The sequence below is a fragment of the Pseudomonas sp. H9 genome (assembly GCF_004353925.1).
GTDB lineage: Bacteria > Pseudomonadota > Gammaproteobacteria > Pseudomonadales > Pseudomonadaceae > Aquipseudomonas.
Genome location: NZ_SMOK01000039.1, coordinates 1 through 54,751, shown reverse-complemented (window position 1 = coordinate 54,751; position 54,751 = coordinate 1). Strand labels below are relative to the sequence as shown.

General features: G+C 58.7%; 57 protein-coding genes and 3 tRNA genes (1 of these 60 cut by a window edge). 38 read left to right on the top strand and 22 right to left on the bottom strand.

Features of this window, described 5'->3' with window-relative positions:
• From E1573_RS23140 to recX, 3 genes are all read left to right on the top strand, one after another.
• A protein-coding gene (locus E1573_RS23140) for a CinA family protein (RefSeq protein ID WP_133216868.1) crosses the window boundary here: on the top strand, positions 1–49 show its end. It extends 434 nt beyond the left edge of the window; 49 of the gene's 483 nt are visible here — the last part of the coding sequence; its start codon lies off the left edge, out of view; its stop codon occupies positions 47–49.
• A gap of 103 nt (positions 50–152) precedes the next feature.
• Positions 153–1,223, top strand: a complete 1,071-nt coding sequence (gene recA, locus E1573_RS23135) for a recombinase RecA (protein WP_133216867.1) — start codon at positions 153–155, stop codon at positions 1,221–1,223.
• 8 nt (positions 1,224–1,231) lie between these two features.
• Positions 1,232–1,699 (top strand): recombination regulator RecX, encoded by a 468-nt coding sequence (recX, locus tag E1573_RS23130; protein WP_133216866.1) that lies wholly within the window; start codon positions 1,232–1,234, stop codon positions 1,697–1,699.
• 13 nt (positions 1,700–1,712) lie between these two features.
• Here recX and E1573_RS23125 read toward each other — a convergent pair whose 3' ends face one another.
• Entirely contained in the window at positions 1,713–2,831 is a 1,119-nt protein-coding gene (locus tag E1573_RS23125) for an LOG family protein (RefSeq protein ID WP_133216865.1), read from the bottom strand.
• A 391-nt stretch (positions 2,832–3,222) separates the two neighbouring features.
• Between E1573_RS23125 and E1573_RS23120 the strand changes: the two genes are divergently transcribed.
• Positions 3,223–3,423, top strand: coding sequence for a hypothetical protein (locus tag E1573_RS23120; protein ID WP_133216864.1), 201 nt, complete (start codon positions 3,223–3,225; stop codon positions 3,421–3,423).
• A 2-nt stretch (positions 3,424–3,425) separates the two neighbouring features.
• Here E1573_RS23120 and E1573_RS23115 read toward each other — a convergent pair whose 3' ends face one another.
• Positions 3,426–3,842, bottom strand: coding sequence for a quorum-sensing-regulated virulence factor family protein (locus E1573_RS23115; protein WP_133216863.1), 417 nt, complete (start codon positions 3,840–3,842; stop codon positions 3,426–3,428).
• On the opposite strand from E1573_RS23115, the gene E1573_RS26795 reads away from it, so the two are divergent.
• The 4 genes from E1573_RS26795 (at position 3,841) to E1573_RS23100 (ending at position 6,149) form a co-directional block, all read left to right on the top strand.
• On the top strand, positions 3,841–4,005 hold the full coding sequence (locus E1573_RS26795) for a hypothetical protein (protein ID WP_165957380.1): 165 nt from the start codon (positions 3,841–3,843) through the stop codon (positions 4,003–4,005). The two genes, E1573_RS23115 and E1573_RS26795, sit on opposite strands and share 2 nt — an antisense overlap.
• A gap of 74 nt (positions 4,006–4,079) precedes the next feature.
• Entirely contained in the window at positions 4,080–4,790 is a 711-nt protein-coding gene (locus E1573_RS23110) for a tRNA-uridine aminocarboxypropyltransferase (protein WP_133216862.1), read from the top strand.
• A gap of 265 nt (positions 4,791–5,055) precedes the next feature.
• Positions 5,056–5,706 carry a response regulator transcription factor ErdR gene (gene erdR / locus E1573_RS23105; protein ID WP_133216861.1) on the top strand — a complete coding sequence of 217 codons (651 nt, stop codon included), beginning with the start codon at positions 5,056–5,058 and terminating at the stop codon, positions 5,704–5,706.
• A gap of 77 nt (positions 5,707–5,783) precedes the next feature.
• A complete protein-coding gene (locus tag E1573_RS23100; RefSeq protein WP_133216860.1) occupies positions 5,784–6,149 on the top strand; it encodes a diacylglycerol kinase in 366 nt (121 codons plus the stop codon).
• Here the strand turns inward: E1573_RS23100 and E1573_RS23095 are convergent.
• Entirely contained in the window at positions 6,146–7,072 is a 927-nt protein-coding gene (locus E1573_RS23095; protein ID WP_165957379.1) for a LysR family transcriptional regulator, read from the bottom strand. The genes E1573_RS23100 and E1573_RS23095 overlap by 4 nt on opposite strands.
• Before the next feature lie 119 nt (positions 7,073–7,191).
• Between E1573_RS23095 and fpr the strand changes: the two genes are divergently transcribed.
• Complete coding sequence (gene fpr / locus E1573_RS23090) at positions 7,192–7,971, top strand: ferredoxin-NADP reductase (RefSeq protein WP_133216859.1); 780 nt, start codon at positions 7,192–7,194, stop codon at positions 7,969–7,971.
• Between the two features lie 127 nt (positions 7,972–8,098).
• On the opposite strand, the gene tsaA is transcribed toward fpr, so the two are convergent.
• From tsaA to rimO, 5 genes are all read right to left on the bottom strand, one after another.
• The gene (gene tsaA / locus E1573_RS23085) at positions 8,099–8,794 is read right to left on the bottom strand and encodes a tRNA (N6-threonylcarbamoyladenosine(37)-N6)-methyltransferase TrmO (RefSeq protein WP_133216858.1); all 696 of its coding nucleotides are present in this window, start codon (positions 8,792–8,794) and stop codon (positions 8,099–8,101) included.
• A gap of 7 nt (positions 8,795–8,801) precedes the next feature.
• Positions 8,802–9,263 (bottom strand): DUF1456 family protein, encoded by a 462-nt coding sequence (locus E1573_RS23080; RefSeq protein ID WP_133216857.1) that lies wholly within the window; start codon positions 9,261–9,263, stop codon positions 8,802–8,804.
• 47 nt (positions 9,264–9,310) lie between these two features.
• A complete protein-coding gene (locus tag E1573_RS23075) occupies positions 9,311–10,021 on the bottom strand; it encodes an rRNA pseudouridine synthase (protein WP_133216856.1) in 711 nt (236 codons plus the stop codon).
• A gap of 130 nt (positions 10,022–10,151) precedes the next feature.
• Positions 10,152–10,622 carry a GNAT family N-acetyltransferase gene (locus E1573_RS23070; protein WP_133216855.1) on the bottom strand — a complete coding sequence of 157 codons (471 nt, stop codon included), beginning with the start codon at positions 10,620–10,622 and terminating at the stop codon, positions 10,152–10,154.
• 89 nt (positions 10,623–10,711) lie between these two features.
• Positions 10,712–12,049, bottom strand: a complete 1,338-nt coding sequence (gene rimO, locus E1573_RS23065) for a 30S ribosomal protein S12 methylthiotransferase RimO (protein ID WP_133216854.1) — start codon at positions 12,047–12,049, stop codon at positions 10,712–10,714.
• A 253-nt stretch (positions 12,050–12,302) separates the two neighbouring features.
• On the opposite strand from rimO, the gene E1573_RS23060 reads away from it, so the two are divergent.
• Positions 12,303–14,201 (top strand): potassium transporter Kup, encoded by a 1,899-nt coding sequence (locus tag E1573_RS23060; protein ID WP_133216853.1) that lies wholly within the window; start codon positions 12,303–12,305, stop codon positions 14,199–14,201.
• Positions 14,202–14,270: 69 nt separating this feature from the next.
• On the opposite strand, the gene E1573_RS23055 is transcribed toward E1573_RS23060, so the two are convergent.
• The 4 genes from E1573_RS23055 to E1573_RS23040 form a co-directional block, all read right to left on the bottom strand.
• Positions 14,271–15,566, bottom strand: coding sequence for a virulence factor family protein (locus E1573_RS23055; RefSeq protein WP_133216852.1), 1,296 nt, complete (start codon positions 15,564–15,566; stop codon positions 14,271–14,273).
• Positions 15,566–18,208, bottom strand: coding sequence for a bifunctional lysylphosphatidylglycerol flippase/synthetase MprF (gene mprF / locus E1573_RS23050; RefSeq protein WP_133216851.1), 2,643 nt, complete (start codon positions 18,206–18,208; stop codon positions 15,566–15,568). Before mprF ends, E1573_RS23055 begins: the two co-directional genes overlap by 1 nt.
• Positions 18,209–18,417: 209 nt before the next feature.
• A tRNA-Met gene (locus E1573_RS23045) sits at positions 18,418–18,494 on the bottom strand.
• 132 nt (positions 18,495–18,626) lie between these two features.
• A tRNA-Met gene (locus E1573_RS23040) sits at positions 18,627–18,703 on the bottom strand.
• 221 nt (positions 18,704–18,924) lie between these two features.
• Here E1573_RS23040 and dinB point away from each other — a divergent pair.
• Complete coding sequence (gene dinB, locus E1573_RS23035) at positions 18,925–19,989, top strand: DNA polymerase IV (RefSeq protein ID WP_133216850.1); 1,065 nt, start codon at positions 18,925–18,927, stop codon at positions 19,987–19,989.
• A gap of 40 nt (positions 19,990–20,029) precedes the next feature.
• Here dinB and E1573_RS23030 read toward each other — a convergent pair whose 3' ends face one another.
• The 3 genes from E1573_RS23030 to E1573_RS23020 form a co-directional block, all read right to left on the bottom strand.
• The gene (locus E1573_RS23030; protein WP_133216849.1) at positions 20,030–20,983 is read right to left on the bottom strand and encodes a hypothetical protein; all 954 of its coding nucleotides are present in this window, start codon (positions 20,981–20,983) and stop codon (positions 20,030–20,032) included.
• An 18-nt stretch (positions 20,984–21,001) separates the two neighbouring features.
• Entirely contained in the window at positions 21,002–22,717 is a 1,716-nt protein-coding gene (locus tag E1573_RS23025; RefSeq protein ID WP_133216848.1) for a proline--tRNA ligase, read from the bottom strand.
• Positions 22,718–22,887: 170 nt separating this feature from the next.
• Positions 22,888–24,207, bottom strand: a complete 1,320-nt coding sequence (locus E1573_RS23020; RefSeq protein ID WP_133216847.1) for an OprD family porin — start codon at positions 24,205–24,207, stop codon at positions 22,888–22,890.
• A gap of 803 nt (positions 24,208–25,010) precedes the next feature.
• On the opposite strand from E1573_RS23020, the gene E1573_RS23015 reads away from it, so the two are divergent.
• Entirely contained in the window at positions 25,011–25,442 is a 432-nt protein-coding gene (locus E1573_RS23015; RefSeq protein ID WP_133216846.1) for an HIT domain-containing protein, read from the top strand.
• A gap of 3 nt (positions 25,443–25,445) precedes the next feature.
• Positions 25,446–25,652, top strand: coding sequence for a SlyX family protein (locus E1573_RS23010; protein ID WP_133216845.1), 207 nt, complete (start codon positions 25,446–25,448; stop codon positions 25,650–25,652).
• Between the two features lie 68 nt (positions 25,653–25,720).
• On the opposite strand, the gene E1573_RS27135 is transcribed toward E1573_RS23010, so the two are convergent.
• Complete coding sequence (locus E1573_RS27135) at positions 25,721–26,308, bottom strand: cold-shock protein (RefSeq protein WP_133216844.1); 588 nt, start codon at positions 26,306–26,308, stop codon at positions 25,721–25,723.
• Between the two features lie 321 nt (positions 26,309–26,629).
• Here E1573_RS27135 and E1573_RS23000 point away from each other — a divergent pair, with 321 nt between their 5' ends.
• The 19 genes from E1573_RS23000 to E1573_RS22910 all read left to right on the top strand — a co-directional run bounded on the left by E1573_RS23000 (position 26,630) and on the right by E1573_RS22910 (position 41,184).
• Positions 26,630–27,103 (top strand): Dps family protein, encoded by a 474-nt coding sequence (locus E1573_RS23000; RefSeq protein WP_133216843.1) that lies wholly within the window; start codon positions 26,630–26,632, stop codon positions 27,101–27,103.
• A 242-nt stretch (positions 27,104–27,345) separates the two neighbouring features.
• Positions 27,346–27,675 carry a ribbon-helix-helix domain-containing protein gene (locus tag E1573_RS22995; protein WP_133216842.1) on the top strand — a complete coding sequence of 110 codons (330 nt, stop codon included), beginning with the start codon at positions 27,346–27,348 and terminating at the stop codon, positions 27,673–27,675.
• A gap of 93 nt (positions 27,676–27,768) precedes the next feature.
• On the top strand, positions 27,769–27,990 hold the full coding sequence (locus tag E1573_RS22990; protein WP_133216841.1) for an FmdB family zinc ribbon protein: 222 nt from the start codon (positions 27,769–27,771) through the stop codon (positions 27,988–27,990).
• A 93-nt stretch (positions 27,991–28,083) separates the two neighbouring features.
• Positions 28,084–29,859 (top strand): aspartate--tRNA ligase, encoded by a 1,776-nt coding sequence (aspS, locus tag E1573_RS22985; RefSeq protein ID WP_133217072.1) that lies wholly within the window; start codon positions 28,084–28,086, stop codon positions 29,857–29,859.
• Between the two features lie 121 nt (positions 29,860–29,980).
• Positions 29,981–30,727 (top strand): YebC/PmpR family DNA-binding transcriptional regulator, encoded by a 747-nt coding sequence (locus E1573_RS22980; RefSeq protein ID WP_133216840.1) that lies wholly within the window; start codon positions 29,981–29,983, stop codon positions 30,725–30,727.
• Positions 30,728–30,896: 169 nt separating this feature from the next.
• On the top strand, positions 30,897–31,421 hold the full coding sequence (ruvC, locus tag E1573_RS22975; protein WP_133216839.1) for a crossover junction endodeoxyribonuclease RuvC: 525 nt from the start codon (positions 30,897–30,899) through the stop codon (positions 31,419–31,421).
• Between the two features lie 108 nt (positions 31,422–31,529).
• Positions 31,530–32,138: a Holliday junction branch migration protein RuvA gene (ruvA, locus tag E1573_RS22970; protein ID WP_133216838.1), complete on the top strand. Its 609-nt coding sequence runs from the start codon at positions 31,530–31,532 to the stop codon at positions 32,136–32,138.
• Positions 32,139–33,194: a Holliday junction branch migration DNA helicase RuvB gene (ruvB, locus tag E1573_RS22965; protein ID WP_133216837.1), complete on the top strand. Its 1,056-nt coding sequence runs from the start codon at positions 32,139–32,141 to the stop codon at positions 33,192–33,194.
• Positions 33,195–33,320: 126 nt separating this feature from the next.
• Positions 33,321–33,776 carry a tol-pal system-associated acyl-CoA thioesterase gene (gene ybgC / locus E1573_RS22960; protein ID WP_133216836.1) on the top strand — a complete coding sequence of 152 codons (456 nt, stop codon included), beginning with the start codon at positions 33,321–33,323 and terminating at the stop codon, positions 33,774–33,776.
• A gap of 2 nt (positions 33,777–33,778) precedes the next feature.
• Positions 33,779–34,474 (top strand): protein TolQ, encoded by a 696-nt coding sequence (tolQ, locus tag E1573_RS22955; RefSeq protein WP_133216835.1) that lies wholly within the window; start codon positions 33,779–33,781, stop codon positions 34,472–34,474.
• Positions 34,475–34,488: 14 nt separating this feature from the next.
• Positions 34,489–34,941: a protein TolR gene (tolR, locus tag E1573_RS22950; protein WP_065761580.1), complete on the top strand. Its 453-nt coding sequence runs from the start codon at positions 34,489–34,491 to the stop codon at positions 34,939–34,941.
• Positions 34,941–36,017: a cell envelope integrity protein TolA gene (tolA, locus tag E1573_RS22945; RefSeq protein WP_133216834.1), complete on the top strand. Its 1,077-nt coding sequence runs from the start codon at positions 34,941–34,943 to the stop codon at positions 36,015–36,017. Before tolR ends, tolA begins: the two co-directional genes overlap by 1 nt.
• Complete coding sequence (tolB, locus tag E1573_RS22940; protein ID WP_133216833.1) at positions 36,014–37,315, top strand: Tol-Pal system beta propeller repeat protein TolB; 1,302 nt, start codon at positions 36,014–36,016, stop codon at positions 37,313–37,315. The genes tolA and tolB overlap by 4 nt, the downstream gene beginning before the upstream one ends.
• A gap of 52 nt (positions 37,316–37,367) precedes the next feature.
• Complete coding sequence (gene pal, locus E1573_RS22935) at positions 37,368–37,865, top strand: peptidoglycan-associated lipoprotein Pal (protein ID WP_028943075.1); 498 nt, start codon at positions 37,368–37,370, stop codon at positions 37,863–37,865.
• Between the two features lie 6 nt (positions 37,866–37,871).
• Entirely contained in the window at positions 37,872–38,687 is an 816-nt protein-coding gene (gene ybgF / locus E1573_RS22930) for a tol-pal system protein YbgF (protein ID WP_133216832.1), read from the top strand.
• Between the two features lie 159 nt (positions 38,688–38,846).
• Positions 38,847–39,494 (top strand): 7-carboxy-7-deazaguanine synthase QueE, encoded by a 648-nt coding sequence (gene queE, locus E1573_RS22925; protein ID WP_133216831.1) that lies wholly within the window; start codon positions 38,847–38,849, stop codon positions 39,492–39,494.
• A 14-nt stretch (positions 39,495–39,508) separates the two neighbouring features.
• Positions 39,509–40,183, top strand: coding sequence for a 7-cyano-7-deazaguanine synthase QueC (queC, locus tag E1573_RS22920; protein WP_133216830.1), 675 nt, complete (start codon positions 39,509–39,511; stop codon positions 40,181–40,183).
• A 61-nt stretch (positions 40,184–40,244) separates the two neighbouring features.
• Positions 40,245–40,320 (top strand) — tRNA-Lys (locus tag E1573_RS22915).
• A gap of 177 nt (positions 40,321–40,497) precedes the next feature.
• Positions 40,498–41,184, top strand: coding sequence for a peptidoglycan DD-metalloendopeptidase family protein (locus tag E1573_RS22910; RefSeq protein ID WP_133216829.1), 687 nt, complete (start codon positions 40,498–40,500; stop codon positions 41,182–41,184).
• Between the two features lie 7 nt (positions 41,185–41,191).
• Here the strand turns inward: E1573_RS22910 and E1573_RS22905 are convergent, their stop codons facing one another.
• The 5 genes from E1573_RS22905 to E1573_RS22885 form a co-directional block, all read right to left on the bottom strand.
• On the bottom strand, positions 41,192–42,598 hold the full coding sequence (locus tag E1573_RS22905) for a DUF1254 domain-containing protein (RefSeq protein ID WP_133216828.1): 1,407 nt from the start codon (positions 42,596–42,598) through the stop codon (positions 41,192–41,194).
• On the bottom strand, positions 42,595–43,005 hold the full coding sequence (locus E1573_RS22900) for a hypothetical protein (RefSeq protein ID WP_133216827.1): 411 nt from the start codon (positions 43,003–43,005) through the stop codon (positions 42,595–42,597). The genes E1573_RS22905 and E1573_RS22900 overlap by 4 nt, the downstream gene beginning before the upstream one ends.
• Positions 43,006–43,108: 103 nt before the next feature.
• Positions 43,109–44,404 (bottom strand): FAD-binding oxidoreductase, encoded by a 1,296-nt coding sequence (locus E1573_RS22895; RefSeq protein ID WP_133216826.1) that lies wholly within the window; start codon positions 44,402–44,404, stop codon positions 43,109–43,111.
• Between the two features lie 14 nt (positions 44,405–44,418).
• A complete protein-coding gene (locus E1573_RS22890) occupies positions 44,419–45,507 on the bottom strand; it encodes a polyamine ABC transporter substrate-binding protein (RefSeq protein ID WP_133216825.1) in 1,089 nt (362 codons plus the stop codon).
• Positions 45,508–45,558: 51 nt separating this feature from the next.
• A complete protein-coding gene (locus tag E1573_RS22885; protein WP_133216824.1) occupies positions 45,559–46,917 on the bottom strand; it encodes a glutamine synthetase family protein in 1,359 nt (452 codons plus the stop codon).
• A 173-nt stretch (positions 46,918–47,090) separates the two neighbouring features.
• Between E1573_RS22885 and E1573_RS22880 the strand changes: the two genes are divergently transcribed.
• The 4 genes from E1573_RS22880 to nadA all read left to right on the top strand — a co-directional run bounded on the left by E1573_RS22880 (position 47,091) and on the right by nadA (position 51,813).
• Complete coding sequence (locus tag E1573_RS22880) at positions 47,091–48,002, top strand: helix-turn-helix domain-containing protein (protein WP_133216823.1); 912 nt, start codon at positions 47,091–47,093, stop codon at positions 48,000–48,002.
• 92 nt (positions 48,003–48,094) lie between these two features.
• The gene (locus tag E1573_RS22875; protein ID WP_133216822.1) at positions 48,095–48,964 is read left to right on the top strand and encodes an oxaloacetate decarboxylase; all 870 of its coding nucleotides are present in this window, start codon (positions 48,095–48,097) and stop codon (positions 48,962–48,964) included.
• A gap of 52 nt (positions 48,965–49,016) precedes the next feature.
• Complete coding sequence (locus E1573_RS22870; protein WP_133216821.1) at positions 49,017–50,516, top strand: YdgA family protein; 1,500 nt, start codon at positions 49,017–49,019, stop codon at positions 50,514–50,516.
• Between the two features lie 238 nt (positions 50,517–50,754).
• Entirely contained in the window at positions 50,755–51,813 is a 1,059-nt protein-coding gene (gene nadA / locus E1573_RS22865) for a quinolinate synthase NadA (RefSeq protein ID WP_133216820.1), read from the top strand.
• Between the two features lie 79 nt (positions 51,814–51,892).
• On the opposite strand, the gene E1573_RS22860 is transcribed toward nadA, so the two are convergent.
• Positions 51,893–53,326, bottom strand: coding sequence for a M48 family metalloprotease (locus E1573_RS22860; RefSeq protein ID WP_133216819.1), 1,434 nt, complete (start codon positions 53,324–53,326; stop codon positions 51,893–51,895).
• A 103-nt stretch (positions 53,327–53,429) separates the two neighbouring features.
• On the opposite strand from E1573_RS22860, the gene E1573_RS22855 reads away from it, so the two are divergent.
• Both E1573_RS22855 and E1573_RS22850 read left to right on the top strand, forming a co-directional pair.
• Positions 53,430–53,669, top strand: a complete 240-nt coding sequence (locus E1573_RS22855; RefSeq protein ID WP_133216818.1) for a sulfurtransferase TusA family protein — start codon at positions 53,430–53,432, stop codon at positions 53,667–53,669.
• A gap of 24 nt (positions 53,670–53,693) precedes the next feature.
• On the top strand, positions 53,694–54,751 hold a 1,058-nt coding region (locus tag E1573_RS22850; protein ID WP_133216817.1), incomplete at its 3' end, for an AI-2E family transporter.

Here is a 54,751-nt window from a genome sequence, read left to right as displayed (position 1 = left end):
AACGGTAATCGCCGCGCTAGAGGGCTTGTTACAGCTTGGTGCAGAGTAAATCTCACATCGGGGGTAGGCGGGAAGAAAACCCTGTGGAATAATACTGGCTACTTATACAGGTGTTCTGGCCGTCAGGCCCTATCGATTACGTGAGGACTTCAATGGACGACAACAAGAAGCGCGCCTTGGCTGCGGCCCTGGGGCAAATCGAGCGTCAATTCGGTAAAGGCGCGGTCATGCGCATGGGCGACCACGAGCGTCAGGCGATCCCGGCCATTTCTACCGGCTCCCTGGGCCTGGACATTGCCCTGGGCATTGGCGGTCTGCCAAAAGGCCGTATCGTCGAAATCTACGGCCCTGAGTCGTCTGGTAAAACCACGCTGACCCTGTCGGTCATTGCTCAAGCCCAGAAAATGGGTGCGACCTGCGCCTTCGTCGACGCTGAACACGCCCTCGACCCCGAGTACGCCGGCAAGTTGGGCGTCAATGTCGATGACCTGCTGGTTTCGCAGCCGGACACCGGTGAGCAGGCCCTGGAAATCACCGACATGCTGGTACGTTCCAACGCCGTTGACGTGATCATCGTCGACTCCGTGGCCGCGCTGGTACCCAAGGCTGAAATCGAAGGCGAAATGGGCGACATGCACGTGGGCCTGCAAGCCCGCCTGATGTCCCAGGCGCTGCGTAAAATCACCGGTAACATCAAGAACGCCAACTGCCTGGTGATCTTCATCAACCAGATCCGTATGAAGATCGGCGTGATGTTCGGCAGCCCGGAAACCACCACCGGTGGTAACGCGCTGAAGTTCTACGCTTCGGTTCGTCTGGACATCCGCCGTACCGGCGCGGTGAAAGAAGGCGACGAAGTGGTTGGTAGCGAAACCCGCGTCAAAATCGTCAAGAACAAGGTGGCGCCTCCATTCCGTCAGGCTGAATTCCAGATCCTGTACGGCAAGGGCATCTACCGCAACGGCGAAATCATCGACCTCGGCGTGCTGCACGGCTTCCTGGAAAAATCCGGTGCCTGGTACAGCTACCAGGGCAGCAAAATCGGTCAGGGCAAGGCCAACTCGGCCAAGTTCCTGCAAGAGAACCCGGAAATCGCCGCCACCCTCGAGAAGCAGATTCGCGACAAGCTGCTGAGCGCTGGCGCTGTTGATGCCGCCGGCAAAGCGGCTGCTGCCAACGCTGAGCCTGAAGACGATCTGGCCGACGCTGAAGCTGGCTACTGATTGTCGTCATGTCCGCCGTACTCGATACTCCCGTCGCCGTAAGGCGGACAGCCATGGACCTGCTCGCACGTCGCGAGCACGGTCGAGTCGAGCTGACGCGTAAGTTGCGTCAGCGCGGCGCTCCCCCCGAATTGATCGATCAGGAACTCGACCGTTTGACGGAAGAGGGCCTGCTCAGTGAAGCCCGTTATCTGGAAAGCTTCATTAGCTATCGCTCGCGATCAGGCTACGGCCCGGCGCGCATCCGTGAAGAACTCAGCCAACGTGGTCTGCACCGCAGTGACATTGACCAGGCCCTGCGTGAGTGCGGTGTGGACTGGGCGGGACAGTTGCGGGATGTCTGGCAGCGCAAGTTTTCTGGTCAGTTTCCTGCCGATCCGCGCGCACGCGCACAGCAAACCCGTTTTCTGGTCTACCGTGGTTTCTCCATGGAAATGGTCGGCCGCCTGTTGAGCGGCCGAGGCCTGGACGACTAGCTGAGCCCGACGCTCAGGTTACCTTCAGTGCTTCGCGCGCCCGTTGTGTGGTGTGCATCGGCTCCGGCTTGGCCCAGTTTTCCGACAGGTTGATGAAGTCCACCAGTTCGCGTAGGCGCCCCTGGTCGCGGCCATTGAAGGCAAACGTCAAACGCGTCAGGTGGCTGAACCTGGCTTCGTCATGGTGTTCCCCCGAGTAGGCATGCTGGTGGTACAAACCACTCAGGCGCAGGTCAGCGAAGCCTTCCTGTAAATCGAGCAAGGCGCCTTCGCTAAGCGGATGGTGCATGCGGATCACGAACTGATTTTTCAACCAGCGGCTGGAGTGGTAGTTGCTGTAAAACTGATTAATCTCCTCCACTGCTTCTTCGGCACTTTGCACCAAGCGCAGCAGCTTCAGGTCGCTGGGCAGAATGTAGCGGTTCTCCTCCAGTTGGCGGGTAATGAAGTTCAGCGCGTCTTGCCAGAAGTTGCCGCCTGGGGAGTCCAGCAGCACCACGGGTACCAGCGGGCTCTTGCCGGTTTGGATCAGGGTGAGCACTTCCAGTGCTTCGTCGAGGGTGCCGAAACCGCCCGGGCAGAGCACCAGGGCGTCGGCTTCCTTGACGAAGAACAGCTTGCGAATAAAGAAGAAGTGGAACGGTAGCAGCCGATCAGTGCCATCCACCGTGGGGTTGGCATGTTGTTCGAACGGCAGGGTAATGTTGAAACCCAGGCTGTGATCGACGCCTGCGCCCTCGTGAGCAGCGGCCATGATGCCGCCGCCAGCACCGGTGATCACCATCAGGTTCGAGCGGGCGAGAGTCGCACCCAGTTCTCTGGCCAAGGCGTACATGGGGTGTTCGATGGGGGTACGTGCCGAGCCGAACACAGTGACTTTGCGTCGGCCTTTGTACTGCTCAAGGGTGCGGAAGGCGTGATCCAGCTCGCGCAGGGCCTGCAGGGTGATTTTGGCGTTCCAGCGATTACTGTCGTCCTGGGCCATGCGCAGGACCGTCAGCATCATGTCGCGGTACAGCGGCAGGTTGGGGCTGTCAGGGGCAACCTGCTTCAGTTGTTCTTCCAGCTTGCTCAGATCGATTCCTGTGTTCTTGAAGTGACTCGCCAGCAGTTCATTCGGTTGGTAAGGCATTCAACGTCTCCTTCTGCAGCAAAACCTCTGACCGGAATGTTACCGTTTCCGGCCGCGACACTGCGTGTGTCGCTGGCTGCTGTGGCTTGAGCGTACCGCTCAAGCATTGCAGTAGACCTGCAAGGTCTTAGTGCAGTGGTAATGGGCTCATTGTTGTTTTGCTCGGCAATGCGAAGGCAAAGCGTCGGCAGGCATCCCCCTGTGCGAGCCCTGAAACGGGCGGGCGCTTGCTATCAATCTAGACGCTGGCCGGAGGTTGTGCCGCAAGGATCTGCGAGGTGACAGGCAGAAGAGGCCGAAGTAGACCGCTCGTCAGTCAGGATCCAGGCCAGGCGCGGGTCTGGTTAACTGGAGGCGAGAGAGACTTGTAGTCGTGCAGGGAGGCTTAATTATGCAACGGCTTAATCTGGAGCTCGATGCGCAGCTGTTTGAGCTGCTCGAGCGCTCGGCCCAGGCCAACAACCTGAGCCTTGAAGAAGAGTGCCTGCGGCGCTTGGGGGGCGGTAAGCGGCAATCACGTTATGTCCAGGCGCTGGTGGCCGAACTGCGCGCCGATGAAGAGCAGCGGCGCGACAGTGAAGAGCTGGCCTAGGCTTATTTGCTCAGTTTGACACCGCAACTGGCGGCGTCGAAGGCTTGCTCGCCAACCCGGCGGTTGGTCTTGTACTCGGAAAAACGGTAGGTCAGTACCGCGCCTTTGGCCAGCAGCTGACGGTAACCGGTGTTTTTGCACACACTAGCGCCCAATTGGTCGCGGACTTTTTCCGGGTTGGCCTGCATTTGCTGTGCATGGCTGGCGCGCACACTCAGGTGGTTGATCAATTGCCTGCCTTCAACGGTGTAACCTTGATCGAGAATGTCTTCGTTGATCGCTCGCGGCGTGCCCACGCTGCTTTCCGTAGCTACTTTTTGCAGCATTTTGCTCAGTTCGTATTCCTGCTTGGAAGCGGCGGTGGCGGCCAGGGGCAGGGCGAGCAAAAGGCTCAAGGTCGGGGCGATGAAGCGCAGCATGAATTTCTCCTGGTTCAGTAACTGGCAGTTTGACCGGCAACTGCGCACGGTGTTCCCTCACGTGCAGAGCGGGGCGCCAGTGGGTAACGACAGGGGAACGATTATAGGGGAGTCGGCAGGCTGCCTGCACGGCAAATACCGTCTGCCGGTCAGCGGGCTCTGATAAACTGGCGCGGTTTCCCTGTCTTGCCGAGTCCGCGCAGTGCTATCCCTTAATTGTTTATACAGTCTGCAATCATGAGTCATGCCGTATCGCGCTTGCGCGCCGAGCGCCTGGCGCGCAGTGTCAAACCTTTCGTTGCTCGCGGATCACGCGCTCCTCGTTGCCCGCACTGCCGCGTGGTTCCCAGCCATTGCTTGTGTGCCTGGCGTCCGCAGGTGCCATCCGATTCAGCCATGTGCCTGCTGATGCACGACACCGAGCCGCTGAAGCCAAGCAATACCGGATGGTTGATCGCGGACCTGATAACCGACACCTCGGCGTTCAGTTGGCAGCGAACGGCTGTCGATGAGCAGTTGCTGGCCTTGCTCGACCAGCCTCACTGGCAACCCTACATCGTGTTTCCAGGGGAGTTCGTCGAGCCGCAAAGGGTGGTCAGCGAGGTAGTGCGTGAGCCAGGCAAGCGGCCGCTGTTCATTCTGCTGGATGCGACCTGGACCGAGGCGCGCAAAATGTTTCGCAAAAGCCCGTACCTTGACCGTTTTCCGGTGCTCAGCCTGCAGCCCGAACAATTGTCGCGCTACCGGTTGCGCCGTTCCAAACGTGACGATCATTTCTGCACTGCCGAAGTCGCGGCCATGTGCCTGGAGCTGGCGGGCGATCAAACTGCCGCGCAAGCCCTGGATGCGTATCTGGATGTGTTCAGTACCCATTACCTGAGCGCCAAGCATCAATGGCCAGTGGATGAGCAAGATGCGGTGCACCAGCGTTTGCATACCTTCCTATAGTACAAGGGGCAGGTGTGGCACATTGCGTCATAATGGGCAGGCTGGCGCTCACTGCGTGCTTGGCCTGACTGGGTAATCAACTTGACCACCCGGTGCTGGCTCGGCATCCTTGGCGCCGATTCGGGCATGTACAAGGCTTGAAACACCGCTGTTCCTGGCCTTGAAGTGCCTTTTGGGTGTGCGGCAATGCCGCCAACACCTTGAGTTGCCCGCCAGGCGCCTATTCTTCCTCCCTGCGCCTGCACAGAACAGGATCATTAGATTAATGGCCACGTACGAAATCCTGATTGCCGATGACCACCCGCTGTTTCGCAGTGCCCTGCGTCAGGCTGTAACCCTGGGGCTGGGGCCCGATGTTCGCCTGGTAGAAGTGGCGAGCATTGCCGAGCTGGAAACCCGTCTTGCCGAAAAGTCCGACTGGGACCTGGTCTTGTTGGATCTCAACATGCCCGGCGCTTACGGCTTCTCTGGCCTGGTGCTGCTGCGCGGTCAATACCCGCAAATCCCGGTGGTGATGGTGTCGGCTCAGGAAGAAGCCGCCGTTGTGGTGAAGTCGCGCGAATTCGGTGCTAGCGGCTTTATTCCCAAGTCCAGCTCCCTGGAAGTGATTCAGGACGCAGTGAAAAAGGTCCTCGATGGGGACATCTGGTGGCCGCCGCAGGCCTTCGAGAAGGTCGATGTCTCGGCAGAGGCCAAGGCTGCCAGTGAGGGCTTGGCCAGCCTTACGCCTCAGCAGTTCCGGGTACTGACCATGGTCTGCGAAGGGTTGCTCAACAAGCAGATCGCCTACGAGCTGAACGTCTCGGAAGCAACCATCAAGGCTCACGTGACGGCGATTTTCCGTAAGCTTGGCGTGCGCACGCGCACTCAGGCCGCGTTGCTGCTGCAACAACTGGAATCGGTCTCATCGAGCTGAGGCCACATTCTTCACGCTTTTTTGACCCGCCCTGCACTAGGCTGCAGCGCATTTTTCAGTGGATGAAGTGACCTTCTATGTCATCGCCTTTCAAGGGCCAGACCGGCCTCAAACGTATATTCAATGCTGCCGGCTATTCGTTTGACGGTCTGCGCGCAGCGTTCACCGGTGAAGCAGCGTTCCGTCAACTGGTGTTGCTCAATGCCGTGCTGATCCCTGTGGCGTTCTGGCTGGATGTCAGCCGTGCTGAGCGGGCAATTCTGATCGCTGTATGTTTGCTGGGCCTGATCGTCGAACTGCTCAATTCAGCCATCGAGGCCGCGATCGACCGGATTTCCCTGGACCGTCACCCGCTGTCAAAAAATGCCAAAGACATGGGCAGCGCCGCCCAACTGGTAGCGCTGACCCTGGTGGGGCTGGTTTGGGCGGTGATTCTGCTCTAGGCGATATTGGGCAGGACGATCTGGTCGCTGCGCTGTACACCTGCGGTAAAGTTGCGGCACAGTTCGAGGAACTCGCGCATGGCAGAAGTCTGGTACTTCTGCTTGTGCCAGATGAAGTAGAACTGCCGGGCAAGGTCCAGCTCCGGTGTTTCCACGGCCACCAGACTACCGCGACGGAAGGCATCGCGCAGAGCCAGGCGTGAAATACAGCCAATGCCCAGTCCTGACTCCACCGCACGCTTGATGGCTTCAGTGTGCTCAAGTTCCAGGCGGATGTTCAGGCTGGAGCGGTGGTGGCGCATCGCTTGGTCAAAGGTCAGGCGGGTGCCGGAGCCCTGTTCGCGCAAAATCCAGGCTTCGTGCGTTAGTTCTTCCATCGTCGCCCGGCCACGGCTGGCCAACGGGTGTTGTGGGGCACAGAACACCACCAGCTCGTCTTCAACCCAAGGTTGCACCTCAAGGTCCGGGTGGTTGCAATCGCCTTCGATTAGACCCAGATCAATTTCATAGTGAGCAACCTGTTGCACGATATGCGCAGTGTTCTGCACATGGAGCTTGACCTGACTTTCCGGATGCACCTGCATGAAGCTGCCAATCAGCAGTGTGGCCAGGTAATTGCCGATGGTCAGGGTGGCGCCGACCGCCAGGGAACCGAAACCTGACTTGCCGTTGAGCAAGTCTTCGATTTCCTTGGCCTGATCCAGCAGGGCCACTGCCTGAGGCAGCAATTGATGGCCCAGCGCGTTTAGACTCAGACGTTTGCCGGCACGGTCAAACAGCTGGCAACTGGACTGACGCTCAAGTTCGGTGATCGAAGTACTGGCAGCCGATTGCGATAACGCCAGTATGCCTGCGGCTCGCGAGACGCTCTGATACTGGGCTACGGCGACGAACACCTGGAGTTGACGAAGCGTAAATCGCATATCTATATAACCGATAAGACATATCTTGATAATTCATTTAACAGATATTGTCGCTCGCACTAAACTATCGCGCAATCGCGCTCTAGGTTAGCGCTGCGTTTTATTTCAGGAGCCCGTACATGAGCAACATGAACCACGAACGTGTCCTCAGTGTTCACCACTGGAACGACACCCTGTTCAGCTTCAAGTGCACCCGTGATCCGGGTCTGCGCTTCGAGAATGGTCAGTTCGTGATGATCGGCCTGCAACAGCCCAACGGCCGACCGCTCATGCGCGCCTATTCCATTGCCAGCCCGAACTGGGAAGAGCATCTGGAGTTCTTCAGCATCAAGGTGCCGGATGGCCCGCTGACCTCGCAGTTGCAGCACTTGAAGGAAGGCGATGAGATCATCATCAGCAAGAAGCCTACCGGTACTCTGGTACTGGACGACCTCAACCCGGGCAAGCACCTGTACCTGCTGAGCACCGGCACTGGCCTGGCGCCGTTCATGAGCGTCATCCAGGATCCGGAAACCTACGAGCGCTTTGAAAAAGTGATCCTGGTTCACGGCGTGCGTTACGTCAACGAAGTCGCCTATCGTGAATTCATCACCGAGCACCTCCCGCAGAACGAGTTCTTCGGTGAGGCGCTGCGTGAAAAACTGATTTACTACCCAACCGTTACCCGCGAGCCTTTCGAGAACCAAGGGCGACTGACCGACCTGATGCGCAGCGGTAAGCTGTTCGAGGATATCGGCCTGCCACCGATCAACCCTCAGGACGACCGTGCCATGATCTGCGGTAGCCCGAGCATGCTTGACGAAACCAGTGAAGTGCTCGACAGCTTCGGCCTGAAGATCTCTGCACGTATGCGCGAGCCAGGCGACTACCTGATCGAGCGTGCTTTCGTCGAGAAGTAAGCAGCGCTGAATCAAAAAAAGCAGGCCTCGGCCTGCTTTTTTTTTTGCTGCTGTGGGAGCGGGCTTGCCCCGCGATGCGATGTATCAGACAACCTGCAATCGCATCGCGGGGCAAGCCCGCTCCTACCTAGAGGTCCAGGACCACTTCCAGCACCCGGATTTGATCCGGCTGCGGATAGTGCCAGCGCACCTGCACGTCCCAGAATTTCACCCCATACACACGCTCTGGCGGCGGAACCTGATACGCCGGGCGCGGATCCTGAGCCAGGCACTGTTCAATCAGCTCCACCAGCGGCTCTGCGAGGCGTTGTGCGTGTTCGCGGGCCTGAGGCAGGGCACTGTCGCTCCAGCTCACCGCAATCGGCGCTGGCGGCGCGCTGGCCATCTGGTTGGTCGCTGTGCTCACTGCGTCGGCGTAGGGCACATAAGGCTTGATATCGAGGACCGGTGTGCCATCGAGCAAGTCGATACCCGACAGCAACAGACGCCCGGCTTCTACCTTTTCCAGACGCACCACCGACTGGCCAATGCCATTCGGTCGATGGGTCGCACGGGTGGCAAACACCCCCATGGAAGTATTGCCGCCTAGGCGCGGTGGGCGCACCTTGAGCCGTGGCTTGTCTTCCAGGGCCTGGTGGAACAGGAACAGTAACCACACATGGCTGACGTGTTCGAGCCCGGCCACCGCGTCTCCGTTGTCAAAGGGTGGCAGCAGTTCCAGTACGCCACGCGCAGCAGGCGCCAGTTGCGGCTGGCGCGGGATCGCGAACTTTTCCTTGAAGCAGGAACGGACGTAGCCGATAGGCGCAACGCTGTAGTTCATCGGCGGCTCAGCCACGGACCCGCAGGGTCAGGCCCTTGAGGAAATTGCGCAGCAGTTGGTCACCGCAGGGGCGGTAGTTGTTGTGCCCGACTTTACGGAAAAGGGCACTTAGCTCCGGCTTGGAAACCGGAAAATCGGCCGCCTTGAGGATCGCATGCAGATCGTCTTCCTTCAGCTCGAAGGCAACCCGCAGCTTCTTCATGATGATGTTGTTGGTCACCGGCAGTTCGACGGGCAGCGCAGGGCGGCTATCGTCTTTGCCACGCTTGAACATCACCAGGCCATCGAGAAAGTGCGCGATGACTTCGTCCGGGCAGCGTACAAAGCCTTCTTCGTCTTCTTTCTTCAGGTAGGCGACAACGTCGCTGGTACTGACGTTGAAACCGGTCAGCTTGATGATGTCGGCCAGTTTGGCGTCATTGACATCCAGCAGGTAGCGCAGGCTGCGCAGTACATCGTTGTGAATCATTGTGACAATCCTGTTCGGGGCGCTACCCGGGTGGCAGCGCCTTGTTGCTAGAATCTTTCGTTGCTCGCCAGGTAGCGCCATTGGCCCAGCGCCAATTTGCTCATGGAGACGCCACCCAAGCGAATCCGGCGCATGCTCAGCGGGGTAACGCCAACGCTGCTGCACAGCAAGGCAATCAGACCCGGCTGCGGGTTTTTCAGGACCATGCGCAGGCGCGTTTCGTTTTGCCAGCTGGCTTTGATCTTCGGCAGTTCGTTGCCCTTCCAGTTGAAGCCGCGGTTCAGCCGCTCAAGGCCGTGGGCGATCATTTCACCGCTGACCTCCACCACATACTCCTGTTCAAGTTTGGACAGGTCGGCGTTGAGCTTGCGGGTTACCCGCCAGTCCTGAGTGAATACCTGCAGACCGCTGGCGCCTTCTTGCAAGGGGGCCACGCAGCTCAAACGGGCAAAATGGCCCTTGAGTGGGCGGCGGCCCTGGCTGTGCTCTGCCGACAGGGTGCTGGCCGTGATGCTGCGACATGCGCTGTCAACGTCCAGCCCGGCTGGTTGGTGGAGCAACAGCGTGACCGGTTCCAGCGGTTCGGCGCGTGCGCCGGCCTGCAACTCGACGGTGTGCTCGGCTACCTTGAATTGCGGTTCATCGACCACCACGCCGTCGACCGTGACCCAGCCACCCTCGATGTACAGTTCTGCTTCCCGGCGGGAGCAACCGACCAGTTCGATAAGGCGTTTGGATAGGCGAATGGGTTCAGACATGACGACAGCCGTAGGCATTGGGAAAGATGCCTATTGTAACCGTCCGGGCGCGCTCAGGCCCGGCAACATTCACCCATCCGGCCATTAATCTGTGATTTCACGGTATTTAGGAAATGGACTACGTCGTCTGTCAGCTCGTTTGGACGGATTTTGTCTGAATAAGCCTCAGATGGAGTAGGGGGTAGGGTTGGCCCATGCCGTCCGTTTCCGAACGTCCTACAACTTCGAAGCCTTGGCGCAGGTAGAAGCCCAAGGCCTGGGGGTTTTGTTCGTTAACATCCAGCTGGTCGGCATTGAGTTCGTCGATAGCGTAACGCAACAGGCGTTTACCCAGGCCTTGGCCGCGCAAGGCCGGGTCGATGAACAGCATTTCTACCCGGCCAGCGGCCACCCCGGCAAAACCGGTGATGCGCTGTCGGGCATCCTTACAGCAAATCAGCATTACCGCATCGAGGTACTGGCTGAGCAGTAGTTCACGCAACAGGCAGATATAGCTCTCGGGCAGAAAATCATGGGTTGCACGAACCGACGCTTCCCAGACACGCGCCAGCTCCGGATAGTCGCTGAAGCTGGGGGTCTGCACGCTGTTTTGCCTATACATCGCTCGGTTCTCCTTGGCCAATTGAGAGAACGATAGTTGCAAAAAAAAGCCCCGCCAGAGTTGGCAGGGCTATTTTTCAACGGCGGTAATTAGATGGGTTCAGCCCACATGTCGTACTCGTCGGTGTCGGTTACCCGGCAGCGTACGGTGTCGCCCGGCTTGAAGCCGTGGTTGCCATCGATGAACACGTTACCGTCGATTTCCGGGGCATCGAAGTAGCTGCGGCCCACCGAGCCTTCTTCTTCGACTTCGTCGATCAGCACGTCGATTTCGCGGCCGATGCGCAGTTGCAGACGGGCTGTGCTGATTGCCTGCTGATGGGCCATGAAACGATCCCAGCGCTCTTGCTTGACGTCGTCCGGAACCACATCCAGCCCCAGGTCATTGGCCGGAGCACCTTCGACAGGCGAATACTGGAAGCAGCCAACGCGGTCGAGCTGGGCTTCGGTCAGCCAGTCGAGCAGGTACTGGAAGTCTTCTTCGGTTTCGCCCGGGAAGCCGACGATGAAAGTGGAGCGGATGATCAGCTCCGGGCATTGTTCGCGCCACTTCTTGATTCGCGCCAGAGTGCGGTCTTCGAACGCCGGACGCTTCATCGACTTGAGCACTTTCGGGCTGGCGTGCTGGAACGGGATGTCCAGGTACGGCAGGATTTTGCCAGCGGCCATCAGTGGGATGATGTCGTCAACGTTCGGGTATGGGTAAACGTAGTGCAGGCGCACCCAGGCGCCGAGGCTGCTCAGTGCTTCGCACAGTTCGAGCATGCGCGTCTTGACCGGGCGGCCGTTCCAGAAGTCGGTCTTGTACTTGACGTCGACACCGTAGGCGCTGGTGTCCTGGGAAATCACCAGAATTTCTTTGACCCCAGCCTTGACCAGGCGCTCGGCCTCGCTGAGTACGTCGCCGACCGGGCGGCTGACCAGCTTGCCACGCATCGACGGAATGATGCAGAAGCTGCAGCTGTGGTTGCAGCCTTCGGAGATCTTCAGGTAGGCGTAGTGGCGCGGGGTGAGCTTGACCCCTTGCGGCGGTACCAGATCGATCAGCGGGTTGTGGTCCTGACGTGGTGGTACCACTTCGTGTACGGCGGTGACCACTTGCTCGTACTGCTGCGGGCCGGTCACGGCCAGTACGCTTGGGTGCACATCGCGGATGTTGCCTTCCTCGACACCCATGCAGCCGGTGACGATGACTTTGCCGTTTTCCTTGATGGCTTCACCGATCACCTCAAGGGACTCGGCCTTGGCGCTGTCGATGAAGCCGCAGGTGTTGACCACCACCACATCGGCGTCCTGATAGGTGGGCACGACTTCATAGCCTTCCATGCGCAGTTGGGTCAGGATGCGCTCGGAATCGACCAGGGCCTTGGGGCAACCCAGAGATACGAAGCCGACCTTAGGCGTGGTGGGCGTAGGAGTGGTGGACATGACTAACCTCGGTGTAAGGGGGACAGTCGTGCCACAAGCGCGCTGTCCTGTTGGGCGCTAGCAGCGCCTCTGATCAAAAAGTGCGCAATTCTAGCGGGCGCAAAGTCACTTGACCAGCAGAAAAGCGACGAACGCTAAGCTATGCTTCGCGACGGTACACCTGCGTTTGCATCGGGCTGTGAAAGCGTGCGTATTGGGGTTGCAGGCATTTTAGCGTTAACTGGCCCAAGGGTCTTGGTTGCAGGAGCGGCGGATGGCACAGGCAAGCGATCAGGCAGATTCCGGGCATTCGGCGGCCAAGCCGCTGAGCTTGCTGGTGGCGGCAGTCGGGGTGGTTTACGGTGATATCGGTACTAGCCCCTTGTATACCCTCAAAGAAGTGTTTTCCGGCAACTATGGCGTGCCGGTCAATCATGACGGCGTGCTGGGCATCCTGGCACTGATCTTCTGGTCGCTGATCTGGGTGGTTTCGTTTAAATACGTGGTGTTCGTCTTGCGCGCCGACAACCAGGGTGAAGGTGGCACCATGGCCCTGACCGCCTTGGCTAGGCGGGCGTCGGCACCGTATCCCAAACTGCGCGCGATGATGGTGGTGTGTGGGCTGGTCGGCGCTGCGCTGTTTTATGGCGACAGCATGATCACCCCGGCCATTTCGGTATTGTCGGCAGTGGAGGGGCTGGGGCTGGCATTCGATGGCATCGACCATTGGGTTGTGCCGATCGCACTGGTCGTGTTGGTCGGGTTGTTTCTGATTCAAAAACATGGCACCGCGCGTATCGGCATATTCTTTGGTCCGATCATGGTCGTCTGGTTTTTGGTTTTGGCGGCGTTGGGGGTGCATGGCATATCCCAGAGCCCTGAGGTGCTTAAAGCGTTCAACCCAGTTTGGGCGGTGCGCTTTTTCATTGTTCATCCCGGCATGGGCGTCGCCATTCTCGGCGCGGTAGTGCTGGCCTTGACCGGCGCCGAGGCGTTGTATGCCGATATGGGCCATTTTGGTCGCAAGCCGATTGCACGGGCCTGGTTTGCCTTGGTGCTGCCTGCGCTGGTACTCAACTACTTCGGGCAGGGCGCGATGCTTCTGCAAAACCCGGAGGCCGCGCGCAACCCCTTCTATTTACTGGCCCCGGGTTGGGCCTTGATTCCGTTGGTCGGGCTGTCAACGCTGGCAACGGTGATTGCTTCCCAGGCGGTGATCTCCGGGGCTTTCTCTCTGACGCGCCAGGCGATACAGCTGGGGTATGTGCCACGGATGCAAATTCAGCACACCTCGCATGACGAGCAAGGGCAAATTTACATTGGTGCCGTGAACTGGGCGTTGATGGTTGGCGTGATCTTGTTGGTGCTCGCCTTCGAGTCTTCTGACGCGCTCGCGTCGGCCTACGGTGTGGCAGTGACCGGGACCATGCTGATGACCACGCTGCTGGTGTCGACGGTCATGCTGTTGCTGTGGAAGTGGCCCCCCGTACTGGCGGTACCGGTACTGGTCAGCTTCCTGTTTGTCGACGGCCTGTTCTTTGCCGCCAACGTGCCGAAGGTGGTGCAAGGCGGGGCCTTTCCGGTGCTGGCGGGGATCGCCTTGTTTGTCTTGATGACCACCTGGAAGCGCGGCAAGCAGATTCTGGTCGAGCGCCTTGATGAGGGCAGCCTGCCTTTACCGCTGTTTATCAGCAGTATTCGCGTGCAACCTCCACACCGGGTCGAAGGCACGGCAGTGTTCCTGACTGCGCGCCAGGATGCCGTTCCCCATGCGTTGCTGCACAACATGCTGCATAACCAGGTCTTGCATAACCAGGTGGTGCTGTTGACCGTGATCAGCGAAGACACACCCAGGGTTCCAGCGCATCAGCAATTCGAGATTGAAGCCTATGGCGAAGGGTTTTACCGGGTGCTACTGCATTTCGGTTTCATGGACGAGCCGGATGTGCCAGGTGCGTTGAAGCTGTGTCACCTTGAGGGGGTGGATTTCAGCCCAATGCGCACCACTTTCTTTCTCAGCAGGGAGACGGTGATTCCGTCGCGGCTGGTGGGGATGGCGCGGTGGCGGGCGATGCTGTTTGCATTCCTGTTGAAGAACGCCAATGGCACTTTGCGCTTCTTCAACCTGCCATTGAACCGGGTAATTGAACTGGGTACGCAAGTCGAAATGTAGGGGCGGGCTTGCCCCGCGATAGCGATATGCCAGGCAGATCGCTATCGCAGGGCAAGCCCGCTTCTACCGTCAGTTTTGTTCTGCGACGCTGGTTTTGCCTTGGCGGCTTTCGATGTCGCTGATCAAACGCTTGGCCAGTGCCGGGTAGTTCTCGTCAAAATGATGCCCGCCCGGAAGTTTCAGGCGTTCGCCCACTGCCGTGTGGTCGGTGCAGCCGCTTTCGTCGGCTTCTTCTTCACCGTAAATGCACACTACTTTTGCCGCCGGTAGCTTGGCCATTTCCGGGCCGGTAGGGGCTTCTTTGCCGGCATTGCCCAGCCAGCCTTCCACTTCGATTTCAAAGCTGCCACTGCGGGCAAAGGCCAGGAGGATGACTGCGTCGATGCGTTTCTGGTCTTCAGCGGGAAGGCGGTTGTAAATCGCTGGTAGAACATCTGCGCCGAATGAGTAGCCGGTCAGCACAAAGCGCTTGGTGCCCCATTTCTGGCGGTAATGCTGCATCAGCTCCGACAGGTCTATGGCGCTTTGTTCGGGCGTTTTGTGTTGCCAGTAGTAGCGCAGGGTATCGATGCCCACCACCGGATAGCCGAGTTTTGCCATTTCGCCGGCGACGTCACGGTCCAGGTCGCGCCAGCCGCCGTCACCGGAGAGGAACAGGGTCACGGTATCGGTGGTTTGCCCTGCAGGCACTTCAACCACCGGGATGCTCATGGCGTTGCCTTCTTCACCCACCAATGCCTGGGTCAACTGCGCCTTGAGCACTTGCGGCAGGTGGATGTCGTAATCACTGATACTGGTTTCGGCATTGGGTTGATCGCGAACAAAGGCGGCGCTGGCGTCGTCCGGGTTATCGTTCCAGGCCACGTTCCAGTGCCCGTGAGCCGCCGACTTGGGCAAGGGGGTGCTGCAGCCGGGGCGTTCGACACTGAAATCTACCGAAATGGCCTGGGCTTTGTCGTCTTTTTGGGCAGCCAGCCACTGCCAGGCTTGCGCGGCGCCTGGGCCGATACCGGCCACCAGGCTTGCCGGGCCTTGCAGTTGTTGCAGCGCCTGATTCAAGGCGGTTTGCTGCAAAGCGCAATCGGCCGGTGGCAGGATCACTTGAACGATCTGCGCTTCACCGCTCTGGCTCAGGTTCAGCAACTGTTTGTCGGAGAGAGCCTGATCCTGAGGCACAGCGATGGCCACATGGGCTTTGGCGCGAGTACCCGGTGTGGCGCGGGTCAGGCTGCTGCCGTCGCGTGTTGAAAGGTGTTCCAGGCGCGCCTCAGGGGCGGGGCGCGCCCATAGCCAGAAGCCCAGGATGGCAGCTAGCAAACCCAGCACCAGAGTTGCCAGCAGGTACGGCCAGTAGCGTCGAATCATCAGCGTTTCACCAATCCGGTCAAGCCACCTGCAATCAGGGCGGCGGTATCGGCCAGTGCCACCAGCGGATCGAGCCCGGCCGGCACAGCCATGTAGCGGGGTTCCCAGTCGGGCTGGAACTTGTCTTTGAAGCGGCGCAGGCCTTGGAAGTTGTACAGCTGCTCACCACGTTGGAACACCATCGAGCCCAAACGTTGGGTCAACGGCGCACCGCGACGAGGCTGGAGGCCGGACAACGGCACCATGCCCAGGCTGAAGCGGGCATAGCCTTGGCTTTTGTAGTGCAGGATCAAGCCGATCATCATGAATTCCATGGTCAGCTTTGGTGCTTCTGGATGGGCGCGCATCAAGTCGAGGCTGGCCAGTTCGCGGCTATGGGTTTCCAGCAGGTTGGCAAAGGCCACCGGGCGGCCCTCGAAGCGGATCAGCGCGATGCGAAAATGTTGCAGGTACTCAGGGCTGAAGCGGCCGAGGGAGAAGCCTTTCTCGCGCACGTTTTTGCCGCTCAGCCAAGCGTCGGAAATTGCTTTGAGCTCATCGAGCGGCGCCTGCCCCGGCTCATGCACCTCCAGGCTCAAGCCATCGCGGCCCCCTCGGTTCCAGGTGTAGCGCAGGTCTTTCATCTCTTTGCCCTTGGCTTCCAGGTCAAAGCGCTGAAGATCGACGCGTGCTTCTTCGCCCAGCTTGATCGCGGTCAGACCGATGTCCATGTAGAACGGCAAGTTCTCTGCGCGCACCTGGTAAAACACCGGGCGGGCATGGTGCACATCACACAGGTCACGGAACTGCCAGATCATCTCGGCGCGTTTCTGCGCCGGGCCGATGGGGTCGTACAGTGCGACCAGGCTGCGGCCGCGGTGGGCGTACATCAGAAAGGCATCATCTTCGGGATCGAACAGCAACGCTTTATCGCCGGTCAGTGCCAGGCCTCCATCAGGTTGGTCCGAGGCCTGCAGGATGTGTTTGGCACGCTGCAGCTCTTCGCTGCCTGGCAAGTGGATGACCGGACGCGCAGTGCGCAGCAGCCAGGTCAAGGCAACCGCCACCAGCAACACCGCGCTGCCCAGCGCGGAACGCAGGCCACGTGGGGCGTCGGCATCCAGGGTGAATTGCCACCACAGCTCATGGCTATACGGTACGTCTTGGTAGGCGAACAGCAGCAGCCAGATCGACGCCCCTAGTACACAGGCACTGGCGACCAGGTAGACCGGTGAAAAGGGCAGTTCGAGCAAGCGGCTGGGGCGGTAGAAAGAGCGCCGGAACAGCGCCAGCAAGCAAGCGATGAGTGTCAGGATACTGGCTTCTTCCCAGTCGAAGCCCTTGAGCAGCGAAAGCAGGGCGCCGACCAGCAGCAAGATGGTGGTCAGCATCCAGGCCGCAGACAGGCGGCGGCGCAAGCCCTGAGCCAGGAGCAGGCACAGCACACCAATCAGGCTGGCGCCGAAATGCGAGGCATCGATCAGGCGATGGGGAATAAGAAAGCCAAGGTGCTCAAGGCGCTCGTCAATTTCCGGCGTAGCCCCCGAGAACAGCAGCACAACGCCCGAGAGAAACACCAGTACCGCCAACACCGGGGCAGCCAGCCCCGACGCTGCGCGCATGGCTTGGCGGGTGAGCAAGAAGCGCCGTGCCTCGTTGATCAGCAACAAGGCACAAGCCAGCAGCAATGGCAGCACCACATAGATCAGGCGATAAAGCAGCAGAGCGGCGGCCAGAGGCGCGGCACCCAAGTGATCGGCGAAGGCTGCCAGCAGGATGGCCTCAAATACCCCGACGCCACCGGGCACATGACTTAGCACCCCGGCGGCGAGGGCCAGCAGGTACACCAGTAGAAAGGCGCCGAAGGGCGGCGCTTCAGGCAGCAGCAGATACAGCACTGTCGCTGCTGCCGCTACGTCCAGAGCGGTGATCAGTAATTGCAGGGCGGTCAGGCGTGCACCAGGCAGGCGCAGGGTGCGTCGCCCGATCCGCACCAGCAGGTTATCGGCCTGCGGCTGTTCCGGCAGGCGTCGACGGTACAGGCCGTGAACCAGAAGAACCGTAACAACTAACACCGCCACGGCGATACTGGCCAGCAGCGCTTGAGGCAGATGCAAGGCTGTAGCTGCTGCCGGCAGGTTGCTCAAGGTGGCCAAGGCCGCCAGTGGTGGCAAAGCACAACCCAGCGAAAGGCTGGCGAACAGGGTCATGCGCGCGACTTCGGCGGCACCAATGCCTTGGCGTGCGTAAAGCCGGTAGCGTACAGAACCGCCGGACAGCAGTGACAGGCCTATAGCGTTGCCAATGGCGAAAGCGCTGAAACCGCCCATGGCCAAGCTTTTGGCAGGCAATTTGATGCCGGCATAGCGACTGGCGGACCACTCGTAGCCGAGCAAGATAACGAAACCAACCGCTGTGGCCAGCAGTGCACCGGCCAGGGCTGATGGTGGCACGCTGAGCAGCGAATCGTGCAGGGCATAAATGTCCAGCTCGCTGAGCAGATGGCGACAAGCGATCAGGGCAATGGTGAACAACAGCAGCGTTATCGCCAGGCCAATCGGCTGCTTGTAGCGGCTTAAGCGTTCAAGCCAGCGCAAACGCTGTGCGGCAACGGGCAAAGCAGAAGTCACGGGTGCTTCAGTGTCGGAAGTCTGGCTGCGCATCAAGCATCTCTTGAAGGGTGCACGCCAGGAGGAACGAATCCAGCCAAGGTACCAATCCCTATGGAAAGTAATGGCCACTATGATCGGGCCGCTGCCTGCCTAGAGGATAGTTAAAGAAAATTTATATTGCCGCATGGGCTGGGGAGAGGGGAGGGTGAAGCGCAGATGCAAAAAAAGCCACTTTTTTCAAAGTGGCCTTTTTCGATGTTTGGTTGCGGGAGCCGGATTTGAACCGACGACCTTCGGGTTATGAGCCCGACGAGCTACCAGGCTGCTCCATCCCGCGTCTGATGGGGCGCATTCTACAGCCTTTGGTTATGCTGTCAACGCTTAAGTGTTGATTTTCAATAAATTAATGGCCTGGACTTTTCTTCAGGCAAAGAAAAAGGCCACTCCGAAGAGTGGCCTTTTCTGAATCTGGTTGCGGGAGCCGGATTTGAACCGACGACCTTCGGGTTATGAGCCCGACGAGCTACCAGGCTGCTCCATCCCGCGCCTGTGAGGTGAATTCTACAGTTATGCGTTGTAGTGTCAAGCACTCATTTCAAGAAATCCTTTTTTGTTCAAATGCTTAGCGTTTCCAAGGAGGGGCGGAAGGCCGGTGGGGCGTGCTGCTTGGTGCCTTGCGTGTATATTTATCCAGTATTTGGGTGGTGCGTGAGCGCAGCGGGGTGAGATACTGCCTACACCATTTTCAGCTATGGCCACGGCAACGGATGTCTCAGCGCAAAATCATTCATATAGATTGCGATTGTTTTTACGCAGCTATCGAAATGCGTGACGACCCGCGTCTGGTGGGGCGCCCGTTGGCGGTCGGCGGTTCGGCTGATCGTCGTGGGGTAATCGCTACCTGTAACTATGAGGCGCGGGCCTTTGGTGTGCGTTCTGCCATGTCGTCTCGGCATGCTTTGAAACTGTGTCCCGATTTGTTGATCGTCAAGCCGCGCATGGATGCCTATAAAGAAGCCTCCCGGGAAATCCACACGATTTTTCGCGACTACACCGACTTGATCGAGCCCTTGTCGCTAGACGAAGCCTATCTGGATGTTTCCGACAGCAGCTGGTTTGCCGGTAGCGCGACACGGATTGCTGCCGATATTCGTCGTCGGGTTGCCCAGCAACTGCATATCACCGTGTCGGCTGGCGTAGCGCCGAACAAGTTTCTGGCCAAAATAGCCAGTGACTGGCGCAAGCCTAATGGTCAGTTCGTCATTACCCCCAATGAAGTCGAAGCGTTTGTTGCTGCGCTGCCAGTGAGCAAGTTGCACGGTGTCGGTAAGGTCACGGCAGACAAGCTCGGGCGTCTGGGCATCAGCACTTGCCTGGAATTACGTGACTGGAGCCGCTTGGCGCTGGCCCGAGAGTTCGGCAGCTTTGGCGAGCGGTTGTGGGGGTTGGCGCGAGGAATCGATGATCGCGTGGTGCACAACGACAGTCGTCGGCAGTCAATCAGTGTGGAGAACACTTACGACACTGACTTACCTGATCTGAACAGTTGCCTTGAGAAGTTGCCAGAGTTGATGGCGTCTTTGGCAGGGCGCGTGGCACGCATTGATGACAGCTACCGGCCAGGCAAGCCTTTCGTCAAAGTGAAGTTTCACGATTTTACGCAGACGACCCTGGAGCAGGCGGGGGCCGGGCGTGATCTTGCCAGTTACCAGCAATTACTTAGCCAGGCATTTGCCCGTGGAGGCAAACCCGTCAGGCTGCTGGGGATCGGTGTACGCTTGCAGGATTTACGCGGTGGGCATGAGCAATTGGAGCTGTTCGATCGCGATTGAGTGTTGAATGTGATCGCGGGGCTGGCCCGCGATCAGCGAATCAATGCACGCCTGGGTCGGCTACCAGTCGGCCAGCGTCCTTGGTGAGCGCGTGAAGAAACTCTTGTTGCAGCTCGGGATCGTTGCGCGTGAGTTCGATCAGGCTCTGTTCCAGCTCGCTGGCTTCTTCTTCAAGGCCCAGTTCAGACAGACGCTTGACCCGATGTACCCATTGGTTGACCTCGTCATCTTCAAGGTCATCGAAGATAAGGTCGTGAGCTTCCACCAGTTTGCTGCGCAGGGAACTGCTGATCAGGAGGCTGGCATCGCCACGTACGTTGTCGTCTTCATCGGCGACCTGCAGGTGCAGGGTGCCGATATGGGTCAGGTTCTGCTCGGAAAACGGGCTGTCGAGCAGATTCAGGAGCAATACGCCATTACGGTCGGTGGTCAAGGTGTGGTTGACCTTGCCCGCCTTGACTTCAACCGGGCGGTCGCTCCACGGCAGGCTGGTGTATTCCTTGCGCTTGTCCTTCTGTACCTCGGTGATCCCAGCAAGGTTTTGCTGGGCACGGCCGTTGGACTGAGCATTCATGAACGGGTTGAGGCCGTCGACACCGTAGCTGAACCAGTCGCGCGTGACGCTATCGGGCAGATTGCCCAGCGCGAAAATGTTGACCACGTTGGCACCGATACCTGCAACCACGGCTACCGCGCCCAGCGGAATCTCGTAGATTTCCCGCCAGGGTTGGTAAGGCGTGTAGCGGTCATAACGACGGGTGACTTCGAACTCGGTAACTTCGAAGTTTTTCTGTTCGTGAATACGCACACGCCGCTGAGGCAGCTCGAGCACCTTCGGGGCCCCGACATCGACTTGCAGGCTGTGTTCGAGCAGCTTGCGCTCGATGCGTTCCTCATGCTCGCTGCGCTGAGACATCTGGTTGGCGCAACCGCTGAGCAACAGGGCGCCGCACAGTGCGGCGCCCCCCAGGGGAAAGGTACTTCGCTTGAACATGATTACTCTTGTGTTGGCTTAGCGACGAATGCGGGCTTGCAGGAACGACAGCACCTCGGCCACTGGCAGTGGTTGCGCGTCCTTCTCAGTACGGTGCTTGTATTCCAGGTTACCTTCGGCCAGGCCGCGGTCGCTGACCACGATCCGGTGCGGAATACCGATCAGTTCCATGTCGGCAAACTTGATGCCCGGGCTGGTTTTCTTGTCGCGGTCATCCAGCAGCACTTCGAAACCGGCAGCGGTCAGCTCGGCATAGAGCTTGTCGGTGGCTTCGCGAACCTGCTCGGTTTCGTAACGCAGTGGTACCAGGGCGATCTGGAACGGTGCCAGGGTATCGCTCCAGATGATGCCGTTTTCGTCGTAGTTCTGCTCGATGGCGGCAGCCACCACGCGCGAGACGCCAATACCGTAGCAACCCATGCTCAGGGTGACCGGCTTACCGTTTTCGCCCAGTACCTGGCACTTCAGAGCTTCGCTGTACTTGGTGCCCAGCTGGAAGATGTGACCGACTTCGATACCGCGCTTGATTACCAGGGTACCCTGGCCGTCCGGGCTTGGGTCGCCTGCAACGACATTGCGCAGGTCAGCCACCTGTGGAACAGGCAGGTCGCGCTCCCAGTTGACGCCGAAGTAGTGCTTGTCATCGATGTTGGCACCGATGCCGAAGTCACTCATCAGTGCAACCGAACGGTCGATGATGCAAGGAATAGGCAGGTTCAGCGGACCGAGCGAACCAGCGCCAGCGCCGATGGCGTCACGCAGTTCCTGGTCGCCGGCCATGACCAGCGGGCTGGCCACTTCTGGCAGGTTGGCTGCCTTGATTTCGTTCAGCTCGTGGTCGCCACGGACGATCAGGGCAATCAGCTTGCCTTCTTCGGCTGCGTGGACGATCAAGGTCTTGACGGTCTTTTCGATTGGCGTGTTGTAGTTCGCCACCAGGTCGGCAATGGTTTTGGCGTCAGGCGTGTCGACCAGGCGTAGCTCTTCGGTTGGCGCAGGGCGCACAGTTTCCCGTGGAATAGCCTCGGCCTTCTCGATGTTGGCGGCGTAGTCGGAGCTGTCGCTGAAGATCACATCGTCTTCACCGGACTCGGCCAGTACGTGGAATTCATGGGAGTAGCTACCACCGATCGAGCCGGTGTCAGCCTGCACTGGGCGGAAGTCCAGGCCCAGGCGGGTGAAGATGTTGCTATAGGCCAGGTGCATGCGGTCGTAGGTTTCCTGCAGGGAAGCCTGGTCGGCATGGAAGGAGTAAGCGTCCTTCATGATGAACTCGCGGCCACGCATCAGGCCAAAGCGCGGACGGATTTCGTCACGGAACTTGGTCTGGATCTGGTACATGTTCAACGGCAGCTGTTTATAGCTGTTGAGCTCGTTGCGGGCGAGGTCGGTGATGACCTCTTCGTGGGTTGGGCCCACGCAAAAATCGCGGCCGTGGCGGTCTTGCAGGCGCAGCAGCTCAGGGCCGTACTGTTCCCAGCGGCCAGACTCTTGCCACAGCTCGGCAGGCTGGATGCTTGGCATCAGCACTTCCAGGGCGCCGGCGGCGTTCATTTCCTCGCGGACCACGGTCTCGACCTTGCGCATTACCCGAAGGCCCATCGGCAGCCAGGTATAAAGGCCGGAAGCGAGCTTGCGGATCATGCCGGCCCGCAGCATGAGCTGGTGGCTGATGACGACCGCGTCGGACGGGGTTTCTTTTTGAGTAGCGAGCAAATATTGACTGGTGCGCATGGTAGGCCGTTGTCGGTTGCTTAAGACTTAAAATGACCCCGCATTGTACGGGGGCGATTCGGTGGCGTACAGGATGCCGGAGCACGACGGCGTTGTCAGCCCGAATCGAGACAAGAAAAAGCCCGGCAGTGCCGGGCTCTTTCGTACTGGGGATACTGAAAGCCCGGGGCTTACAGGATGCTCAGTGGGTACTCGACGATCAGACGCAGTTCGTCGATGGATGGCGATCCGTAGTAAACGCCATCGCCGGAGCGGTAGGTTGCCTGACGAACGCGGAAGCTCAGGTCCTTCGCTGCGCCTTCTTGCAGCACATACTTGATGTCGATGTCGCGTTCCCATTCCTTACCGTCATCGGTGGTGCGGGTCTTGGCATCGGTACCGCGAGCGTAGCGGGTCATGAAGGTCAGGCCTGGAACGCCGAATTCAGCGAAGTTCAGGTCGTAGCGTGCCTGCCAGGATTTCTCGTCTTCGGCGTTGAAGTCGGAACGGGCGATGGAGTTGGCCAGGAAGATGGAGCCGCCGCCGTCGATGCCGTAGGCGTAGTCACCGTCACCGCTCAGTGCCTGGTAGGCCAGGGTGAAGGTGTGTGCGCCAATGTTGTAAGCGCCGGACAGGCTGAATGCGGTGTTGTCGAGCTCACGAGCACTGCCATCAGGGTTTTTGACAAATGCGCCGGTACGATTTTCGCCGGTGGACTTGGTGTCGTAAATGTTGAAGTCGAACACCAAACCTTGGTTGTCGTTGATCGGCAGTGCCCAGTTGATGTTGCCGTACCATTTGCGGAAGTGATCTTCTACATGGGAGTAGTAGACACTGGTGCTCAGGGTGTCGGTGAAGGCGTAAGTACCACCGATAACGTCAGCCTGGGTCAGACCCGGGTTTTTGTTTCGATCATCGTCCAGGCCACCGATGCTGTCGTGGTAGGACTGAGATTGTGCGTTCAGCGCGGTGAAGTGACCGACGTTGAGTTCCAGGCCTTTGATCTCATTGCTGGTAATCAGAGTACCTTCGACGGTTTCTGGCAGCAGGCGGCTATCGTCAGTGGCCAGGACAGGCATGGCGGTGAACTGGGTGCCGTACTTCAGGACGGTGTCGGAGATGCGCATTTTGACTGCGCCGCCACCTTCGGAAAACGAGTCTTCGGAACGACCGTCAGAGCCGGTAGGGAACTGGCCAGTGCCGGCACGGCCTTTGCCGCTGTCAAGTTTCAGACCGAGCATGCCAATGGCGTCAACGCCGAAACCGACAGTGCCTTGGGTGAAGCCGGATTCGTAGGTGCCCAGGAAGCCCAGGCCGGTTTCTTCAGCGCGGCTTTGTTCGTCATTAGGGACGTTACGGAAGTCGCGGCTGAAATACAGCATCCGAGTTTTAACGCTCAGCGAGCTGTCTTCAACAAAGCCTTTGGACTCACTTTGGGACGAGGCGATTGCCATCTGCGAGGTGCCTGCTGCAACAGCCAGGGCGATCATGCTCCACTTCATCACGCGCATCGTGACTTGCTCCTTTGGTTTTTAGGAAGAGTACTGCCGTCACCGTTTGGTTTTTTTATGCGGCGCGGCTCTTTCTTTTTGTGTCGGCGGAAATGTATATCACGCAGACTGTTGTTGGCGATATGGGGAAAAAGAACCTTTCGGTAACTTTACGGTCATGTCGCTAACGGTTATGTCCCTGTCGCAAATCACGTCCCGGTTTTACGGGGCGTTCAACTCCAGCGCTGCTCTGGGCGGTTTAAGGGTAGGTAAAAACAATCTAAACCCCTGACTCCCGAACTCCTTGGTTAACCCATGCAACTGTTGTTATTTGTCGCGCTCCACCGACGCAATGCAGGTGTCGTGCCGACTGTGGCGAATGAGAAAGCAAAAAGTGTGCTCAAAACCTGCAGTCGTTCACAAAATTTTCACGTTGACGCTCCCTGGTGGCCGCAGGGTGCCGCAAAACCGGGGGGCTAAGATCCGTTGGTTCGTTTGTGCGGGCTGATAAGGAATAAGAAAGAAAGCTGTCTCTTGGGTCAGGTCGTTACCGTAAAAGCAGCCTGATGAGTAGTTTGCGGATATTTTGAGTGCTGTGCGCATAAGCCAAGCCTCATTTTGGTGCGAAAAGTAGCGCTTCGTTACCCGCCAGATTGTTACCTGTTCCGTTTGTCGGGAACTCGGTGGGGGAAGGCCTGGCGAGGTGCGATTTTCCCCGGGGTTCACCCTTTGGCGATGCTCCGGGAGGCCGTTAGCGGTATCCTGCAGCACTCGCGCTGCTGCGGTCCGCAGGCAAAGTATTAAACAGCTGTAGGAGATTCCCCGTGTTTGATTTGGATCAACGTCTTCAAGAAGACACCTTTGTGTTGGGCGATTTTCCTCTTTGTCGGCTTCTGCTGAGCAAGGATGCCAACTATCCCTGGTTTATTCTGGTGCCGCGTCGTGCCGATATCAGTGAATTGTTTCAATTGAGTGGCAGTGATCAGGCGCAACTCTGGAAAGAAACCACTTTTTTAGCCGAGACGCTCAAAGACAGTTTTGCCGCTGACAAAATGAATGTCGCCACGTTGGGTAATGTGGTGAGCCAGTTACACATGCATGTCATTGTACGCAAGCGTACTGATGCAGCCTGGCCAGCCCCTGTCTGGGGAAACAAGCCTGCTGTAGCGTATGAGGCCGAACAGGTTGAACAAGTGCGTGAGCGCCTGAAAACAGTATTGAGCAATAATGACGACATCAGATTCGTCGAGGTGTGAGTCATGACAGTTGAAGCGCGGGTCAACGAGCTGGAAAGCCGTCTGGCCTTCCAGGACGATACAATCCAGGCCCTCAATGATGTGCTGGTCGAACAGCAGCGGGCGGTTGAGCGTCTGCAATTGCAGATGACGGCGTTGCTCAAGCGCTACGAGGAAATGGTCGGGCAGTATCAGAGCAGCGAGGAAGAGGCCCCGCCACCGCATTATTAAGCGGTGTTGCGTTCAGGCATAAAAAAACGCGGTCGCCCAGGCGCCGCGTTTTTTTATGGGGTATAGCTTCAGCGTCGCGGAGCGGCAATCACATCTTCGGCCTGCAGGCCTTTGTCACGGTTCATGACCGAAAACTCAACGCGCTGCCCTTCGACCAGAACGCGGTGGCCTTCGCCACGAATCGCGCGAAAGTGCACGAAGATGTCATCGCCCGAGTCGCGGGAGATAAAACCGAAACCCTTGGACGTGTTGAACCACTTGACCGTGCCGGTATCGCGGTTGCTCATATCGTATTGGGTGTGTTGGTTGCGCGCGCTACCTGATTTAAGGAAGCCGGCAACCAGATGAAGCGCGACTGCCAACAAGGTGCAACCCAGTGCTGGCAGGTTACCCAGTTCCGGGCGGGCCAGCAGGGTCAGGGTCTGCAGTACCACGGCCAGCACCAACAGTGCGCTGGTCAGGCGTTGCATCTGCAGCCGTACACCTTTGTAGTGTTGTGGCACTACGGGGGCGAGGAGCAGGTTGAGCAGGCCGAACAGGGCCAGGTAAACGGCTTCCGGTTGCTGCGTTAACGGGACTGCTTCAGTTCTTAAGCTAGGTATGAAGGACAGCAGCAAAGCTGCAGCGCCCGTCAATAGGTGGACGATTTTGAACATGTTGGTTGGCTCACATTGATAAGGCGTATCACAGGAAGAGCTGGCGTCACGGCGCGCATGGTTTTGAGAAGCGCAAAAACGTGAAAAAAAGGCCAGCCTATGCGCCCCTGTTGTGACTATCGTCAGGGGTGGCACGCCGCCTATTTAACAGCAAACCCCAGGGCTTCTCAAATCATCGGCACACCGTGTGTCGCTTGCTCCAGATCAAGAGCGCCGGTGTCTGCAGCCTTTTGGTGCGGGTGCAGGGCTGCAGTCGCTGGCAAGTCTTGATACAGTGGGATGTACCTGCTTGATCATCAAACATCATGAAAGGGGAATCGCATGGCTATTGATATCGGTATCAGCGAAGAAGATCGCAAGTCCATTGTCGATGGATTGTCGCGGCTCTTGTCTGATACTTATGTACTTTATCTGAAGACCCATAACTTTCACTGGAACGTCACAGGGCCGGCTTTTCGAACATTGCACTTGATGTTTGAAGAGCAATACAACGAGTTGGCACTAGCGGTGGATTCCATTGCCGAGCGTATCCGTGCGTTGGGCTTTCCTGCGCCCGGTGCTTATTCGATCTACGCACGGCTGTCTTCCATCAAGGAAGAAGAAGGGGTGCCACCTGCCAATGAAATGATCAAGCAGTTGGTCGAAGGGCAGGAAGCCGTGACCCGCACGGCTCGCAGCATTTTTCCGCTGCTTGACAAGGTCAGTGACGAGCCGACCGCCGACCTGCTGACCCAGCGTATGCAGGTGCATGAAAAAACCGCATGGATGTTGCGCTCGTTGCTGGAAGATAAATAACCAGCTAACAAGTACTCTGCTGTAATAAATGCCCGGATGCGTCTTGCTTCGGGCATTTTTCGTTAAGGGGGAAAGTGTTCTTTCGTTATGCGATCCATTGCAACTTGCCGAGCAGTCCTACAGTGAGAGTAAGTCTGTCTGCTGGAAGTAAATAGCACTGCAGCGCTTTATTAGGGGTGTCTCCGGGTAAACAACATTGCTCGGGGTTATTTCCCTGTTAGTCAAATTGCGTGGTGCTGGATATGTCTTCAAGGATGAGCCGTGGCGGGCGTGTGGCAGGTGGGGCGGACAGGCAAGGGTTCGACCCGTTTGAAGAAAACTTTAATATGGGCCTGGCTCAACCGTTATCACGCTCGGTACGTTTGAACGGGTTTGCCACGTGCCTGCGTCTGGAGGCGGTTTACTGGCGAATTCTCGAGCGAATCGCCGAACTCAATCAGTGCTCGGTCAACGCTGTGCTGTCTTACGTCGACCGCGAGGTACACCTGCGGCATGGAGGTGTGCGAAATTTCAGTGGCCTGATCCGGGTGGTGTGCGTGGTGTTTCTGTTGGGGCCACAGGTGACACGCTAGTCGGTTGCCGGGCTGCACAGCACTCCTTAACCATATATAATCCCGCTCTTTACTGCCTGAACCAGCTTGAGCTGTGGTTAACGAGACACGCCTATGCCCCTGTACGACTATCAATGTGTTGCCTGTGATCACCAGATGGAAGTTCTTCAGAAAATCAGCGCCGAGCCGCTGACGGATTGCCCGGCATGTCAGAAGCCCGAGCTCAAGAAGCTGATTTCTGCCCCGGGGTTCCGCCTGGGGGGTACGGGGTGGTACGAAACCGACTTCAAGACCGGTGCAAAAAAGAACCTGGCAGGCGGCGACAAAGCTGACTGAGTTGAATTGCACCGGCAGGGTCTTGCACTATAGCCCTTTGTGGCGCCAAGGCCTCCACTGAACACACGAATGACGAGAAGCGAAACCACCATCATGATGCGCAGCCATTATTGCGGCCAACTGAACGAGAGCCTGGAAGGTCAGGAAATTACCCTTTGCGGATGGGTCCATCGTCGCCGCGACCACGGCGGGGTGATTTTCCTCGATATCCGTGACCGCGAAGGCATGGCTCAGGTCGTTTTCGACCCCGATCGCGCAGACAGCTTCGCGGCTGCTGACCGCGTGCGCAGCGAGTACGTGGTACAGATCACCGGTAAGGTACGTCCGCGTCCAGCGGGTGCCGTCAACGCCAACATGGCATCCGGTGCCATCGAAGTGCTGGGTTACGAGCTGACCGTGCTCAACGAAGCCGAAACCCCGCCGTTCCCGCTCAACGAATACTCCGACGTCGGCGAAGAAACCCGCCTGCGCTACCGCTTCATCGACCTGCGCCGTCCGGAAATGGCCGAGAAGCTGCGTCTGCGCTCGCGCATCACCTCGAGCATCCGTCGTTACCTCGACGAAAATGGCTTCCTCGATGTTGAAACGCCGATCCTCACCCGCGCCACGCCAGAGGGTGCGCGTGACTACCTGGTGCCGAGCCGCACCCACGCGGGCAGCTTCTTCGCGCTGCCGCAATCGCCGCAGCTGTTCAAGCAATTGCTGATGGTGGCCGGTTTCGACCGCTACTACCAGATCGCCAAGTGCTTCCGTGACGAAGACCTGCGCGCCGACCGTCAGCCTGAATTCACCCAGATCGACATTGAGACCAGCTTCCTCAATGAAACCGAGATCATGGGCCTGACCGAGAACATGATCCGCAAGCTGTTCAAGGAAGTCCTGGACGTAGAGTTCGGCGAATTCCCGCACATGACCTTCGAAGAAGCCATGCGCCGCTACGGTTCCGACAAGCCAGACCTGCGTAACCCGCTGGAACTGGTAGATGTTGCCGATCAGCTCAAGGAAGTCGAATTCAAGGTCTTCAGTGGCCCGGCCAACGATCCGAAGAGCCGTGTTGCCGCCCTGCGCGTACCCGGTGGTGCAAGCATGCCGCGTAGCCGTATCGACGAATACACCAAGTTCGTCGGCATCTACGGTGCCAAGGGCCTGGCGTACATCAAGGTCAACGAGCGCGCCAAAGGCGTCGAGGGCCTGCAGTCGCCAATCGTCAAGAACATCCCTGAGGCCAACCTCAATGTGATCCTCGATCGCGTTGGTGCGGTCGACGGCGACATCGTGTTCTTCGGTGCCGACAAGGCCAAGATCGTCAGCGAGGCGCTGGGCGCCCTGCGGATCAAAGTTGGTAACGACTTCAATCTGCTCACCTGCGAGTGGGCGCCGATGTGGGTTGTCGACTTCCCGATGTTCGAAGAGAACGACGACGGCAGCTTCACCGCACTGCACCACCCGTTCACCGCGCCGAAGTGCAGCCCGCAAGAGCTGGAGGCCAACCCGGCCACCGCACTGTCGCGTGCCTACGACATGGTCCTCAACGGTACCGAGCTGGGCGGTGGTTCGATCCGTATTCACCGCAAAGAAATGCAACAGGCGGTATTCCGTCTGCTGGGTATCGAAGCGGCGGAACAGGAAGAGAAGTTCGGCTTCCTGCTCGACGCCCTGAAGTTCGGCGCACCACCGCACGGTGGTCTGGCCTTTGGTCTGGACCGTCTGGTCATGCTGATGACCGGCGCTCAGTCGATTCGTGAAGTCATCGCCTTCCCGAAAACCCAGAGTGCCGCGTGTGTCATGACCCAGGCCCCTGGCCTGGTCGACGCCAAGGCCCTGCGCGAGTTGCACATCCGTCTGCGCGAACAGCCCAAGGCTGAGTAAGTAGACCCCGGGCGCATCCAAATGGATGCGCCTTTGCGTTAAGCAGTACTGTTTTTATGGTCTCTGCCGGGTTTGTGCCGGGCAGGGGCATGGCATTGTTTCAAAGGATTCGGAGTGCGTTATGGCTGGTCATTCCAAATGGGCAAACATCAAGCACCGCAAAGAGCGCCAGGACGCCAAGCGAGGCAAGATATTCACCAAGTGGATTCGTGAGCTGACCGTCGCCGCCAAACAGGGCGGCGGCGATCCGGCGTCCAACCCGCGACTGCGTTTGGCGCTGGACAAGGCACTGGGCGCCAACATGAGTCGTGACATCATCGACCGGGCGATTGCTCGTGGTGCTGGCGCGACCGAAGCCGATAACGTTGAAGAGCTTAGCTACGAGGGTTATGGCCCGGGTGGTGTGGCGATCATGGTCGAAGCCATGACCGACAACCGCAACCGTACTGCAGCCGCCGTGCGTCACGCCTTCAGCAAATGTGGTGGCAACCTGGGTACTGATGGCTCTGTGGCTTACCTGTTCGAGCGCAAGGGGCAAATCAGCTTCGCTGCGGGTATCGACGAAGATGCGTTGATGGAGGCAGCCATGGAGGCCGATGCTGACGATGTGGTCAGCAACGAAGACGGCTCTTTCGATGTGTTCACCTCCTTCGCCAGTTTCTATGCTGTGCGCAACGCTCTGGAAGAAGCAGGCTTCAAGGCCGCTGACGCCGAGATTGTCATGCAGCCGACCACCAGTGCCGAACTGGACCTGGACGGTGCGCAAAAAGTCCTCAAGTTGATTGATATGCTTGAAGACCTGGACGACGTCCAGAACGTCTATTCCAATGCCGAGATTCCTGACGCTGTCATGGAGCAGTTGGGCTAACCACACCCTGTGGGAGCGGGCTTGCCCGCGATAGCGGTTTGTTAGTCACACCGCATCGCGGGGCAAGCCCGCTCCTACCGGATCGTATTAAAGCCGGACCCGTCTGCAGGCGGGTCCGGCTTCTGTCTTTACAACGACGCCTAGATGCGTCATCGAGTATGCAGGCGTTATGACTCTGATTCTTGGCATCGACCCTGGCTCGCGCATCACTGGCTATGGCGTGGTGCGGCAAGGGGCGCGGGGCTGCGAATACGTGGCTTCCGGGTGTATCCGCACGGGTAGTGGCGAGTTGCCTGAACGTTTGCAGATAGTGTTTCGCGGCGTGCGCGAGATCATCACTCAATATGGGCCAGTGACGATGGGTATCGAGCGCGTGTTCATGGCGCGCAATGCCGACTCGGCGCTCAAATTGGGCCAGGCCCGTGGCGCGGCGATTGTCGCGGCCATAGAAGAAGGGCTGGAGATCGCTGAATACAGCGCGACGCAAGTCAAGCAAGCGGTTGCCGGTACCGGCGGAGCGAATAAGGAGCAAGTGCAGATGATGGTCATGCACCTGCTCAAATTGACCCAGAAACCGCAGATTGACGCCTCGGACGCATTGGCCATCGCCTTGTGTCATGCCCATACACGCTCCAGCCTGATACCTCATGGCCTGGGGACGGCGCGTCGGCGTAGCGGGCGTCTGCGGCTCTGATAGCATCATGCGCTGAAACAAATTTTGACCGAGCAATGCCATAGGCTATTGCATTTGCTGCTAGGGTTGACCGGTTATTTGCCGGCACCCATGAGGAAGGATTGCAACGTGATTGGACGTTTGCGCGGCACACTGGCTGAAAAGCAGCCGCCGCACTTGATTGTTGATGTCAATGGCGTGGGTTATGAGCTTGAAGTGCCCATGACCACCTTGTACCGCTTGCCCAAGCTGGGTGAGGCGGTCACCTTGCATACCCACCTGGTGGTTCGTGAAGACGCCCATTTGCTCTATGGCTTCTATGAAAAGCGCGAGCGCGAGCTGTTTCGTGAGCTGATCCGCCTCAACGGTGTTGGCCCCAAGCTGGCCCTGGCGTTGATGTCGGGCCTGGAGGTCGATGAGCTGGTACGCTGTGTCCAGGCCCAGGATGCTTCGGCGTTGGTCAAAGTGCCGGGCGTGGGTAAAAAGACCGCCGAGCGTCTGTTGGTCGAACTCAAGGATCGTTTCAAGGCCTGGGAAACGTCACCGGCCATGTTCGCTCTGGTGCCCAATGGGCCGTTGCCGGTTGCGGCTGTGTCCAGCGCCGAAAGCGATGCGGTCAGTGCTTTGATTTCCCTGGGCTACAAACCTCAGGAAGCCAGCAAGGCAGTGGCAGCCGTCAATGCCAAGGGGTTGAGCAGCGAAGAACTGATCCGTCGCAGCCTGAAGGGAATGATCTAAGTGATTGAAGCTGATCGACTGATAGCCGCCAGCGGGCGTGACCGTGAAGAGGTCCAGGACCGGGCGATCCGTCCGTTGCGCCTGGCCGAATACATCGGTCAGCCGGTGGTGCGTGAGCAAATGGCGCTGTTTATCCAGGCCGCTCGCGGGCGCAGTGAGTCTTTGGACCATACCTTGATCTTTGGGCCGCCGGGGTTGGGTAAAACCACGCTGGCCAATATCATCGCCCAGGAAATGGGGGTGTCGATCAAGAGCACCTCGGGTCCGATCCTTGAGCGCCCTGGCGATCTGGCGGCTCTGTTGACCAACCTTGAGCCGCACGATGTGTTGTTCATCGATGAAATTCACCGGCTGTCACCGGTTGTCGAAGAAGTGCTTTATCCAGCGATGGAAGACTTCCAGCTCGATATCATGATCGGGGAGGGCCCGGCAGCGCGTTCGATCAAGCTTGATCTGCCGCCGTTCACCCTGGTGGGGGCAACCACCCGAGCCGGTATGCTGACCAACCCGTTGCGTGATCGTTTTGGTATTGTCCAGCGCCTGGAGTTCTACAACACCGAAGACCTGGCGACCATCGTCAGCCGTTCCGGTGGCATTCTTGGCCTGCCGATCGAAGATCAGGGCGCGTTCGAGATCGCCCGTCGTGCCCGTGGCACGCCACGGATCGCCAATCGTCTGCTGCGCCGCGTGCGCGACTACGCCGAGGTGCGCGGTAAAGGGCAGATCACCAAGTCAATTGCCGACATGGCCTTGAACCTGCTGGATGTTGACGAACGTGGTTTCGACCATCAGGACCGTCGCTTGCTGCTAACCATGATCGAAAAGTTTGATGGCGGTCCAGTTGGTGTCGACAGCCTGGCTGCAGCCATCAGTGAAGAGCGTCACACTATTGAAGATGTGCTCGAACCCTACCTGATTCAGCAGGGCTATATCATGCGAACGCCAAGGGGTAGGGTCGTGACGCGTCACGCTTACCTGCATTTTGGCCTGAACATTCCCAATCGCCTCAACGAGTCGGTCAACGGCGAAGGTTTTTCCGCCCAGACCGATGAATGACAGATTTATCTGCGGTTTTCGTGGTCCTATCGGCTGACATGGAAGTGCCACGCTGGCAAAACGACATAAACGATGAAAAAACAGTTGCCAGGGCGGATTGGCAAGCTGAGGAGTTAGCACTAGAGTATGCGCGCGCAAAATGGGCTTGAGTCGTTCGCACACCGTTGTCGGGTCTATTACGAAGACACTGATGCGGGTGGTGTGGTGTATTACGTCAACTACCTGAAATTCATGGAACGTGCCCGCACCGAGCGGTTACGTGCCTTGGGCTTTGCCCAATCGGAATTGGCGCAGGAGAACCTGTTGTTTGTGGTCCACTCCAGCGAGGCGCGCTATCACGTGCCTGCGCGGCTGGACGACGAGCTGCGGGTGACCGCGCAAGTGCTTGAGTTGAACCGCGCCAGCCTGCGTTTTGTACAGCAGGTGTGGCGTGAAAAAGATGCAACGCTGCTCTGCGAAGGGCAGTTCCTGGTGGCCTGTGTGCGCGCCGACACTTTCAAACCCCGGGCTATCCCCCCAGCACTGCGAGCGGCCTTTGCCGAGGCAGGCGAACCGGGTATTCAATCAATTGCAGGAGATTAAGCGTGGAAGCTAACGTCGTCGACCATACCTCCATGTGGAGCCTGGTCAGCAATGCCAGCATCGTGGTACAGCTGGTCATGCTGGCTCTGGTTGCCGCATCGGTAACGTCATGGATCATGATTTTCCAGCGCAGCACCATGCTGCGCGCCGGTCGTCGAGCGCTGGACAGCTTCGAAGAGCGCTTCTGGTCGGGGATCGACCTGTCCAAGCTGTACCGCCAGGCTGGCAGCAACCCGGATCCGGACTCGGGCGTCGAGCAGGTCTTCCGTGCCGGTTTCAAGGAGTTTTCCCGTCTGCGTCAGCAGCCAGGTGTTGATCCTGACGCGGTGATGGAAGGTGTTGGCCGTGCCATGCGCGTTGCCATTTCCCGCGAAGAAGAAAAGCTCGAGCAGAGCTTGCCGTTCCTGGCCACCGTAGGTTCCACCAGCCCGTATATCGGCCTGTTCGGTACCGTATGGGGCATCATGAACTCCTTCCGTGGCCTGGCCACTGCCCAGCAGGCGACCCTGGCCACCGTGGCCCCGGGTATCGCCGAGGCACTGATCGCTACCGCGATCGGCCTGTTCGCCGCTATTCCAGCGGTTATTGCCTACAACCGTTTCGCTGCCCGCAGTGAAGTCTTGATCGGCCGTTACTACACGTTCGCCGACGAGTTCCAGGCCATCCTGCACCGTAAAGTGCACACCAGCGAAGAGTGATCAGGTAAAAGCCCATGGCCCGAGTTCGCCACAAACGCAAGCCGGTCGCCGAGATGAACGTGGTGCCTTACATCGACGTGATGTTGGTACTGCTGGTCATTTTCATGGTGACCGCACCGATGCTCAACCAGGGCGTGAAGGTCGACCTGCCCAAGGTTTCCAGTGAAGCCTTGCCGCAGGACAACAACGTCCAGGTCCTGACCATTTCGATCAAAGCTGACAAGACCTACTACTGGAACCTTGGCAGTGAAGTCGACACCGACAAGCAGATGGACAAGGCCATGACCTTGCCGCAAATGACCGACGCGGTGACCAAGATCATCGCCGCCGGGCGCGATCAGGGTAAACAGACCCAGGTCTTCATCCGTGGCGACAAGTCCGTCGACTACGGCGCGGTTATGGGTGCCATGGGCGGGTTGCAGAAGGCAGGTGTCGGTAACGTTGGCCTGATTACCGAGGCGCCCTGATGCAACAGCGAGAGCCATCCGCCTCGGAAAGCTATTTCTGGCCCAGTGTCTGGGCCATTGCGCTGCACGTTCTGGTGTTCGGCATGCTGTTCGTCAGCTTTGCCTTTACGCCTGAACTGCCGCCGGCCAAGCCTATTGTCCAGGCAACCCTGTACCAGCTGAAATCGAAAAGTCAGGCCACCACCCAGACCAATCAGAAGATTGCGGGTGAAGCGAAGAAAACCGCTTCGCGCCAGACTGAAGAAGAGCAGATGGAGCAGAAGAAGGTCGAGCAGCAAGCGGTGAAAGCTGCGGAACAAAAGAAGGAAGAAGCCGCTCAAAAGGCGGAAGAAGCGCGTGCCGAAGCCGAGGCCAAGAAAGCCGAGGAAGCCAAGAAGGCTGACGAAGCGAAGAAAACCGCCGAAGCCAAAAAAGCCGAAGAGGCGAAAAAGGCCGCCGAGAAGCAACAGGCTGACATCGCCAAGAAGAAGGCTGAAGAGGAAGCCAAGAAAAAGGCTGACGAAGAGGCCAAGAAGCTGGCCGCTGAAGAAGCCAAGAAAAAAGCCGCCGAGGACGCCAAGAAGAAGGCTGCCGAGGATGCCAAGAAAAAAGCAGTAGCTGAAGAAGCGAAGAAAAAAGCTGCTGAAGAGGCCAAGAAGAAAGCTGCAGCTGATGCGGCCAAGAAGAAGGCTCAGGATGCAGCCCGCAAGGCGGCAGAAGACAAGAAAGCCCAGGCCCTGGCCGAGCTTCTGTCGGACACCACCGAGCGCCAGCAGGCATTGGCTGACGAGCAGGGTGACCAGGTAGCCGGTGACTTCGACGACCTGATCCGTGCACGTGCGGCTGAGGGCTGGGCACGTCCACCTTCTGCGCGCAAGAACATGACGGTGGTTCTGCAGATCGGCATGCTGCCTGATGGCACCATCACGTCGGTGAGCGTAGCCCGCTCCAGTGGTGACGGTCCGTTCGACAGCTCGGCAGTTGCCGCGGTCAAGAACATTGGTCGTTTAACCGAAATGCAGGGCTTGAAACCGAGCGAATTCAATCCCTATCGTTCATTCAAGATGACATTCACACCTGAGGATCTAGCCTTGTGATTAAACTTCTTCGAGGACTGCTGGTCGTTCTCTGCTGCGCAGCAGGGATCGCCGTAGCAGAAGAAAAGAACATTCTGGTCACCAGCGGCAGTGATCGCGCCACGCCTATCGCAGTCGTACCGTTCGGTCTGCAGGGCGGCAGCGTGCTGCCTGAAGACATGGCGGACATCATCGGTAATGACCTGCGCAACTCCGGTTATTACTCGCCGATCCCGCGGCAGAACATGATCAGCCAGCCTAGTCAGGCCAGCGAAGTGATTTTCCGTGACTGGAAAGCCTTGGGCGCCCAGTACGTCATGGTGGGCAGCATTGTGCCGGCCGGTGGTCGCCTGCAGGTGCAGTACGCCCTGTTCAACGTTGCAACCGAGCAGCAGGTGCTGACCGGCAGCGTGTCAGGCACGGTTGATCAGTTGCGCGATATGTCGCACTACATTGCCGACCAGTCGTTCGAGAAACTGACCGGCATCAAGGGTGCGTTTTCGACTCGTATGCTGTACGTGACGGCCGAACGTTTCTCTGCCAACAACACCCGCTACACCCTGCAGCGTTCGGACTATGACGGTGCCCGTGCAGTGACCCTGCTGCAATCGCGTGAGCCGATCCTGTCGCCGCGCTTTGCGCCAGATGGCAAGCGTATTGCCTATGTGTCGTTCGAACAGAAGCGCCCGCGCATTTTCGTTCAACACATCGATACGGGGCGTCGTGAGCAGATCACCAACTTTGAAGGCCTCAATGGCGCACCAGCCTGGTCGCCGGATGGCTCGCGCCTGGCGTTTGTACTGTCCAAAGATGGCAACCCGGACATCTACGTGATGAACATGGGTTCGCGTCAGCTGTCGCGTGTTACTGCCGGCCCAGGTATCAACACCGAACCGTTCTGGGGTAAAGATGGCTCGACCATTTATTTCACTTCCGACCGTGGCGGTAAACCACAGATCTATAAAACCAATGTTTCTGGTGGTGGTGCCGAGCGTGTAACTTTTGTTGGTAACTACAACGCCAACCCTAAACTTTCGGCGGATGAAAAGACGTTGGTGATGATTCATCGTCAACAAGGTTTCACCAACTTCAAGGTGGCTGCACAAGATTTGCAGCGCGGTAGTGTAAAGATTCTCTCTGAAACAAGTCTTGATGAGTCTCCTACTGTTGCGCCCAACGGCACCATGCTAATCTACGCCACCCGCCAGCAGGGCCGGGGAGTCTTGATGCTCGTCTCTCTCAACGGACGCGTGAGGCTCCCGCTTCCTACCGCTCAAGGCGAAGTCAGAGAACCGTCCTGGTCCCCTTACCTGAACTGACGCGGCGCTTTACGTTGTACTTAACACATTGGGGTTCATTAGGAGTTTCACGATGGAAATGCTGAAGTTTGGTAAGTTTGCTGCGCTGGCCCTGGCCATGGCCGTGGCTGTAGGTTGCTCTTCGAAAGGCGGTGACGACGCAGGTCAAGGCGCTGTCGACCCTAACGCTGGCTACGGTGCCAACACTGGCGCTGTTGACGGCAGCCTGAGCGAAGAAGCTGCTCTGCGCGCAATCACCACCTTCTACTTCGAATACGACAGCTCGGACCTGAAGCCAGAAGCCATGCGCGCTCTGGACGTTCACGCCAAGGACCTGAAAGGCAACGGCGCTCGCGTCGTGCTGGAAGGCAACACCGACGAGCGTGGTACTCGCGAATACAACATGGCTCTGGGCGAGCGTCGTGCGAAAGCCGTTCAACGCTACCTGGTTCTGCAAGGCGTTTCTCCTGCCCAGCTGGAACTGGTTTCCTACGGCGAAGAGCGTCCAGTTGCTACCGGCAACGACGAGCAGTCCTGGGCTCAGAACCGTCGCGTCGAACTGCGTAAGTAATTCGATATGCGAATGTGCCGTCGTGCTGTAACCGTCCTGGCGCTCAGCTTGCCCCTCGTGGCGTGGGCTGAGGTTCCTGTTGTTGATGACAACGCTGGCTATAGCGGCGCAAGCAGCTATCCGCCCGCGGGTTATGGTACGAACGGCGCCTACGCCGGGGGAGGGGTCACGGCCCCTGCCTCGGCGCAGGGTCAGCTGTTCCTGCAACTGCAGCAGATGCAGGATCAGCTATCGCGTCAACAAGGCATCATCGAAGAGCTGCAAAACGATGTTGCGCGCATGAAACAGGAAAGCCTGGAGCGTTACCAGGACCTGGATCGGCGTATCGGAACCGGTGCTCCAACCGAGGCTCCACAGAATTCTGCCGCAGGTGGCGAAGCCGCCGCCGGCGCTGCTGCAGGTGCCGCTGCTGCGCAGCAACCTGCCGCTTCCAGCGAACCTGGCGATCCGGCCAAAGAGAAGCTCTATTACGACGCTGCCTTTGACCTGATCAAAGCCAAGGATTTCGACAAGGCCAGCCAGGCGTTCAACGCCTTCCTGCGCAAATACCCGAACAGTCAGTATGCGGGCAACGCCCAGTACTGGTTGGGGGAAGTGAACCTGGCCAAAGGCGACCTGCAAGCTGCAGGGCAGGCTTTTGCCAAGGTCAGCCAGTTGTATCCCAAGCACAACAAGGTGCCGGATTCGCTGTACAAGCTGGCCGACGTAGAACGCCGCCTGGGTCACACCGACCGGGTGAAAGGCATTCTGCAACAAGTTATTACCCAGTACCCGGGTACTTCGGCTGCACAGCTGGCTCAGCGCGATTTGCAAAAGCTCTGATTCAGCCGTTTCAAAAGAAACCCGCGCTAGCCGCGGGTTTTTTCGTTAGAATCACTGCCCTTTTATTGAAATACGCTGTTGTAAATTACGCGATGCCGGGTTTACAGCGGTGCCTGACGGAGGCGGACAGCCTGTTTAGCTGTTACGCCCGTGGCGACTATGCAAGAAACATTACGTATTACCGAAGTTTTTTACTCTTTGCAGGGTGAAACGCGTACCGCTGGGCTGCCCACGGTATTTGTCCGTCTCACCGGCTGCCCGCTGCGCTGCCAGTATTGCGACAGCGAATACGCCTTCAGTGGTGGCAGCATCCGCACCCTCGATTCGATCCTCGAACAGGTCGCAGGCTTCAGGCCGCGTTATGTCTGTGTCACCGGCGGTGAGCCGCTGGCTCAGCCCAATGCCATTGCGCTGCTCAAGCAGCTCTGTGATGCCGGTTATGAGGTTTCGCTGGAAACCAGTGGTGCCCTGGACATTTCCAAGGTGGATGCGCGTGTCAGCCGGGTGGTTGACCTGAAAACCCCGGGTTCCGAGGAAGCGCACCGTAACCGTTACGAGAACATCGAACTGCTGACCCCGAATGACCAGGTCAAGTTCGTTATCTGTTCGCGTGAAGACTATGACTGGGCAGTGTCCAAGCTCATTCAGTACGGCCTGGAAAAGCGAGCAGGTGAAGTGCTGTTCTCACCAAGCCATCACCAGGTGAGTGCAACCGACCTTGCCGATTGGATCGTGGCTGACAATTTGCCGGTTCGTTTTCAGATGCAGCTGCACAAGCTGTTGTGGAACGACGAGCCGGGACGCTGACAGGAGTGAATGCAATGACTGAGAAACGCGCAGTAATTCTGCTTTCCGGTGGCCTGGACTCGGCCACCGTGGTTGCCATGGCCAAGGCCGATGGCTACAGCTGTTACACCATGAGTTTTGATTACGGTCAGCGCCATCGCGCCGAGCTCAATGCTGCACAGCGGGTTGCCCGCGATCTGGGTGTGGTCGAACACAAAGTGATTGGCCTGAATCTGGACGGCATTGGTGGCTCGGCCCTGACCGACAGCAGCATCGACGTGCCAGAGGCGCCAAGCGAAGGCATTCCGGTGACCTATGTGCCGGCACGCAATACAGTGTTCCTGTCGTTGGCGCTGGGCTGGGCTGAGGTGCTTGAGGCGCGGGATATTTTCATTGGCGTCAACGCGGTGGATTATTCGGGCTATCCGGATTGCCGCCCGGAGTTTGTCGAGGCGTTTGAGCGCATGGCCAACCTGGCCACCAAGGCGGGTGTAGAAGGCGAAGGCTTTCGTATCCAGGCGCCACTGCAGAACTTGAGCAAGGCGCAGATCGTTCAGGCCGGTATTGCTCGTGGAGTGGATTACAGTCTGACGGTTTCCTGCTATCAGGCCGACGACGAAGGCCGTGCCTGTGGTAAATGCGACAGCTGCCGCCTGCGTGCAGACGGCTTCAAAGCAGCCGGTGTAGAAGACCCAACACGTTATTTTTAAATTATTTTGCGATGGGGTGTTGATTTCCTGTTAGAAATCAGTATTATACGCGCCATCCAACGGGTCGTTAGCTCAGTTGGTAGAGCAGTTGGCTTTTAACCAATTGGTCGTAGGTTCGAATCCTACACGACCCACCATACGCTGTAAGTTAAAGCCCGCGTCCTGCAAAGGTCGCGGGCTTTTTCTATTCCCCATGGGGAATGTCTTCGTTACTGTTGGTTTCACTCATCCCCGCGTCCTGTAGAACCTGTAGAATCGGCAACGGCAAGCGACACGCGGTCGTCGGCTTAATGGTGTGTGCGAAAGGATGTGGTGTGTTGTTCAGAATTATTCTGATCGCCCTGATGTTGGCGATATCTGCTTGTAGCTCTCATGCACCCAGCCAGGGTGTTTCTGCCAATAAAGTGGTGACGGGCAGTTACAAGGTCAAACGCGGCGATACCCTGTATTCGATTGCCTCGCGCCACGGTTGGAATTTCAAAGAGCTGGCACGCTATAACGGCATCAGCCCGCCGTATGCGGTAAACGTTGGCCAGACGATTCGTTTTGGCGGTTCAAAAGCCGCAGCGCGGCCTGCGACCCGTACCGCCAGCAAGCAAAAGCCCGTTGCCCCGGCCACTAAGGTCACCTTGCGCGGTTGGGCGTGGCCGGTGCAGGGCACGGTGATCGGCCGGTACTCGGCGGCCGACAAGCTCAGTAAGGGTATCCGTATCGCAGCCCGTCAGGGGCAGCCCGTATTTGCCAGCCTCGGTGGCAAGGTTGCCTTCGCAACCAATATCCGCGGCTATGGCAACCTGATCATCCTTCAGCACGGCACGTCCCATGCCAGTGTCTACGGCCACAACAGCAAGTTGCTGGTCAAGGAAGGTCAAACCGTCAGCAAGGGGCAGAAGATTGCCGAGGCGGGTGATCTGGATGCCGATCGCGTGCAGCTGTACTTCGAGATTCGTCAGAACGGAAAACCCCTGGACCCGTTGAGTGTGTTGCCCGCATCCAGCTGAGTAACCGCTAAGGTGCACTTATACTCGGGGTTGGCGTCAGCAGCGGTTGTTTCCATTGCCCGCTGGCAACCTGAGGGCCAGGCATATACAGGCGCAAAATGCCGTAGAAAGGGCCGTCGGGGGTGGGCAGCCAGTTGCTCTGCAGGTTGTTTCCAGGCAATTCGTGCTGCAGGTAGAGGGTTAATGATCCATCCGGGTCTCGTTTGAGCTGATCGAGCATCCGTGAGTTGATCAGGTAACGCTTGAGCGGGTTGTCCACCACCTGCCGGGTTTTGCCGTCGTATAGGGTCAGTGACCACAAAGCCCTGGCCGGTGGCAGTTGACCTTTGGCAAAGCGCAAGGTGTAAGTGTGTTTACCGGCATCGAGGGGCTGCCCCAGGGCATCGGTGTCGTAGCTCATTTGGGTGGCTTCTTCGACGGCGTTGCCAAATAGCCTGAGGGTGGCACCGGCATAGCGGTACAAGTAGTTGTGGCTCATCTGTTCAGGGCTGCCGTACAGCTCTGCGTTGTTCACTTTGTGGCTATCGATGAAATCTTTTTTGAACGCGGCAAACGTGGCCTTGCCGTCGTCGATGCCCGCCTGAAGTGCCTGATACTGCTCTGCATCCAGCATGCTTTCTTCGAACGGCTTGTCGATGTCGATACCGATCTTCTTGAAGCGCTGCAGCAGTTCGCTTTCGCTGTCTTGTGCGGGCGCGAAAGCCATCATGAAATTCAGGTAGCGGAACAGTGCCGGGCTGTCGCTGATGTTGGCTTGTGGTCTGATCCAAGCCACTGCTGGCAAGACCGGTGGCGGGGATTGATCGAGGAAGCTGCTCAGCGGCTCGACGCTGTAGCCGTGCTGGATCGCCCTGACGTTGTGAAGGTCGGCCTCGTTGAATAATTGTGTACGGTACAGGGCATAAACAATCTGGTTCTTGCTGTAAACCACCTTGTCGATGCCGTCAGGTACAGGCCCTTGCCAGGACGGCCCGGCGATCATGAAGTGCCCGCCTTTGTTACCGGTGCTGCGAGTACCCAGGTAGGCGAAATTCTGGGTGTAGAGATCGATCAGTTGTGTCGCGTAGTAGCGATTGTCTTCGATCTCCGGCAGGGTCAGTACTACGGGTTCGCTACGCAGGTCCATCCATAGAAACGAGTAGGCCGTATCCAGGTTCGGGGTGTCGGGCGCAGTATCGTTGGGTGTGAACGCCTGGGTGCTGTTGGCGATCTGGTTGAAGGGCGCCTTGTAGCCTGGGCTGCCCATGTCTACGGCTTGGGTGAACAGGGTTTTGTACATTTCTACGACGGGAAAGCCGTAGAGGTAGGCTTCCTTGGCGATCTGCCGGGCTTCGTCGAGGCTGGCGTTGAACTCGGCCTGGGCGTTGGCTATCGATAGTAGCAACGCCACAGGCAGGCTAAGCAGTCGTCTCATTGTCTGTACTTGATGACAATGCCTTTGAGTTTGCGTCCTTCAATGGAGTGAATATCACGGTCCCACAGCGGGCCACTGACGTAGGCCGACACTGGCTGGATCTGGTCATACACCACGACCACGGCATCCCCACCGATGCTGGCGGCCTGCTCGCGCAGCTTTTGCTCGACCTCGGTAATGGGCGGCGGCGGTTCGACACTGGCGTCGACGACGATTTCTCCAAGCCGGTCGTGAGGCCGCAGAGGCTCGGTGCGCAGGACCTCGACCTCGCTGGCGCTGGTGGGGGCAAAATGCGGCGCCCCAACGTACTCCGTGGTGCGCGCATCAATGCTGGTGCAGCCGCCAACGGTTAACGCCAATGCAGCCAACAGCGCGCCTTGTGCCAGGCGCCAGCGAACAGTGTTCATCGTTCGATTCCCTCTGAATCCGATCACGGGTTGATACCAGAACTTAATTGAAAATAGCTGCAATTAAGGGGGTCGCAAGCGGCCTTTGGAGAAATCGATAGCGTTAGCCCAGCACCTCCCGCAGCCGGTACCACATCATCCCCAAGGCCAGCAGCGGCGAGCGCAACGCCTTGCCACCGGGGAAGGTCATGTGCGGAACGGCGCTGAACACATCCATTCCCTGGCTGTGGCCGATATCAATGGCCTCGGCGAGCAAGCGCGCCGTCCAGTGGGTGACGTTCAAGCCGTGCCCTGAGTAGCCCTGGGCGTAATACACATTGGGATGCTGCGCCAAGCGGCCGACCTGAGGGAAGCGGTTGGCAGTGATGCCGATCTTGCCGCCCCATTGAAACTCAATGCGGGTATTGGCCAGTTGCGGAAATACCTTGAGCATCTTCGGGCGCATGTAGGCAGCGATGTCCAGCGGATCGCGCCCGGAATAGTGGCAAGCACCGCCGAACAGCAGACGCTTGTCTGCGGTGAGGCGGTAATAATCCAGGCCAACTTTCTGGTCACAGAGCGCAAGGTTCTGTGGAATCAGTTCATTGGCCAGTGCCGGTGCCAAGGGTTCGGTGGCAATGATGTAGCTACCGGCCGGCAGCACCTTACCGCTGAGGCGCGGCTCCAACTCGTCCAGGTGAGCATTGCAGGCCAGTACCAGGCTGCCAGCGCGCACGCTGCCTTGGGCGCAGCGCACCTGCACGGTGGCGCCGTGATTGATCTCCAGCACCGGGCTGTGTTCGAAAATCCTCACGCCCAGCGAGGTGGCGACACGCGCCTCGCCCAGCACCAGGTTGAGCGGGTGCAGGTGGCCTGAGCCGCGGTCGATCAGGCCGCCCGCGTACAGTGAAGAAGCAACCACTTCCTGCATCTGCTCAGGGCTGACCAGTTGAGTCTCATGGCGGTAGCCCAGGGCCGCCAGGCTGTACTGCTCTTCGCGAAAGGCGGCAAATTGCGCGGGCGTATTGGCCAGTTCGCAAAACCCCCAGCGCAGGTCGCAGTCGATGTTATGCGTACGGATACGTTCGGCTACCACCTCAACCGATTCGATGCCGGCACGCTGCAGGTATTTCACGCCGTCCTGGCCAACATACCGGGCAAAGCCTTCGACTTCATGGCCAATACCGCGGATCAGTTGGCCGCCGTTGCGCCCGCTGGCGCCCCAGCCAATGCGCCGGGCCTCCAGCAGAATCACCGACAGGCCGCGCTGAGCCAGTTCGATAGCGGTGTTGACGCCGGTAAAGCCGCCGCCGATCACACACACATCGGCATTCAGATCAGCGTTCAGTGGTGGGTGTTCAGGCATCGGTCCGACCGATGCCCGGTAGTAGGAGCTGGTGTGTTGCTCAGCAGCATTCATAGAAAAGTCCTGGCTCATTTGTTCGACTTCACTTTGCTCCAGGAGCGAGTCATCAGGCGCATGATCGCCGGCGTCGGGGTGTTGGAAACGTACAGCTTGTCCAGCACCTCTTGCGGCGGATAGATTTCAGGGTTGTTGACCAGCTCGGCGTCCATGTACTGCTTGGCTGGCGGGTTGGCGTTGGCGTAGCCGACCGTGGCGCTGACCTTGGCGATCACTTGTGGGTCGAGCAAGTAGTTGAGGAAGGCATAGGCCTCTTTCGGGTTGCTGGCGTCGGAAGGAATGGCCAGCAGGTCAAACCACAGGTTGCTGCCTTCCTTGGGAATCGAGTAAGCCACCTTTACACCGTTATTCGCTTCCTTGGCGCGGTTGGCCGCCTGGAACACGTCACCCGAGTAACCGAAGGCAACGCAAATGTCGCCGTTGGCCAGGTCTGAAACGTACTTCGAGGAGTGGAAGTAGGTGATGTACGGGCGCAGGGTCAGTAGCTTGGCTTCGGCCTTCTTGTAGTCTTCGGGGTTGCTGCTGCGCGGGTCCATGCCCATGTAGTTGAGCACCGCCGGGAACAGTTCGTCAGCCGAGTCCATGAACGACACGCCGCACTTGCTGAGTTTTTTCAGGTTCTCTGGTTCGAACATCACTGCCCAGGAGTCGATGTGATCGACGCCCAGCACTTGCTTGACCTTGTCGACGTTGTAACCGATACCGTTGGTGCCCCACAGGTAAGGTACCGAGTGCTGGTTGCCGGCATCGTTTTCCTCAAGGGCCTTGAGCAGCACCGGGTCGAGGTTTTTCCAGTTCGGCAGTTGTTCGCGGTCGAGCTTGAGGAACGCGCCAGCGGACACCTGGCGCGCGAGGAAGTGGTTGGAAGGCACGACCACGTCGTAGCCGGTGCGACCGGCCAGCAGCTTGCCTTCCAGGGTTTCGTTGGAGTCGAACACGTCATAGATAACCTTGATACCGGTGCTGCCCTGGAAATCGGCCAGGGTGGTTTCACCGATATAGTCGGTCCAGTTGTACACGCTGACACTGGGCTGGGCCTGGGCCACGGCGCTGACCAGCAGCGCCAGGGTTGCACTTGCAACTGTTTTCAATGAACGCATATCGACACCTATTCGAATTGTTTTATCGATGTTTATGAGGGGGGGTAAGGCTCAGACGCTGAGCAGCAAGAACTCCCGCTCCCAGGAACTGATCACCCGCTTGAAGTTTTCATGCTCGGCGCGTTTCACCGCGACGTAACCGCGGACGAACTTGCTGCCCAGGTGCTGCTCGACGCTCGGGCAGTCTTCCATGTTGGCCAGGGCGTCTTCGATGGTGATCGGCAGGCGCAAGTTGCGGCGCTCATAGGCGCGACCCTGAACCGGGGCGCTGGGGTTGATCTTCTCGACCATGCCCAGGTAGCCACACAGCAGGCTGGCGGCAATCGCCAGGTAAGGGTTGGCGTCGGCACCCGGCAAGCGGTTCTCCACGCGCATGGCCTCAGGGCTGGAGGTCGGGACCCGCAGGCCCACGGTGCGGTTCTCTTCACCCCACTCGACGTTCACCGGTGCCGAGGTGTCTGGCAGGAAACGGCGGAACGAGTTGACGTTGGGGGCGAACATCGGCAGCACCTTGGGGATGTACTTCTGCAGGCCGCCGATGTGGTGCAGAAACAGCTCGCTCATCTGCCCTTCGTCGTTGACAAAGATCGGTTTGCCGGTGGCGATGTCGACCACGCTCTGGTGCAAGTGCATGGCACTGCCCGGTTCATCACCGACTGGTTTGGCCATGAAGGTGGCGGTGACGTTGTGCTTGAGCGCTGCCTCGCGCATGGTGCGTTTGAATACGGTGATCTGGTCGGCCAGGTCCAGGGCGTCGCCGTGACGGAAGTTGATCTCCATCTGCGCCGGGCCGTCTTCGTGGATCAGGGTGTCGAGGTCCAGACCTTGGGCTTCGCACCAGTCGTAGACGTCTTCGAACAGCGGATCGAATTCGTTGGCGGCATCAATGGAGAACGACTGCCGACCACTTTCGGCACGGCCCGAGCGGCCCAGGGGCGCCAGCAGCGGCAAATCCGGGTCTTCGCAGCGTTGGGTCAGGTAAAACTCCATCTCTGGCGCAACGATGGGTTGCCAGCCTTTGTCGGCATACAGCTTGAGCACTTTTTTCAGGACGTTGCGCGGCGACAGCTCAATCGGGTTGCCTTGCTTGTCGAAGGTGTCGTGGATGACGATGGCAGTGGGCTCCAGCGCCCATGGCACTACATAGACCGCAGCCGAGTCCGGACGACAAACCATGTCGATGTCGGCCGGATCCAGCAGGTCGTAGTAGATGTCGTCGTCGACGAAATCCCCGGTTACCGTTTGCAGCAACACACTTTCCGGCAGGCGCATGCCTCGCTCATGCAGGAACTTGTTGGTGGGCGCAATTTTGCCGCGGGCGATACCGGTCAGGTCACTGACCACGCACTCGACTTCGGTAATCTTGTGTTCTTTCAGCCACGCAGACAGCTGATCGAAAGGGGCATTCATAAAGACCTCGTTATTGGTTTTATTACGCGCCAGGACCAGCGTTCAAGGCCGGTATGCCGTCTGGACGACTTCCCCTGCAGCGCGTTGAGGGCTATCTTGGGTGAGCCTTGCACATCCATCTATCCACTTTCTGCAGGAAAAAATGCACCAAAAGAGTGCATAAAGAGCGGCTCATGACAGCGGCAAATTCGTTCCAGGTACAAGCCTTCAGCACCGCCGACGTCGGTGAACAAGTGCGTGCCACACCCAGTTGGACCCAGCATTATCAGCAAATGTCGCCCGGGCACTTCGCCGGGCAGGTGCGTTGCCTGGACCTGCAGGGGGTGGAGATTTACGAAGAGTTCATGAACACCCGGGTCGAGCAAAACTTCAGTGCTCCGCCCGGCGCGTTAGCGTTCTGTTTCGACCGTACCGACAACAGCCTGTACCTGCTCAATGGCGAAAGTCGCAATATCTGGATCACCCCGGAGAATTACCAGGAAGTGGCTGTGGTGTTCGGCCCTGAGTTCGTCCAGCGGCACAGCCTGGATATCGGTCGGCTTGAAGGCCTGTTCATGGCGCCGCTCAATTCGATGCAGAACGCGTTGTTCGGGCGCTGGTTGAGCAGCACGCTGACGCGCCTGGGGCAAGAAATCGATCCGCCCAGCCGCGAAGCGCTGGCTGAGCAGTTGTTCGACGATTGCTTGTTTATCCTCGACAATGCCTGCATCTGTTTGGATCGTGGTGCGTTGTGGCGCCGTTCGGAAGAGCGCACCATCATGCGGAGGGTAGGGGAGTGGGCCGCTGATTGCCCTGAAGAAACCCTCAACTTGCTGGAGCTGGCGCACGTTGCCGGGGTGTCGCTGCGCCAACTGCAACAAGCGTTCAAAGCCTTCACTGGCATGACCCCGGCACATTGGCTGCGCCTGCGTCGGCTGAACAGCGCACGCCGCGATCTGCTCAACAGCCGGGCGGGTTCCAGCACGGTGGCTGAAGTGGCCATGCACTGGTCGTTCTGGCACCTGGGACGGTTCTCCAACAGTTACCAGCAACTGTTCAAAGAGTTGCCCAGTGAGACGCTGAAACGTGCGCAGCAGCGCACTTGAGCCGGTAAATGCCGACTATCTGATGCTGTCGGCCAGAGGGCCAGCAGTGGTATGTTCTCTCCAATAAATGAAGTCGATAAATCGGAAAGACCATGCCAAGAGCCTCCCACCAAGACCTGCGTCGCGCGTTTCGCCAACTCCTTGCTTCACCTACCTGCTACCACACGGCTTCCGTGTTCGACCCGATGTCGGCACGTATTGCCGCCGACCTGGGTTTCGAGGTGGGTATTCTGGGTGGGTCGGTCGCTTCCCTGCAGGTGCTGGCTGCACCTGATTTTGCCCTGATTACCCTCAGCGAGTTCGCCGAGCAGGCCACGCGCATTGGCCGGGTGGCCCAGCTGCCGGTGATTGCCGACGCCGACCACGGTTATGGCAACGCCTTGAACGTCATGCGTACGGTCACTGAGCTGGAGCGTGCCGGGATCGCCGCGCTGACCATCGAAGATACCCTGCTGCCAGCCCAGTTCGGGCGCAAGTCCACCGACCTGATCAGCATTGCCGAGGGCGTCGGTAAAATCCGCGCCGCCCTGGAGGCTCGCGTCGATCCGGAGCTGTCGATCATCGCCCGAACCAATGCCGCGCTGATTCCGGTTGAGGAAGTGATCGCTCGCACCGTGGCTTATCAGAACGCGGGCGCCGATGCCCTGTGCATGGTCGGTATCCGTGATTTCGACCACCTGGAGCAGATCGCCAAGCACCTGAGCGTCCCTTTGATGCTGGTGACCTACGGCAATCCGCAGTTGCACGATGACGCACGTTTGGCACAATTGGGCGTGCGCATTGCCGTGGACGGCCATGGTGCCTATTTCGCGGCGATCAAAGCGACCTATGACTGCCTGCGCGAGCAGCGCCGGATCACCAGTAGCGCTTCGGACCTGAGCGCCACCGAACTGACCCATACCTACACCGTACCGGGCGACTACATCGTCTGGGCCCGTGAGTACATGGACGTCAACGAATAGGCCGACGGCCTTGCTGCAACAACTCTCAACAAATGGACAAGCGGGACAATTCATGAAGAAGACAGTGGGTGTACTTTCAGGGCTCGTCGTTGCCGTGGCCGCAGTGGCTACAGCAGGGGCCTGGTACACCGGCAAGCAATTGCCAGACGTGCTCAAACAGGCCATGGCCCAAGCCAATGTTCAGCTCAAGCAATCGAGCGGGGTAGGCGGCAGCATGACCCTGGAGCTGACGTCGCTGGAAACGCACCTGTTCTCGAGCACTGCGCAGTACCGCTTCAAAGTCAAAGACCTGATGGTCGGCGATCAGTTGGAGAGCTTCGAAATGAGTTTCGTTGATCAGATCGAACACGGCCCTTTGCCGTGGTCGCGGGTCAAGGCATTGAAACTCATGCCGGTCATGGCCAGCAGCAACTATGCCTTGGAAAAGGATGACTTCACCGAAGGGTTGTTTGCGGCCAGTGCTGGTGTTGCGCCGCTGTATGGCCAGAACACCTTGGGCTACGACGGTTCGACCGACGCTACGCTGATCATGCCGCCTATGCAGGTGAGCGAGGCTGGCGAAACACAGGTGAAGTTCTCCGGGCTGCAGATTCAGGGCAGCGGTACCCGCAATGGCGAGCAGGTCACCTTCACGGGTGATTCTGCCAGCCTGTTCATGAACTTGACTGAGGCGAACGGCACCCCGCTCAAGGTTGAGCTCAAAGACTTCAAGCTGGGCGGCGACATGAGTCGCAGTGCCTACGGTTTCTATGTTGGCACCATGAACATGGGCTTGGGTGAGGTCAGCGCGCTGGTCGGCCCAGAGGAAAAAGCGCTGCGCTTCAAGCAACTGGAGCAGAACAACGAGTACCGTGCTGACGGCGACAAGTTCTCCGGCAACATGGCTTACAAAATCGGTGACATCAACTTTGATGGCAATCCGGTGGGTTCCACCCAGATGCTCTGGAGCGTGAAGAACTTTGATATTCCGGCCATTCAAGCGCTGGTTACCTGGTATCAGAGCCGCCTGCCGGAATTTCAGGCCGCAGCACTGCAAGGCGAGACCTTGCCGTCGTTGCCAATGACCGAGCAGGAAAAAGCCGAGTTCACCGCGAACCTGCAACAAGTGCTGGCGGGCAAGCCTCAGATCGCACTCGACGAGTTCTCGTTCAAGACAGCCAACGGTGAAAGCCGCTTCAGCTTGAGTGTCGAGCTGAACAAACCGTCGTCACTGGAGCTACCGCCAGCCGAACTGTACAAACAGATGATCGCTCAGGTGCAGAGCAAGCTGCAGGTGTCCAAACCGATGATTGGTGACCTGGCGACTTTGCAGGCCCGCCTTGAAGGGCAGAGCGATGCGCAGATTCTGGCTCAGCACGCATCGCAAGCCGGTGAAATGGTCAGCATGATCGCGCAGCAGAGCCAAATGGCCACGGTGCAGGGCAACGATATTCTTGCCAACCTGCATTACGCCAACGGCATGGTGGACTTCAACGGGCAGAAAATGACTGTCGAGCAGTTCGCCAACGTCATCATGGCCAACATCGGCGCCATGCAGGGCGCTGAGGGTTGATTGCCGGCCCCGGGGCGACTGTCCGGTCGCCTCGGGGGCTTGTTCGACTAAAAAAACCTTTTGAATTCATCCGATTAACTGTAGCCTTCGGCATCCCATAAAAACCCGAGGCCGCAGAAGGTCTTTGGTTCTGCCTGCATTGCCATTCAGCGCCTTGCCTGCAGAGCCTGTAGCCGATTTGCCAGGGCTCGGTGATACACTCGACTTACGCGCACAAGCGCCTGCAGGTCCAGCGATCATGACCCAGATTTCCGAACGCCTTTTGGTCCAAGCTCACCTCGATGCCAAGCAGCCCAAGCCGCTGACGCCCGAGCAAGAGGCCGAATACCGCGCCGCCATCGCCGCCGAACTCAAGGCACAGAACGCGGTGTTGGTCGCCCATTACTACTGTGATCCGGTGATCCAGGCACTGGCCGAGGAGACCGGCGGCTGCGTGTCCGACTCGCTGGAAATGGCCCGTTTCGGCAACAAGCACGAAGCCAGTACGGTGATCGTTGCGGGTGTGCGTTTCATGGGCGAGACGGCGAAAATTCTCAACCCGGAAAAACGCGTGCTGATGCCAACTCTGGAGGCGACCTGCTCGCTTGACCTGGGTTGCCCGGTAGACGAGTTTTCCGCGTTCTGCGACAAGCACCCTGAGCGCACCGTGGTGGTGTACGCCAACACCTCGGCGGCGGTCAAAGCCCGTGCAGACTGGGTGGTGACCTCCAGCTGTGCGCTGGAAATCGTCGAGAGCCTGATGGACAACGGCGAAACGATCATCTGGGGCCCGGATCAGCACCTGGGTCGTTACATCCAGAAGCAAACCGGTGCCGACATGCTGCTGTGGGACGGTGCCTGCATCGTTCACGAAGAGTTCAAGTCGCGCCAGTTGGCCGATATGAAAGCCCTGTACCCCGAAGCCGCGATCCTGGTGCACCCAGAATCGCCTGAGTCGGTGATCGACCTGGCCGATGCCGTGGGCTCTACCAGCCAGTTGATTGCCGCTGCGCAAACGCTGCCGAACAAAACCTTCATCGTCGCCACCGACCGCGGCATCTTCTACAAGATGCAGCAGCTGTGCCCCGACAAGGTCTTCATCGAGGCGCCTACCGCCGGTAACGGCGCGGCCTGCCGCAGTTGCGCGCATTGCCCGTGGATGGCCATGAACACCCTGGAGCGCACCTTGCAGTGCCTGCGTGAGGGTAGCAACGAGATCTTCGTGGAGCCGGCGCTGATTCCTCAGGCGATCAAACCGCTCAAACGCATGCTCGATTTCACCCAGGCTGCGCGCATGAAGTTGTCTGGTAACGCTTAAGGAATCTTTCGCGGGGCAAGCCCGCTCCTACAGTGATCACCTGTGGGAGCGGGCTTGCCCCGCGATGCTTCTCAAACCCTTAGCGCATCATTTCCTTGATCATCCGCTGCTGCTCCAGCAACTCACGCTGACGGGCATCGATTTTCGACGCCAGTACGTAGTTGTTGCCTGCCCGGCGCTTGGCGTAGTCAAGCTGCTGCAGGGCCTGGTCATAATCGCCCACCAGTGCAAAGTATTCTGCACGGGCCTGGTGCAGGCCGATGGTGTTGCCAGACAACCCGCGTACTTCCGCCACGTCATACCACACGTCCGGGTCGTCAGGACGGTTCTTGAGCAGTGCGTCCAGCGCCTTCTCGGCCTCAGCCGGGCGGTTCTGTTTCAACAACAGATCAATGCGTGCCTGCTGCAACGGATAGTTCGCCGGGTACATCGAACGCATGCGATCAACCCGCTTCTGAGCATCGTCCAGACGGTTGTTAGTGATATCCAGATCTACTTGCGCCAGGTTGTAGGTGATGTCGTTGGGCGCCTTGTCCAGCAACGGCTTGAGGGCTTCACGCGCCTCATTCAGACGCCCACCCTTGATCAGGGCAATCGCCAGGCCGTAGCGGGCTGAATCGAGGTTCGGGTTCTCATCCAGCTGGGCACGGAAGCGTTTGGCGGCGAGGCCTGGCGTGCCCTCATAGATCAACGCGACACGGGCGCGGATCAGCTGATAGCGCGCGCTGTCTTCAGTGCCGCCTTTGGGGGCCTGTTCTGCCCGGTTGCGGGTGTCGGCGATACGCGACTCGGTGACCGGGTGAGTCAGCAGGAATTCAGGCGGCTTGGCGTCGTAGCGGTACTGACGCATCAGGCGTTCGAACATGCTCGGCATGTTGCGCGGGTCGTAGCCGGCCTTTTCCAGGTTGAGGATACCGATACGGTCGGCTTCCTGTTCGTTTTGCCGCGAGAAGCGCCGTTGTTCCTGGATGGCAGCCGCCTGGGTGCCGGCAATCGCCGCGATACCGGCGTCACCGGCACCGGCAGCCGCGGCAACGATACCGGCGAGCAAGGCCGCCATCATCGGCAGTTGCATGCGCTGCTGGGCTTCGACACCACGGGCGAAGTGACGTTGTGACAAGTGCGCCAGTTCGTGCGCCAGTACCGAGGCGTATTCGCCTTCGGTCTGGGCGTTGAGGAACAGGCCGCCGTTCACCCCGACGATCCCGCCAGGGGCGGCGAAGGCGTTGAGTTCACGGCTGTCGATGAGAATGAACTCCAGGCGCCGGTCTTGCAGCTGGCTGGTTTCAGCCAGGCGATAGACGCTGGTTTCGACATAGTCCTTGAGCTGGGGATCGTTCAGTTGATTGACATTGCCCCGCAGCAGGCTGAGCCAGGCGCGGCCGAGCTGATGTTCCTGTTGGGGGGAGACAATGGCAGAACTGGCGTCGCCAAGTGACGGCAGGTCGTCGGCATGGCTGGGAAGCGCCATCAAACAGGCCAGCGTCAGCAGGGTAGGGCGCAATAAATTCATGCACGAAGCTCTGGTCGACAAAGAACCTTACTGTAGCTGGCTCACACGTTGGCGACCAGTGGCGGTATTCTACGAAACCTGATCGAACTTGCCCGGAGCCCCGATGAGCAATACCCCGACGTTTGACGCTGAACTCGATGCATGTGGCCTGAACTGCCCCCTGCCATTGCTCAAGGCAAAAATGGAACTCAACCGCCTGTCCAGTGGTGCCGTGCTCAAAGTGCTGGCCACCGATGCCGGGTCGCAGCGTGACTTTCGCACTTTTGCCAAATTGGCCGGTCATACGCTGTTGCTCGAAACAGCCGAGGAAGGTGTGTACACCTACTGGCTGCGTAAAGCCTGAGTTTTTCTTTCCTAAGGATTGTTAATGTTCAAGGTGCTTCGCGACTGGATGCAGCGCTACTTCTCCGATGAAGAAGCAGTGGTGCTGGCGGTGTTGTTGTTTCTGGCGTTTACCGCAGTCCTGACGCTGGGTGGCATGCTGGCGCCGGTGCTTGCCGGTATGGTGCTGGCGTTTCTCATGCAGGGGCTGGTAAACGCTCTGGAGCGCCTGCGGGTGCCGACCCGCTATGCGGTGGGCATGGTCTTTACCCTGTTCATGGGCGCCTTGGCGGTGTTTCTGCTGGTACTGGTGCCGCTGCTCTGGCATCAGTTGATTACCTTGTTCAACGAACTGCCTGGCATGCTCGGCAAGTGGCAGTCATTGTTGCTGCTGTTGCCAGAGCGTTACCCGCACCTGGTCTCCGACGAGCAGGTGCTCAAGGCCATTGAGGCCATGCGCGGGGAGATCGGCAAGTTCGGCCAGTGGGCCCTGACCTTTTCGTTGTCGAGCCTGCCGCTGCTGGTCAACATCATGATCTATCTGGTGCTGGTGCCGATCCTGGTGTTCTTCTTCCTCAAAGACCGTGAACTGATTGCACGCTGGGTCAGTGGTTACCTGCCGCGCGAGCGGGCGCTGATGACACGGGTGGCGGAAGAAATGAACCGGCAGATTGCCAACTACATCCGTGGCAAGGGCATCGAGATTCTGATTTGCGGTGTCGCCACCTACATCGCCTTTGTTGCGTTGGGCCTCAACTATGCGGCGTTGTTGGCGTTGTTGGTGGGGCTGTCGGTGGTGGTGCCGTATGTCGGGGCGGTGGTGGTCACGGTCCCGGTCACCCTGATCGCGTTGTTCCAGTGGGGCTGGGGTGATCAGTTCATCTACCTGATGGCGGTGTACGCGATCATCCAGGCGCTGGATGGCAACGTGCTGGTGCCGCTGCTGTTCTCCGAAGCAGTGAGCCTGCACCCGGTGGCGATCATCTGTGCGGTGTTGCTGTTTGGCGGACTGTGGGGCTTTTGGGGGATCTTCTTTGCGATCCCGCTGGCGACGCTGTTCAAGGCCGTACTGGATGCCTGGCCGAGGCGTGATCCGGTGGTTGC

Excerpts from the sequence above, each read along its gene's own strand:
- recA (WP_133216867.1), top strand. The coding sequence starts at position 153 with ATGGACGACAACAAGAAGCGCGCCTTGGCTGCGGCCCTGGGGCAAATC.
- recX (WP_133216866.1), top strand. The coding sequence starts at position 1,232 with ATGTCCGCCGTACTCGATACTCCCGTCGCCGTAAGGCGGACAGCCATG.
- E1573_RS23125 (WP_133216865.1), bottom strand. The coding sequence starts at position 2,831 with ATGCCTTACCAACCGAATGAACTGCTGGCGAGTCACTTCAAGAACACA.
- E1573_RS23120 (WP_133216864.1), top strand. The coding sequence starts at position 3,223 with ATGCAACGGCTTAATCTGGAGCTCGATGCGCAGCTGTTTGAGCTGCTC.
- E1573_RS26795 (WP_165957380.1), top strand. The coding sequence starts at position 3,841 with ATGAATTTCTCCTGGTTCAGTAACTGGCAGTTTGACCGGCAACTGCGC.
- E1573_RS23115 (WP_133216863.1), bottom strand. The coding sequence starts at position 3,842 with ATGCTGCGCTTCATCGCCCCGACCTTGAGCCTTTTGCTCGCCCTGCCC.
- E1573_RS23110 (WP_133216862.1), top strand. The coding sequence starts at position 4,080 with ATGAGTCATGCCGTATCGCGCTTGCGCGCCGAGCGCCTGGCGCGCAGT.
- erdR (WP_133216861.1), top strand. The coding sequence starts at position 5,056 with ATGGCCACGTACGAAATCCTGATTGCCGATGACCACCCGCTGTTTCGC.
- E1573_RS23100 (WP_133216860.1), top strand. The coding sequence starts at position 5,784 with ATGTCATCGCCTTTCAAGGGCCAGACCGGCCTCAAACGTATATTCAAT.
- E1573_RS23095 (WP_165957379.1), bottom strand. The coding sequence starts at position 7,072 with ATGCGATTTACGCTTCGTCAACTCCAGGTGTTCGTCGCCGTAGCCCAG.
- fpr (WP_133216859.1), top strand. The coding sequence starts at position 7,192 with ATGAGCAACATGAACCACGAACGTGTCCTCAGTGTTCACCACTGGAAC.
- tsaA (WP_133216858.1), bottom strand. The coding sequence starts at position 8,794 with ATGAACTACAGCGTTGCGCCTATCGGCTACGTCCGTTCCTGCTTCAAG.
- E1573_RS23080 (WP_133216857.1), bottom strand. The coding sequence starts at position 9,263 with ATGATTCACAACGATGTACTGCGCAGCCTGCGCTACCTGCTGGATGTC.
- E1573_RS23075 (WP_133216856.1), bottom strand. The coding sequence starts at position 10,021 with ATGTCTGAACCCATTCGCCTATCCAAACGCCTTATCGAACTGGTCGGT.
- E1573_RS23070 (WP_133216855.1), bottom strand. The coding sequence starts at position 10,622 with ATGTATAGGCAAAACAGCGTGCAGACCCCCAGCTTCAGCGACTATCCG.
- rimO (WP_133216854.1), bottom strand. The coding sequence starts at position 12,049 with ATGTCCACCACTCCTACGCCCACCACGCCTAAGGTCGGCTTCGTATCT.
- E1573_RS23060 (WP_133216853.1), top strand. The coding sequence starts at position 12,303 with ATGGCACAGGCAAGCGATCAGGCAGATTCCGGGCATTCGGCGGCCAAG.
- E1573_RS23055 (WP_133216852.1), bottom strand. The coding sequence starts at position 15,566 with ATGATTCGACGCTACTGGCCGTACCTGCTGGCAACTCTGGTGCTGGGT.
- mprF (WP_133216851.1), bottom strand. The coding sequence starts at position 18,208 with ATGCGCAGCCAGACTTCCGACACTGAAGCACCCGTGACTTCTGCTTTG.
- dinB (WP_133216850.1), top strand. The coding sequence starts at position 18,925 with ATGTCTCAGCGCAAAATCATTCATATAGATTGCGATTGTTTTTACGCA.
- E1573_RS23030 (WP_133216849.1), bottom strand. The coding sequence starts at position 20,983 with ATGTTCAAGCGAAGTACCTTTCCCCTGGGGGGCGCCGCACTGTGCGGC.
- E1573_RS23025 (WP_133216848.1), bottom strand. The coding sequence starts at position 22,717 with ATGCGCACCAGTCAATATTTGCTCGCTACTCAAAAAGAAACCCCGTCC.
- E1573_RS23020 (WP_133216847.1), bottom strand. The coding sequence starts at position 24,207 with ATGCGCGTGATGAAGTGGAGCATGATCGCCCTGGCTGTTGCAGCAGGC.
- E1573_RS23010 (WP_133216845.1), top strand. The coding sequence starts at position 25,446 with ATGACAGTTGAAGCGCGGGTCAACGAGCTGGAAAGCCGTCTGGCCTTC.
- E1573_RS27135 (WP_133216844.1), bottom strand. The coding sequence starts at position 26,308 with ATGTTCAAAATCGTCCACCTATTGACGGGCGCTGCAGCTTTGCTGCTG.
- E1573_RS23000 (WP_133216843.1), top strand. The coding sequence starts at position 26,630 with ATGGCTATTGATATCGGTATCAGCGAAGAAGATCGCAAGTCCATTGTC.
- E1573_RS22995 (WP_133216842.1), top strand. The coding sequence starts at position 27,346 with ATGTCTTCAAGGATGAGCCGTGGCGGGCGTGTGGCAGGTGGGGCGGAC.
- E1573_RS22990 (WP_133216841.1), top strand. The coding sequence starts at position 27,769 with ATGCCCCTGTACGACTATCAATGTGTTGCCTGTGATCACCAGATGGAA.
- aspS (WP_133217072.1), top strand. The coding sequence starts at position 28,084 with ATGATGCGCAGCCATTATTGCGGCCAACTGAACGAGAGCCTGGAAGGT.
- E1573_RS22980 (WP_133216840.1), top strand. The coding sequence starts at position 29,981 with ATGGCTGGTCATTCCAAATGGGCAAACATCAAGCACCGCAAAGAGCGC.
- ruvC (WP_133216839.1), top strand. The coding sequence starts at position 30,897 with ATGACTCTGATTCTTGGCATCGACCCTGGCTCGCGCATCACTGGCTAT.
- ybgC (WP_133216836.1), top strand. The coding sequence starts at position 33,321 with ATGCGCGCGCAAAATGGGCTTGAGTCGTTCGCACACCGTTGTCGGGTC.
- tolR (WP_065761580.1), top strand. The coding sequence starts at position 34,489 with ATGGCCCGAGTTCGCCACAAACGCAAGCCGGTCGCCGAGATGAACGTG.
- tolA (WP_133216834.1), top strand. The coding sequence starts at position 34,941 with ATGCAACAGCGAGAGCCATCCGCCTCGGAAAGCTATTTCTGGCCCAGT.
- pal (WP_028943075.1), top strand. The coding sequence starts at position 37,368 with ATGGAAATGCTGAAGTTTGGTAAGTTTGCTGCGCTGGCCCTGGCCATG.
- ybgF (WP_133216832.1), top strand. The coding sequence starts at position 37,872 with ATGCGAATGTGCCGTCGTGCTGTAACCGTCCTGGCGCTCAGCTTGCCC.
- queE (WP_133216831.1), top strand. The coding sequence starts at position 38,847 with ATGCAAGAAACATTACGTATTACCGAAGTTTTTTACTCTTTGCAGGGT.
- queC (WP_133216830.1), top strand. The coding sequence starts at position 39,509 with ATGACTGAGAAACGCGCAGTAATTCTGCTTTCCGGTGGCCTGGACTCG.
- E1573_RS22905 (WP_133216828.1), bottom strand. The coding sequence starts at position 42,598 with ATGAGACGACTGCTTAGCCTGCCTGTGGCGTTGCTACTATCGATAGCC.
- E1573_RS22900 (WP_133216827.1), bottom strand. The coding sequence starts at position 43,005 with ATGAACACTGTTCGCTGGCGCCTGGCACAAGGCGCGCTGTTGGCTGCA.
- E1573_RS22895 (WP_133216826.1), bottom strand. The coding sequence starts at position 44,404 with ATGAATGCTGCTGAGCAACACACCAGCTCCTACTACCGGGCATCGGTC.
- E1573_RS22890 (WP_133216825.1), bottom strand. The coding sequence starts at position 45,507 with ATGCGTTCATTGAAAACAGTTGCAAGTGCAACCCTGGCGCTGCTGGTC.
- E1573_RS22885 (WP_133216824.1), bottom strand. The coding sequence starts at position 46,917 with ATGAATGCCCCTTTCGATCAGCTGTCTGCGTGGCTGAAAGAACACAAG.
- E1573_RS22880 (WP_133216823.1), top strand. The coding sequence starts at position 47,091 with ATGACAGCGGCAAATTCGTTCCAGGTACAAGCCTTCAGCACCGCCGAC.
- E1573_RS22875 (WP_133216822.1), top strand. The coding sequence starts at position 48,095 with ATGCCAAGAGCCTCCCACCAAGACCTGCGTCGCGCGTTTCGCCAACTC.
- E1573_RS22870 (WP_133216821.1), top strand. The coding sequence starts at position 49,017 with ATGAAGAAGACAGTGGGTGTACTTTCAGGGCTCGTCGTTGCCGTGGCC.
- nadA (WP_133216820.1), top strand. The coding sequence starts at position 50,755 with ATGACCCAGATTTCCGAACGCCTTTTGGTCCAAGCTCACCTCGATGCC.
- E1573_RS22860 (WP_133216819.1), bottom strand. The coding sequence starts at position 53,326 with ATGAATTTATTGCGCCCTACCCTGCTGACGCTGGCCTGTTTGATGGCG.
- E1573_RS22855 (WP_133216818.1), top strand. The coding sequence starts at position 53,430 with ATGAGCAATACCCCGACGTTTGACGCTGAACTCGATGCATGTGGCCTG.